Genomic DNA, 48920 nt, shown 5'->3' on the forward strand with positions numbered 1-48920 from the left:
CGGGACGTCCGCGCAGCCTTGGCGCGCTTGGCGGCGAACCGAACCCCACCGGGACTCTCGCCGACCTCCACGCGTACGACCGTCGACATCGGGTCGACGATGCCCTCACCGACGTGCAGCACCGAGGTCTGGACGACACCCAGTTTGCTGAGCGCGGCGCGGGCGCCCTGGAGCTCTTCCTCTGCGGTGTCGCCCTTCAGCGCGAGCATCTCGCCGTAGGGACGCAGCAGCGGTACACCCCAGCCCGCCAGACGATCGAGCGGCGCGACGGCACGGGCGGTCACTACATGGACCGGCGGCAGCTTGCCCAGCATCTCCTCGGCACGGCCGCGCACCACGGTCACATGGTCCAGCCCGAGCAGCTCGACGACCTCCTGGAGGAAGTTCGTACGGCGCAGGAGCGGTTCGAGGAGCGTGATCTTCAGGTCCGGGCGGACCAGCGCCAGAGGGATACCCGGCAGGCCGGCACCGGAACCGACGTCGCAGACCGTGACACCCTCGGGCACGACCTCCGAGAGCACCGCACAGTTCAGCAGGTGGCGCTCCCACAGCCGTGGCACCTCACGGGGCCCGATCAGGCCGCGCTTGACCCCCGCGTCCGCGAGAAGCTCGGCGTACCGGACAGCTTCCGGGAAGAACTCGCCGAATACCGTCCGCGCTTCTTGGGGCGCATGGGGAAGCTCTTCTGCCTCCGTCACGGGAACCGTCCTTCCGTACCGCATTGGCGCACCGCAGTGCCGAGCGGCAGTGCAGTGCTGAGTATCAGGCTGACAAAGATCGGCCCCGCCTGCGAACAGACGGGGCCGACATGAAGGGAGACTCAGGCAGGGAGCACGACGACGAAGCGCTGCGGCTCCTCGCCCTCGGACTCGCTGCGCAGGCCGGCGGCGGCCACCGCGTCGTGGACGACCTTCCGCTCGAACGGGGTCATCGGCTGAAGCTTCACCGGCTCACCCGTGCTCTTGACGTCGGCCGCGGCCTGGGCGCCCAACTCGGCGAGCTCGGTGCGCTTCTTGGCCCGGAAGCCGGCGATGTCGAGCATGAGACGGCTGCGGTCGCCGGTCTCCCGGTGCACGGCGAGGCGGGTCAGCTCCTGAAGCGCCTCCAGCACCTCACCGTCGCGCCCCACGAGCTTCTGCAGGTCGCGGCTGCCGGTGTCGCTGACGATCGAGACCGCGGCGCGGTCCGCCTCGACGTCCATGTCGATGTCGCCGTCGAGGTCGGCGATGTCGAGCAGACCCTCGAGGTAGTCAGCCGCGATCTCGCCTTCCTGCTCCAGGCGGGTCAGGGTGTCGACACCCTCGGCGGCGGCGGAGGTGGTGCCTTCCGTCACGGATGGGCTCCTTCTTACTTCTTGGACGACGGGTGCTTGGGCCGCTGCTGGCCCTTGCGCTGTCCGGACTTGGCTTGGCGTGCGGAACCTCCGGCGGCCCCGCCCTCCTGCTTCGGCTTGGCGTCCTGCGGCTCGTCGGCCTTCTTCTCCAGGGACGTCTTCGCCGCACCCTGCGGGGTGCCGGTAGCGGCCTGGCGCTTCGCCTTGGGCTGGCGCTTGGGCTGCTGACGGCGGGCGGCCGCGGCGCTCTGCGCCTCGGCGACGGCCGGGTCGACCTTGGCCACGGAGCCGTCCGCCTGGGCCGAGAACCCGGCCTTGGCCAGGGCACCGATGAAGCGGCGCTCGTTCTCGTTGCGGTCCGGGCCCTTGGCCACGATCGCCTGGACGACGCTGCGGCGGCGGCGACCACGGACCTCACCGTGCGAGGTGACGCTCTTCAGCAGGCGCTGCAGGTACTGGTCCTGGGCCTTGCTGCCCGGCGTCGGGTTCTGGTTGATCACGTACATCTGCTGGCCCATGGTCCACACGTTGGTGGTCAGCCAGTAGACGAGGACACCGACCGGGAAGTTGATGCCCATGACGGCGAAGATCACCGGGAAGATGTACATCAGCATCTTCTGCTGCTGCATGTACGGGGTCTTCACCGTCAGGTCGACGTTCTTCTGCATCAGCTGGCGCTGGGTGAAGAACTGCGACAGCGACATCATGATGATCATGACCGCGGTGACGATGCGGACATCCGTCAGCGAAGCGTTGAGCGCGGTGACCTTGTCCGGGTCGTCCATGAACTTGGCGGCGATCGGAGCCCCGAAGATGTGGGCCTCACGAGCGCTCTTGACCAGCGAGTCGTTGAGGACGCCGATCTTGTCGCCCGAGGCGATCTCGCTCAGCACGTGGTACAGGGCGAAGAAGAACGGCGACTGCGCCAGGATGGGAAGGCACGAGGAGAGCGGGTTGGTGCCCGTCTCCTTGTACAGCTTCATCATCTCTTCGGACTGACGCTGCTTGTCGTTCTTGTAGCGCTCCTGGATCGCCTTCATCTTCGGCTGGAGCGCCTGCATGCCACGCGTCGACTTGATCTGCTTGACGAAGAGCGGGATCAGGCAGATCCGGATGACCACCACGAGGGACACGATGGACAGACCCCAGGCCCAGCCGGTGTCCGGGCCGAAGATCGCCCCGTACAGCTTGTGGAACTGGACGATGATCCACGAGACAGGTGTGGTGATGAAGGCGAACAGACTGGCAATCGTGTCCACTAATCAGGCTCCTTGAGCATTGGGCGAGGTCTCTGCGGCCGGGCTCGGATCGGCGGAGTGCCCGCCCTTGCCACCGCGCAGCGCGGCACGCAGCAGTTCGTGCCAGCGCGGGCGCTTCCGTGGAGGGACATGGTCCACACCGCCCGGCGACCACGGGTTGCACCGCAGGATCCGCCAGGCGGTCAGGGCCGTGCCCTTCACCGCGCCGTGCCGGTCGATCGCCGTATATCCGTAGTGGGAACACGACGGGTAGTACCGGCAGACAGGGCCGAGCAGCGGGCTGATCGTCCACTGGTACAGCTTGATCAGAGCCAGCAGCGGGTACTTCATCGCGCGCCCCCTCCCAGCAACCGCTGAAGGGCGGCGTCCAGGTCGCGGGCCAGCTGTGCGTGGTCGGCGTCGCCCGCTCCGGGCAGCGCCCGTACTACCACCAGGCTACCGGGGGGCAGGACGGACAGCCGGTCGCGCATCAGGTGCCGCAATCGGCGCTTCACCTGGTTACGGACGACCGCTCCGCCCACGGCCTTGCTGACGACGAAACCCGCACGTGTCGGGGGAGCGCTCTCCCCTGACGCGTGCGGGTCCGTTGCACCGCTGCATAGATGGACGACGAGGAACGGGCGGCCGGCCCGGCGTCCTCGGCGTACCGCGGTCGCGAAGTCCTCGCGCCGCCTCAGCCGATTCTCGGTAGGCAGCACGTCATGACCTGTTTAAGCGATCAGGCGGACAGGTTGGCGCGACCCTTGCTGCGGCGGTTCGCCAGGATGGCGCGGCCGGCACGGGTGCGCATGCGCAGACGGAAGCCGTGGGTCTTGGCACGACGACGGTTGTTCGGCTGGAAGGTGCGCTTGCTCACTCGGGGGCTCCAGAAATGATTCGTTGGTGGCGGGACATCGCCTGGCTGTCACCGTGCGCCCACGAGTAGCTCGCAATACGCCCGAGTGCACCGCTTCACGATCACTGACCGTGATCTTTGCCCATCGGAGGCAGGCGGCAGCAGCCATCGACAACTCGACCTGGTTACGGTACGCGCGGCTACGCCATCCGGTCAAACCGGCACCGCGCCGGGCCCCGCTGTGCACAGGCTGTGGACAACAACTTGAACCACGTGAGCCGCCACGACTACCGTGGCTGAACTCGGATTCTTTCCGTTGTGTCCTTGCCTGTCCGTCCCGTCCCGTCCCGTCCCGTCCCGAGAACCACACATTCGTGGGACCTGTGAGAGAGCGTGCCTTGTGGCTGACGTACCTGCTGATCTTGCCGCAGTGTGGCCACGCGTGCTCGAGCAGCTCCTCGGTGAAGGCCAGCAAGGCATCGAGCCCAAGGACAAGCAGTGGGTCGAGCGGTGCCAGCCGCTCGCACTGGTGGCCGACACGGCGCTTCTCGCCGTACCCAACGAGTGGGGCAAGCGGGTCCTGGAGGGCCGGCTCGCACCGCTGATCAGCGACACGCTCAGCCGCGAGTGCGGGCGCCCCATCCGGATCGCGATCACCGTCGACGACTCCGCGGGCGAGCCGCCCGCGCCTCCGGCTCCCCCCGGCCGGCAGCAGCCGCGCTACGACGACTACGGCCACCGGCCGATGCCCGACGACGGGCTGCCGACCGCGCGCCCGGCCTACCCCGAGTACCAGCAGCACCGCCCGGAGCCCGGCGCCTGGCCGCGCACCCAGGAGGACCTCTCCTGGCAGCAGCAGCGCCTCGGCGGGTTCCAGGAGCGCGACCCGTACGCGGGCCCCCGCCCCCAGCAGCCGCACCACGACTACCGCGGCCCGCAGCGCTCCGAGCACGGGGCTCCGTCGCCGTACGAGCCCCAGCGCGAGGGGCGGCACGAGATGCCGGAGCCGCAGTCGCCGTCGCCGTCCCGCCCGGGCTCGGCCGGCCCTGGCGGTGCGTCAGGCACGGGCGGCACCGGGCCCGGAGGGGGCGCGGGGGCCGGAGGCGGGCGGCCCGGTGAGCAGCACGCGCGGCTCAACCCCAAGTACCTCTTCGACACCTTCGTCATCGGCTCGTCGAACCGGTTCGCGCACGCGGCCGCCGTCGCGGTCGCGGAGGCGCCGGCCAAGGCGTACAACCCGCTCTTCATCTACGGCGAGTCGGGCCTCGGCAAGACGCACCTGCTGCATGCGATCGGCCACTACGCGCGGAGCCTGTACCCCGGTACGCGTGTGCGGTACGTGAGCTCGGAGGAGTTCACCAACGAGTTCATCAACTCCATCCGCGACGGCAAGGGCGACACCTTCCGCAAGCGCTACCGCGATGTGGACATCCTGCTCGTCGACGACATCCAGTTCCTGGCGAGCAAGGAGTCGACGCAGGAGGAGTTCTTCCACACCTTCAACACGCTCCACAACGCCAACAAGCAGATCGTGCTCTCCTCCGATCGGCCGCCCAAGCAGCTGATGACGCTGGAGGACCGGCTGCGCAACCGCTTCGAGTGGGGCCTGACCACCGACGTACAGCCGCCGGAGCTGGAGACGCGGATCGCGATCCTCCGCAAGAAGGCGGTGCAGGAGCAGCTCAACGCCCCGCCGGAGGTCCTGGAGTTCATCGCCTCCCGCATCTCGCGCAACATCCGCGAGCTGGAGGGCGCGCTGATCCGTGTGACGGCGTTCGCCAGCCTCAACCGGCAGCCGGTGGACCTGGTCCTGACGGAGAGCGTCCTCAAGGACCTCATCCCGGGCGGCGAGGACGCGGCACCCGAGATCACGGCCGGCGCCATCATGGCGGCGACCGCGGACTACTTCGGCCTGACGGTGGAGGACCTGTGCGGCTCGTCGCGCAGCCGCGTGCTGGTCACCGCCCGGCAGATCGCCATGTACCTGTGCCGGGAGCTGACCGACTTGTCGCTGCCGAAGATCGGCGCCCAGTTCGGCGGCCGCGACCATACGACGGTGATGCACGCGGACCGCAAGATCCGTGCGCTCATGGCGGAGCGGCGCTCGATCTACAACCAGGTCACCGAGCTCACGAACCGCATCAAGAACGGCTGAGGTATCGCTGACGGCACCGCTGAGGCGCGGCTGAGGCACGGCACGGCCACGGCCACGGCCGCTGCGCGGGGCTGAAGCGCGCGGCTGAAGCGCGGTGGAGACCCCTTCCAAGGGCGCTCCTGGGACCCGTCCCGGGGGCGCCCTTCGTCATGCCCGCCCCTGCTGCGGACCCCCCGCTGTTCGAATACGTACGGCTCCGGGCCCCTTCTCCACAGATTCGGGGCAGATCTTCGATCCACAGGGTGGGGACTGTCGAGTTGTCCAGACAGCGTCCACAGGCGAGCCTGTTGGTATCGCGTTCCCCCAGGTCAGCAGGTTGTGGAATTGTGGCCGAGCGCTCTCCACAGCCTGTGGACGAAGATTTCTTCCACAGGCGGCCGACGCGGTTGTCCACCGGCGGCCCACAGGTAACGGTCCATGGTCCACAGCTTCTCCACACCGCTGTCCACTGTTCGGCAACGCAACACCCGAGCTCACCGGCCGGAGTGAAAGCGGTCACACGAAGATGCCGGATTGGGCTGTGGGGAAGCTGGGTAAAACTGGGGACGGCGCTGGGGAGAACCCTGTGTGTGCTGTGCATCGCGTGTGCACAACTTCCGCGCGTCCACAGACGGCCCCGGTTGTCCACGGGCGCCACCCACAGGGGCAGTGGACAAAAAACGCGGCCTGACCTGCGTGGACGACGTTATCCACGGTTTCCACAGGCCCTACTACTACTCCCACTCAGAGTTACCGGGGAATTCGCTTCGAAGAGGGCCCTGTGCACAACTCGGCACCGGAGCCCCAACCGCCTCATGGCTCGACTTGACCCCGAGCCGCACCGACTGTCCGCGGCGTGCGTCAGACTGGTTCTCGCAGTCGACGAAGAGCCAGCAACAGCAGGAGGCGGTTCCGGTGAAGATCCGGGTGGAGCGCGATGTACTCGCGGAGGCGGTGGCCTGGGTGGCCCGCAGCCTCCCGGCCCGTCCGCCGGCGCCCGTACTCGCGGGCCTTCTTCTGAAGGCCGAGGACGGCGCGCTCAGCTTCTCCAGCTTCGACTACGAGGTCTCCGCGCGGGTCTCCGTCGAGGCCGAGGTGGAGGAGGACGGCACCGTCCTGGTCTCCGGCCGCCTGCTGGCCGACATCTGCCGCGCCCTCCCCAACCGCCCGGTGGAGATTTCCACAGACGGTGTACGGGCGACCGTGGTCTGCGGCTCCTCCCGGTTCACCCTCCACACCCTGCCTGTGGAGGAGTACCCGGCGCTGCCGGAGATGCCGTCCGCGACCGGCACCGTGCCCGGCGAGGTCTTCGCCTCCGCCGCCGCCCAGGTCGCCATCGCGGCGGGCCGCGACGACACGCTGCCCGTCCTCACCGGCGTACGGATCGAGATCGAGGGCGACACGGTCACGCTGGCGTCCACCGACCGCTACCGCTTCGCCGTCCGCGAGTTCCTGTGGAAGCCGGAGTCGCCGGACGCCTCCGCCGTCGCCCTGGTGCCCGCCAAGACGCTGCTGGACACCGCCAAATCGCTGACCAGCGGCGACACGGTCACGCTGGCGCTGTCGGGCTCCGGCAAGGGCGAGGGCCTCATCGGTTTCGAGGGCGCCGGCCGGCGGACCACCACCCGTCTCCTCGAGGGCGACCTGCCGAAGTACCGGACGCTCTTCCCGACGGAGTTCAACTCGGTCGCGGTGATCGAGACCGCGCCGTTCGTCGAGGCCGTCAAGCGTGTGGCCCTCGTCGCCGAGCGGAACACTCCGGTCCGGCTCACCTTCGAGCAGGGCGTCCTCATCCTGGAGGCCGGTTCCAGCGACGACGCACAGGCTGTGGAGCGCGTCGACGCGCAGCTGGAGGGCGACGACATCTCGATCGCCTTCAACCCGACCTTCCTGCTGGACGGCCTGAGCGCGATCGACTCCCCGGTCGCCCAGCTGTCCTTCACCACCTCCACCAAGCCCGCGCTGCTGAGCGGCAAGCCGGCCGTCGACGCCGAGGCGGACGAGGCGTACAAGTACCTGATCATGCCGGTGCGCCTCAGCGGCTGAGCGGGTCGAACCGCGGGCCTGGCCCAGGGCGGGGGCCGCTCGGCCGAGCGGCCGAGTGAGCGCCCGACCCCACAGGTGTGCACCCGCGTCCGGGCGTAGTCTCGGACGCGGGTACGAACTCGGCACACAAACGATTGAGGAATGTCTGATGGAGCTCGGTCTCGTCGGTCTCGGCAAGATGGGCGGCAACATGCGCGAGCGCATCCGCCGCGCCGGCCACACCGTCATCGGGTACGACCGCAACCCGGACCTCGCCGATGTCCACAGCCTCGAGGAGCTTGTGAGCAAGCTCAAGGGCCCGCGCGTCGTGTGGGTCATGGTCCCCGCGGGCGCCGCGACGCAGTCCACCATCGACGAGCTCGCCGAGCTGCTCTCGCCCGGCGACGTGGTCGTCGACGGCGGCAACTCCCGCTGGACGGATGACGAGAAGCACGCCGAGGAGCTGGCCGCCAAGGGCATCGGCTTCGTCGACTGCGGCGTCTCCGGCGGCGTCTGGGGCCTGGAGAACGGCTACGCGCTGATGTACGGCGGCGACGCCGAGAACGTCGCGAAGGTCCAGCCGATCTTCGACGCGCTGAAGCCCGAGGGCGAGTTCGGCTCCGTCCACGCGGGCAAGGTCGGCGCCGGCCACTTCGCGAAGATGGTCCACAATGGCATCGAGTACGCCATGATGCAGGCCTACGCCGAGGGCTGGGAGCTGCTGGAGGCCGTCGACTCCGTCACGGACGTGCGCGAGGTCTTCCGCTCCTGGCAGCAGGGCACGGTCATCCGTTCCTGGCTGCTCGACCTCGCGGTCAACGCGCTGGACGAGGACGAGCACCTGGAGGAGCTGCGCGGCTACGCCCAGGACTCCGGCGAGGGCCGCTGGACCGTCGAGGCCGCCATCGACAACGCGGTGCCGCTGCCCGCGATCACGGCGTCGCTGTTCGCGCGGTTCGCGTCCCGGCAGGACGACTCGCCGCAGATGAAGATGATCGCCGCGCTGCGCAACCAGTTCGGTGGCCACGCGGTCGAGAAGAAGAACTAGCGAAGCAGCACCAGCACAAAGGCATCCACAGGCTGTGCACACCTCGGTGTGCACGGCCATGCCGGGGGAAGGTCGGCGCACATCATGCACGTCACGCATCTGTCGCTGGCCGACTTCCGCTCGTACGCCCGGGTCGAGGTCCCGCTCGAGCCGGGCGTCGGCGTTTTCGTCGGCGCGAACGGCCAGGGCAAGACCAACCTCGTCGAGGCGGTCGGCTATCTCGCCACGCTCGGCAGCCACCGGGTCTCGTCCGACGCTCCACTGGTGCGGATGGGGGCCGAGCGCGCCGTCATCCGCGCGGCCGTCCGGCAGGGCGAGCGGTCGCAGCTCGTCGAGCTGGAGCTCAACCCGGGGCGGGCGAACCGGGCCCGGATCAACCGGTCCTCGCAGGTCAGGCCGCGGGATGTGCTGGGCATCGTACGGACCGTGCTCTTCGCGCCGGAGGACCTGGCGCTCGTCAAGGGCGATCCGGGGGAGCGGCGGCGCTTCCTCGACGAGCTGGTCACCGCGCGCTCGCCGCGGATGGCGGGGGTGCGCTCCGACTACGAGCGGGTGCTCAAGCAGCGCAACACCCTGCTGAAGTCGGCGGCCATGGCGCGGCGGCACGGCGGGCGCTCCATGGACCTCTCCACGCTGGACGTGTGGGACCAGCACCTCGCGCGCACGGGCGCGGAGCTGCTGGCGCAGCGGCTCGACCTCGTCGCGACGCTGCAGCCGCTGGCCGACAAGGCGTACGAGCAGCTCGCGCCGGGCGGCGGGCCGATGTCGCTGGAGTACCGGGGGCCGGTCGCCGCCGGGGTGCACGGGCGGGAGGCGCTGTACGAGGGGCTCCTCGCGGCGCTGGCCGAGGTGCGCAAGCAGGAGATCGAGCGGGGCGTCACGCTGGTGGGCCCCCACCGTGACGATCTCGTGCTCAAGCTGGGCGAGCTGCCCGCGAAGGGGTACGCCAGCCACGGCGAGTCCTGGTCCTATGCCCTGGCGCTGCGGCTGGCCTCGTACGACCTGCTGCGCGGGGAGGGCAACGAGCCGGTGCTCGTCCTCGACGACGTCTTCGCGGAGCTGGACGCGCGGCGGCGCGAGCGGCTGGCGGAGCTGGTCGCGCCGGGGGAGCAGGTGCTGGTGACGGCGGCGGTCGACGACGACGTACCGGGGGTGCTGGCGGGTGTGAGGTACGTGGTGTCGGAGGGGACGGTGGAGCGGCTGTGACGGGCATGTCCGTACCCGGGCCCTCTTCCGTGCCCGGGTCTCCTTTGCCGGGGGCTTCTGTACCGGGGCCTCCTCTGCCCGGGGCTTCCGTGCCGGAGCCGTCGGGCGTCGACCTGGCGCGGGTCGCGCTGCGCGCGGCGAAGGAGCAGGCGAAGGCGCGGGGCGCGGCGGCGCAGCAGAAGAAGCAGGCGCGGCGGGGCGGCGGCCTGCGCTCGGGCGCGCGGGCGGACGGGCGCGATCCGCTGCCGCTGGGCGCCGCGATCAACCGGTTGATCACCGAGCGCGGGTGGGAGACCCCGGCGGCGGTCGGCGGTGTGATGGGCCGGTGGCCGCAGATCGTGGGCGAGGACCTGGCGAAGCACTGCGTACCGCTGCGGTACGACGAGGACCCGGAGGAGCGGGTGCTCACGGTGCAGTGCGACTCCACGGCGTGGGCGACGCAGCTGCGGCTGCTGGCGCCGCGGCTGGTGGCGCGGCTGAACGAGGACCTGGGGCAGGGGACCGTGCGGGTGATCAAGGTGCTGGGGCCCGGGGGGCCGCGGCGGGGGTACGGGCCGCTGCGGGCGCCGGGGAGCGTGGGGCCGGGGGACACGTACGGCTGACGCGGCCGGTGCTTCTCCCCCACCCCTCCCCTTCCCGTAACCGGGGGCTCCGCCCCCGGACCCCTGGCCCGCGCCGCTGCGCGGCCGGGCCGGATGCCTCGCTGCCGCGAGGCGCCAAGCCGGGGCTGCGCCCCGGACCCGGAGCCGCTCCGCCTGCGGCCCTCCCTGGCCGTGCGGCCGCCGGCGCGGCGCGGACTCCCAGCCGGAACGCCCGGAACCACGGCTGCGCCCTAGCCCAGGGGCCCGGACCCGCTCGGCCTGCGGCCTTCCCTGATCGCCCGGCCGCAGGCGCGGCGGGCTGCGAACCCTGGCGCCCGGGGCCACGGCTGCGCCCTAGGCCCCCGCCCCCCGGACCCCGCTCGGGCGGCGCCACTCCCTGACCGTCCGGCCTCGCCGGCGCGGCGGCCCCCGGAACCCTGAGCGTCCGGAGCTCACGCTGGAGCCCCTAGCCCCCACCCCGCTCGCCCCCCCCGGGCGCCCCGCTGAGCCGGGCCGCGCCCGCTCGCGCCGGGGGTCACGGGGGTTCCACACCAGCCCCCGTGACCCCCGTGACAGACGCGAAGAGTGAGGCCCCCGTCACCGTCGCTGGAGGTTGACAGGTCGAAGCGCTGAGTGGCGGTGTGAGCCTCTTGAAGCCCCTTCCCGGATATGGGGAGTAGGTGGGCGCCGGTTCAGGGCGGCACATGCGTACTCAGGTACCGGCAAACCCCCATGAGTGTCGGCGTCACCGGTACACTGGTAGGTAATCCCGCCCACTGCGGAACATGTCGAACGACGCAGCCGCTCCCGGACCCCCGGAGAGACGGCTTGTGCTGTGCCAGAAAGGGCGCTTCGTGGCCGATTCCGGCAACCCCAACGAGAACATTCCGTCCACTGCTGCCGGCGCGACGACGCCAACCTCGTCGTCGTACGACGCCAGCGCGATCACCGTCCTCGAGGGTCTGGACGCGGTCCGCAAGCGACCCGGCATGTACATCGGGTCGACCGGCGAGCGTGGACTGCACCACCTGGTGTACGAGGTGGTCGACAACTCCGTCGACGAGGCCCTGGCCGGGCACGCGGACACCATCGACGTCACCATCCTCGCGGACGGTGGCGTCAAGGTCGTGGACAACGGGCGCGGTATCCCCGTGGACATCCACCCCGTCGAGAAGAAGCCGGCCGTCGAGGTCGTGCTCACCGTGCTGCACGCGGGCGGCAAGTTCGGCGGCGGCGGTTACGCCGTCTCCGGTGGTCTGCACGGCGTGGGTGTGTCCGTCGTGAACGCCCTGTCGTCGCGGGTCTCCGTGGAGATCAAGCGGGACGGGTTCCGTTGGACCCAGGACTACAAGCTGGGCGTGCCCACCGCCCCCCTGGCCAAGCACGAGGCGGTCGAGGACTCCGGTACCGCGGTGACCTTCTGGGCCGACCCGGACATCTTCGAGACGACCGAGTACTCCTTCGAGACGCTCTCGCGCCGCTTCCAGGAGATGGCCTTCCTCAACAAGGGCCTGCGCATCTCGCTGACCGACGAGCGCGAGTCGGCCAAGGCGACGATGAACGCCGACGACCCCGACGCGGCGGAGACCGCCGAGGAGGCGCCGGCGCGCACCGTCTCGTACTACTACGAGGGCGGCATCGTCGACTTCGTGAAGTACCTGAACTCGCGCAAGGGCGAGCTCATCCACCCCACGGTGATCGCGGTGGAGTCCGAGGACAAGGAGCGCATGCTCTCGGTCGAGATCGCCATGCAGTGGAACTCGCAGTACACCGAGGGCGTGTACTCCTTCGCGAACACCATCCACACCCACGAGGGCGGTACGCACGAAGAGGGCTTCCGCGCCGCGCTCACCGGTCTGGTGAACCGTTACGCGCGCGACAAGAAGCTGCTGCGCGAGAAGGACGACAACCTCACCGGTGAGGACATCCGCGAGGGTCTGACGGCGATCATCTCCGTCAAGCTCGGCGAGCCGCAGTTCGAGGGCCAGACCAAGACCAAGCTGGGCAACACCGAGGCGAAGACGTTCGTCCAGAAGGTCGTCAACGAGCACCTGACGGACTGGTTCGACCGCAACCCCAACGAGGCCGCGGACATCATCCGCAAGTCGATCCAGGCCGCCACCGCCCGCGTCGCCGCCCGCAAGGCGCGTGACCTGACGCGGCGCAAGGGCCTGCTGGAGTCGGCGTCCCTGCCGGGCAAGCTGTCCGACTGCCAGTCGAACGACCCGTCCAAGTGCGAGATCTTCATCGTCGAGGGCGACTCCGCCGGCGGCTCGGCCAAGTCCGGCCGCAACCCCGAGTACCAGGCCATCCTGCCGATCCGCGGCAAGATCCTGAACGTCGAGAAGGCCCGGATCGACAAGATCCTCCAGAACACCGAGGTCCAGGCGCTGATCTCCGCCTTCGGCACCGGGGTCCACGAGGACTTCGACATCTCCAAGCTCCGCTACCACAAGATCATCCTCATGGCGGACGCCGACGTCGACGGCCAGCACATCAACACGCTGCTGCTGACCTTCCTCTTCCGCTTCATGCGGCCGCTGGTCGAGGCCGGGCACGTGTACCTGTCGCGCCCGCCGCTGTACAAGATCAAGTGGGGCCGGGACGACTTCGAGTACGCCTACTCGGACCGTGAGCGCGACGCGCTCGTCGAGCTCGGCAAGCAGAACGGCAAGCGCATCCGCGAGGACTCGATCCAGCGCTTCAAGGGTCTGGGCGAGATGAACGCCGAGGAGCTGCGCATCACCACCATGGACCAGGACCACCGGGTGCTCGGCCAGGTCACGCTGGACGACGCGGCCCAGGCCGACGACCTGTTCTCGGTGTTGATGGGTGAGGACGTGGAGGCGCGGCGCTCGTTCATCCAGCGCAACGCCAAGGACGTTCGCTTCCTCGACATCTGAGTCGGTCTCAGCTGACCGTACGAAAGGACTGAAGACCAGCAATGGCCGACGAGAACACCCCTGCCCCCGTGATGCCCGAAGAGGAGCCCGCCGTCCCCGGTGTGGGCCTGCGCGTCGAGCCCGTCGGGCTCGAGACCGAGATGCAGCGCTCGTACCTGGACTACGCGATGTCCGTCATCGTGTCCCGCGCGCTGCCGGACGTACGGGACGGCCTCAAGCCCGTCCACCGCCGCGTGCTGTACGCGATGTACGACGGCGGGTACCGCCCCGAGAAGGGCTTCTACAAATGCGCCCGCGTCGTCGGTGACGTCATGGGTACGTACCACCCGCACGGCGACACCTCCATCTACGACGCGCTGGTGCGCCTGGCCCAGCCGTGGTCGATGCGCCTGCCGCTGGTGGACTCCAACGGCAACTTCGGTTCCCCGGGCAACGACCCGGCCGCCGCCATGCGGTACACCGAGTGCAAGATGATGCCGCTGTCCATGGAGATGCTCCGGGACATCGACGAGGAGACCGTCGACTTCCAGGACAACTACGACGGCCGCAACCAGGAGCCGACGGTCCTGCCGTCCCGCTTCCCGAACCTCCTGGTCAACGGCTCCGCGGGCATCGCGGTCGGCATGGCGACCAACATCCCGCCGCACAACCTCCGCGAGGTCGCGGCCGGTGCGCAGTGGGCGCTGGAGCACCCCGAGGCCAGCCACGAGGAGCTCCTGGACGCGCTGATCGAGCGGATCAAGGGCCCGGACTTCCCGTCCGGCGCCCTCGTCGTCGGGCGCAAGGGCATCGAGGAGGCGTACCGCACGGGCCGCGGCTCCATCACCATGCGCGCGGTCGTCGAGGTCGAGGAGATCCAGAACCGCCAGTGCCTGGTGGTCACGGAGCTGCCCTACCAGGTCAACCCGGACAACCTCGCGCAGAAGATCGCCGACCTCGTCAAGGACGGCAAGATCGGCGGCATCGCGGACGTCCGCGACGAGACGTCGTCCCGGACCGGCCAGCGCCTGGTGATCGTCCTCAAGCGGGACGCGGTCGCCAAGGTCGTCCTCAACAACCTCTACAAGCACACCGACCTCCAGACGAACTTCGGCGCCAACATGCTGGCGCTCGTCGACGGTGTGCCGCGCACGCTCTCGCTCGACGCGTTCATCCGCCACTGGGTGACGCACCAGATCGAGGTCATCGTCCGGCGTACGAGGTTCCGCCTGCGCAAGGCGGAGGAGCGCGCCCACATCCTGCGCGGTCTGCTCAAGGCGCTCGACGCCATCGACGAGGTCATCGCCCTGATCCGGCGCAGCGACACCGTCGAGATCGCGCGCGAGGGCCTGATGGGCCTGCTGCAGATCGACGAGATCCAGGCCAACGCCATCCTCGAGATGCAGCTGCGCCGGCTCGCCGCCCTGGAGCGCCAGAAGATCGTCGCCGAGCACGACGAGCTCCAGGCCAAGATCAACGAGTACAACGAGATCCTCGCCTCCGAGGCGCGCCAGCGCCAGATCGTCAGCGAGGAGCTCGCGGCACTCGTCGAGAAGTACGGCGACGACCGCCGCTCCAAGCTGGTGCCCTTCGACGGTGACATGTCCATCGAGGACCTGATCGCCGAGGAGGACATCGTCGTCACGATCACGCGTGGCGGCTACGTGAAGCGCACGAAGACGGTCGACTACCGCTCGCAGAAGCGCGGCGGCAAGGGCGTGCGCGGTACGAAGCTGAAGGAAGACGACATCGTCGACCACTTCTTCGTGTCGACGACGCACCACTGGCTCCTGTTCTTCACCAACAAGGGCCGGGTCTACCGCGCCAAGGCGTACGAGCTCCCCGACGCCGGGCGGGACGCGCGCGGCCAGCACGTCGCCAATCTGCTGGCCTTCCAGCCGGACGAGAAGATCGCCGAGATCCTCGCCATCCGCGACTACGAGGCCGCGCCGTACCTGGTGCTCGCCACCAAGGGCGGCCTGGTGAAGAAGACCGCGCTGAAGGACTACGACTCGCCGCGTTCCGGAGGTGTCATCGCGATCAACCTCCGCGAGACGGAGGACGGCCGCGACGACGAGCTGATCGGCGCGGAGCTGGTGTCCGCCGAGGACGACCTGCTGCTGATCTCCAAGAAGGCGCAGTCGATCCGGTTCACCGCGACGGACGACGCCCTGCGCCCGATGGGGCGTGCCACCTCCGGCGTCAAGGGCATGAGCTTCCGCGAAGGCGACGAGCTGCTGTCGATGAACGTCGTCCGGCCGGGTACGTTCGTGTTCACCGCGACGGACGGCGGGTACGCGAAGCGCACCCGTGTCGACGAGTACCGCGTCCAGGGGCGTGGCGGCCTCGGTATCAAGGCTGCGAAGATCGTGGAGGACCGCGGTTCGCTCGTCGGCGCGCTGGTGGTCGAGGAGACGGACGAGATCCTCGCCATCACGCTGTCCGGTGGTGTGATTCGTACGCGAGTCAATGAAGTCAGGGAGACGGGCCGTGACACCATGGGCGTCCAACTGATCAACCTGGGCAAGCGCGATGCCGTCGTCGGTATCGCACGTAACGCCGAGGCGGGTCGCGAGGCCGAAGAGGTCGACGGGACCGAAGAGGTCGACGGGACCGAGGGTGCCGTCGAAGGCACCGAAGTGACGGCCGAAGTGACGGCCGAGGCCGCCGGGGGTACGGAGCCGCCGGCCGGGGAGCACGAGGAGTAAAGCGTGAGTGGAGCCACGGGCGCCGGATCGGCCGCTTCCGGAGCGAACGGTGCCCGTGGCCCTGCCACGGACTCCCAGGGGGTTACGGTGACCACGTACGACAATGGTCCATTGCCCGGAGAGCGGCCCGCCGGTCCGAAGAAGGCCGCGAAGGCGTCACAGCCGTACCAGCCGCCGCAGGCGTACGCCACCCAGCAGAACAGCGGCGGTACGGCCGGGGCGCGTCAGCCCCGGCCCGAGGTGAAGACCGTGCCGCGTACGCGCAAGGCGAGGCTGCGGGTGGCCAAGGCCGACCCGTGGTCGGTGATGAAGGTGAGCTTCCTGCTCTCCATCGCGCTGGGCATCTGCACGGTGGTGGCGGCCGCGGTGCTGTGGATGGTCATGGACGCCATGGGCGTCTTCTCGACCGTCGGCGGCACGATCAGCGAGGCCACCGGCTCCAACGAGAGCAACGGCTTCGACCTCCAGGCCTTCCTCTCGCTGCCGCGCGTGCTGATGTTCACGTCGGTGATCGCGGTCATCGACGTGGTGCTCGCCACCGCGCTGGCGACGCTGGGCGCGTTCATCTACAACCTCTCCGCGGGCTTCGTGGGCGGCGTCGAGCTCACCCTCGCCGAGGACGAGTAAGCGGGCCCTCCGGCGGGAGGTTCGCGGATTTGGGAACTCGCCGCTCCGTGCGCTAATCTTCAGAGGTCAGCGCGGGCGGCGAGTCCGACGCGGCGGGGCTATAGCTCAGTTGGTTAGAGCGCATCCCTGATAAGGATGAGGCCACAGGTTCAAATCCTGTTAGCCCCACAGTGACGGTGATCGGCCCGGTCGGAGAAATCCGACCGGGCCGATCGCGTTTCCCGTGTCTCTTCGGCGGACGTAGGTCACCGTATGGTCTCGACCGGTGTGTATAGTCGGGCGCCATAAGGTCTCCTACGTCAACGAAAGACGAGGTCGCGCGGTGAAGAAGCTTCTCCTGGTCGCACTGGCCGCCATCGGCGGGCTCCTCGTGTACCGCCAGATCCAGGCGGATCGCGCCGAGCAGGACCTGTGGACGGAGGCGACCGACTCCGTGCCCGCAGGTTCCGGTGTGTGAGACGACACGCAGTCTGCGTACGGGCCCCGGCCGCTGAAGCGGTCGGGGCCTTGTGCTGTCCGCCGTTCCCGGTAGCGAATATTTCGATTGCGTCTGCAAAGTACCTGAGGTGTGTGCAGACAGCGCGGGGACGGGCGGGGCAGGATGGTGCCCGCTCGGAGCTGGTACGCGTACGGAGGGGAAGAGCGTGAAGAGGCGGCGGGGCGGCGGCATGGCGGCGGCCAGGGCGGTCGCCGGGGCGGCGGCGATGGGCGCCGTGGTGGTGCTGGGCGCGCAGACAGGGGCGGCCGGGCAGGCACGCGCGGCCGGGCAGCCGACGCCGTACACCTTCGCCGAGGGCGCCCGGCCGGTGAAGGGTGCCGCCAGTACCAGTGAGGCCCCGCGGCTGACCACCGGCGGGACGTACCGGGACACCATCGACCGCGGCGAGAAGCTGGTCTACCGGATCGACCTGGACGCGGAGCGGGACGCGTACGTCTCCGCCGTGGCCGTGCCCGGGCCGGGCACCGAGGTCGGCTACTCCGACGGCCTGGAGGTCTCGCTCCAGGATCGCGACGGATACGAGTGCAGCTCCAACGACGACCGGTTCCGCTCCGCCGAGTTCCCGCGCCCGCTGGCCGCCTACGCGCACCGGACCATCGAGAAGGACCGCACCTCCTGCCAGAAGGCCGACTCGTACTACGTGGTCGTCGAGCGCACGACAACCGACGGCAAGGGCGGGGCCGAGCCGTGGGAGCTGGAGCTCCGGCACCAGACCGAGCCCAAGGTGAAGGAGGTCGGCCCGACGGCCGCGCCGTCGGCCTGGCCCAGCGCCTCGCCCCCGACCCCGGCCGGCGGCCCTCGCGAACGGGCCGGCGGCGCCGGCTTCTTCGACGCGACCGGCCTCACCCAGGGCGAGTGGACCGACCGGATCGAACCCGGCCAGTCGCGCTTCTACCGGGTGCCGGTGGACTGGGGCCAGCAGATCTTCGCCAGCGCGGACCTCGGCAGCTCGGCGGGCGGCCAGGGCTTCGTCGGCAGCGCGCTCTCCATGAGGCTGTTCAACCCCATGCAGGGTGTCGTCGGCAGCGTCGACTCCGTCTCGTACGACGGCAAGCAGAAGGCGGCGGCGCTCGACCCGCTGCCGCCGGTGCGGTACGAGAACCGCTTCGACTCCAGCGCCAAGTTCGAGGACATGCGGTTCGCGGGCTGGTACTACCTGCAGGTCAGCCTCAGCCCAGAGGTGGGTGAGAAGTTCGGCAAGAAGCCGTACGGGCTGACGCTGCGCGTCAACGTCCGGGGCGAGGCGCGGCCGGCCCCCGCGTACGACGGGCCGGCCGGGATCTTCAGCGTCACGCAGGACGACAAGGAGCAGGCGGCCAGCGGGCAGAGCGGCCCGGAGGCGGAGCGCAGCGGCACGATGAAGGCCGTCGCGGCGGCCGGGATCGGCAGCGGGACGGTGCTGGTGCTCGGGCTCGGGGTGTGGACGCTGCTGGCGCGGCGGCGCGCGGCGCTCTGAGCGGAGCGGGCGTTCAGACCTGGGTGAGCGCCCAGATCCCGACGGCGAAACAGAGCAGCGCGGTCAGCAGCACCGGTACCGCCACCTTCGCGGACGGCCCGGGCCGCTTCGGCACGGGGCGGGCGGTGGGCTGGGGGGTGGGCTGCGTGGTGGCCTGTGCGGCGGTGTAGGGGCGCGTCGGCGTCGCCGGAGCCGGCGGGGCGAGGTGGAAGCTCCCCGTCTCGGACGGCGTGGACGGCGCGGGCTGCGCGTACACAGGGGCCGTTACGGGCGCGGGCGGCACCGCGACGGCTTCGGGTGCGGGTGCGGGTGCGGGCGTGGGTGCCTGTGCGGAAGCCGGTGCCGGTGCCGGTGTCGGTACCGCGTCCGGAGCGGCCGTGATGGGGCCCTCCGGGCCGAAACCGGCCGGGAGCGGCCCGAGTTGGTCGAAGACCTCGACGGGCTCCTCGGTCCCGTCGGCTTCGGGCAGCAGCTCGACCGCCGCCGACAGGGCCTTGCGCGCGCCCGTCGCCGTACGGAAACGGATCTGCGGGTCGGGCTGGAGCAGGCCCGCCAGGACCTGCCACAGCGGCTCCGGGATGCCCTGTGGGGCGCCGGGCGTGCCGTACGCCGTGAAATGGTCCACCAGCGCCTGTGCGTCCGGCTTCTGACCCTGCAGCAGGTACAGGGCGACCAGGCCGACCGCGAACAGGTCGGCCGGGAAGTCGGGCTCCGCGCCCATCAGTTGCTCGGGCGCGAAGTAACCCGGCGTACCGACGACGTAGTTCGTCTCGGTCAGCCGGGGCTCGCCCTTGCGCATCGAGATGCCGAAGTCGGACAGCCGCAGATGCGGCCGTCCGGTTCCGGTCGCCTCCAGCAGGATGTTGGCCGGCTTGATGTCGCGGTGCACGACCCCCTCCGCGTGCACCGCGGCCAGTCCGGACAACAGCTGATCGAGCAGGGTGCAGACGAAGCGGGGCGGCAACGGCCCGTAGTCCCCTATGACATGGGCCAGCGACCCACCGCTCACCAGGTCCATGGTGAACAGCACCTTGTCGTCGTCCGCGGCCCAGCTGGCCGGGGCGAGGACGTGCGGGTGGTCGATCCTCAGCGCCTGTTCCCGTACGAAGCGCAGCAGCGTGTGCGCGTCGCTCTGCTGGAGCACCTTGGCCGCGACGTAACGGCGCCGGCGGTGGTCCCAGGCGCGCCAGACGGCGCCCACACCACCGCGCCCGATCGGGTCGGCCAACTCGTACCGACCCGCGAAGACCTCACCCATCGCGCTGCGCCGCTCCCCGTCCGTCCGCTCCCGCTCGGCCTGCTGTCAGCTGTGTCAGCTCTGGTGCGACTCGTAGTGGGCGACCGCGTCCGCGGTGCGCCCGGCGCCGTACACCCGGAGGAACTCTGCCAGCTCCGGGTGGGTGGGTGCGAGCGAGTCGGCCGCATCGATGATGTCGCCGGCCGCCGAGACGGAGCGCAGCAGCGACTGGATCTCCCGGACCACGCGCTTGACCGTCGGCGCCCCCGAGCTGGCGGTCGTCTGGCTGGATCCGGTGAGCACCGAGCCTCCCTGGGACCTCTTGATCTCGTCCATCCGGTCGGTGGCCTCGGCGGCGCTCACGCTGCCGTCGGCGACCTGGCTCGCCAGCTCCTGGAGGGCCTGGACGCGCTGCACCACGGCAGGGTTGCCGATCTTGGCGCGCTGACCGCTCATCAGCTGGGAGAGCATCGGAGCCGACAGCCCGAGCACCGCCGCGAGACGGGCCTGGTTCAGGCCCAGATCGTCGATGAGCCGGCGGAAGAGCGCCCCCAGTGGCTCCCCGTACCAACTGCGCTGGAGCTCTCTGGCTCTCGCGGTCGCTTCCTGCTGTGCCGTATCCATATGCGTCTCCCCATCGCTGTGGTTCGCGGCTGCGAACCTGTCCAGCATCTTACGGAGAGTGGTCGTTCCGGGGGAGTCCTAATCCTTTTGCGGTACACCCCCCGGCACCCGGTACTCTGGTCTGCGGCACCGGCCGCTCGTCGGCCGGCGCGGGGCCTTAGCTCAGTTGGTAGAGCGCTGTCTTTGCATGGCAGATGTCAGGGGTTCGACTCCCCTAGGCTCCACACCTCTTGTGCCCCCTCCGACCTGCGGATCCGCCGGTCGGAGGGGGCTTTTCGTTGCCGTACGCCCCCGGCCCCGAGGACCGCCGTCGGCGCGTAGTACCGGGGGGTGATCCGAGGGATGCGACCCCCGTGTGACGACCTCAACGGCCCTTCGTCCGCAGAGTCGTGCGCTTCCGAGCCGAGGAGGCGTACGCATGAGGGCAGACCGGTCGACCGTCCCGCCGCCGGTGGCGGCTCCGCGTGGGGGGCCGCGCCGGGAGGCCGCGGCGTGGGCGGTGTGCGCGGTGTTCGCCGGGGTGCTCGCCCTGGTGTCGACGCTCGGGACGCATCGGCTGTGGGGCACCGCGGCCGCCGCGGGGTACGCGGTCGGCGCGGGCGCCGTCGCGTGCGGCCGGGTGCTCCCGGGGAGGCTGGCCGCACTGACCGGTGCCGTGACGGTGCCGCTCGCCGTGCTCGTCGCGCGGGGGCGTGCGCAGCTGGAGGTCGAGGTGGTGGAGCGCTCCGGGGCCCTGCTGCTGACCGGCGGCAGCCCGTACGTGGAGAACCCGCTCGGTGTGGAGGACTACAACCCCTACCTGCCCGGCATGGCGGTGTTCGGCCTGCCGCGCGCGCTGTGGGGCGACTTCCCGCTCGCCGACGCGCGCTGGTGGTTCGCCGCGGTGTTCCTCGCGTCCATGGCCGCGGCGTCGCGGCTCGCGGCACGGGTTCCGGCGACGCGGCTCGCGACGCGGCTCGCGGTGCGAGTTCCGGCGACGCGGCTCGCGGTGCGAGTTCCGGCGGCGAGGCGGACATCGGCGGCGCGGGGTCCGGCGACCCGGCGGGGCCCGTACCTCGGCCGCGGTCGGGCGCTGGTGGTGCTCGCCGCCTTACCCGCCGTGGCGCTGCCCCTGGCCGTCGGCGGTACGGACCTACCGGTCGTCGGCCTCATGTGCCTCGCGCCGGCGCTCGCCTCGCGGGGCGCGGCCGCCCGTGCGGGGCTCGCGATGGGCGTCGCGGCGTCGCTCAAGTGGACGGCGTGGCCGCTGTTGCCGGTGGTGCTGGTCCTGCTGGTCTCGGTACGCGGCGGCCGGGCCGCCCTCCGCGCGGCGGGTGTGGCCGGCGGGGTGCTGCTGGTGGCGGTCGCGCCCGTGGCGGTGGCGCACCCCGCCGCGTTCGTGGAGCAGCTCGTCCTCTTCCCGCTGGGCCGGGGCGGCGCGGCCTCACCGGCGGCGAGCCCGCTGCCCGGTCACCTGGTCGCCTCGTTCGTGCCCGGCGGGTTCGTGCTCGCGACCGGAGCGCTGGTGCTCGCCGCCGTGGCGGTGGGCGTCCACCTCTTCAGGCGGCCGCCGCGCGACGCGCGCGCGGCGGCGGACCTCCTGGCGGTGGGACTGCTCCTGGCCATGTGCCTGGCTCCGGCCACCCGCTTCGGGTACCTGCTCTACCCGTTCGTGCTGGCCGGCTGGTTCCGGCTGGCGTCGATCTCCTCGACGAGCCCTTCGACGAGCTTCCTGATCTCGTCGCGGATGGGGCGTACGGCTTCGACGCCCTGGCCGGCCGGGTCGTCCAGCTTCCAGTCCAGGTAGCGCTTGCCCGGGAAGACCGGGCAGGTGTCACCGCAGCCCATGGTGATGCAGACGTCGGACGCCTTGACCGCGTCGACGGTGAGGATCTTGGGCGTCTCGGCGGACATGTCGATGCCGACCTCGCGCATGGCCTCGACGGCGGCCGGGTTGACGGCGTCGGCGGGGGCGGACCCGGCGGAGCGCACCTCGATCCGGTCCCCGGCGAGGTGGTGCAGCCAGGCGGCGGCCATCTGGGAGCGGCCCGCGTTGTGCACGCAGACGAACAGCACGGAGGGCTTGTCGGCCATCGGGGTCTCTCTTCGCACGTACCTGCCGTCGGCACGTATCAGCCGCCGGTGATGTGAGAGTATCAGTCCATGATGACGTCAGTCGACACTGATCTGATCCGGGTTCTGGCCGACCCGCTGAGGCTCCGGATCGTGACCCTGCTCGCCCGCGAGACCCTCTGCACCACCCACCTCGTGGAGGAGACCGGGGCCCGCCAGACGAACCTCTCCAACCACCTGAGAGTGCTGCGGGAAGCAGGGGTCGTGGACACCGAGCCGTGTGGCCGGTTCACGTACTACAAGCTGCGCCCGGACGTCATCGCGCACCTCGCCGACCGATTCGCCGAGCTGGCCGCCACCGCTCGTACCGCCGCCGACAACAAGAGGGCCTGTCCGTGACCCGTACCGAAGCGCCCGCGACCACCACCGGGGAACCGTCCGTCGTCGCGAAACTCTCCACGCTCGACCGCTTCCTCGCCGTCTGGATCATCCTCGCGATGGCCCTCGGGCTGGGCCTGGGCCGCCTGGTCCCCGGTCTGAACGACGCGCTCGCGAAGGTGGAGATCGGCGGAGTCTCGCTGCCCATCGCCGCCGGCCTGCTGATCATGATGTACCCGGTCCTGGCGAAGGTCCGGTACGACCGCCTCGACGCGGTCACCGGCGACCGGAAGCTGATGCTCTCGTCGCTGGTCGTCAACTGGGTCCTCGGCCCCGCGGTGATGTTCGCGCTGGCCTGGGTCTTCCTGCCGGACCTGCCCGAGTACCGCACCGGCCTGATCATCGTCGGCCTCGCCCGCTGCATCGCGATGGTCGTCATCTGGAACGACCTCGCCTGCGGCGACCGCGAAGCCGCCGCCGTGCTCGTCGCGCTCAACAGCGTGTTCCAGGTCCTGGCCTTCGGTCTGCTCGGCTGGTTCTACCTGGACCTGCTGCCCGGCCGGCTCGGCCTCGGCGACGGGGAGTCGCTGGACATCTCCATGTGGGGCATCGCCCTCAACGTCGTCATCTTCCTCGGCGTGCCGCTCCTCGCGGGCTTCCTGACCCGCCGCATCGGCGAGAAGAAGCTCGGCCGCGAGGCGTACGAGTCCGGCTTCCTGCCGAAGATCGGCCCGTGGGCCCTCTACGGCCTGCTCTTCACGATCGTCATCCTCTTCGCCCTCCAGGGGAAGACCATCACCTCGCAGCCGCTCGACGTCGCCCGGATCGCGCTCCCGCTGCTCGTGTACTTCGCGGTGATGTGGTTCGGCACGTTCCTGCTGGGCAAGGCCATCGGCCTGACCTACGACCGCACCGCGACGCTCGCCTTCACCGCCGCCGGCAACAACTTCGAGCTCGCCATCGCCGTCGCCATCGCCACCTTCGGCGTCACCTCCGGCCAGGCCCTCTCGGGCGTCGTCGGCCCGCTCATCGAGGTACCGGTCCTCGTGGCGCTGGTGTACGTCTCCCTCGCCTGGCGCAAGAAGTTCGCCGCCGCGTGAGGCCGCAGGGGCCCTGCCCGAGGCCGTGGGCAGGGCCCAACTTTTATTGCTCCGGACGAGTGCAGTTCATCGGAAGATCTGCCGGGGCGCGGCGCCGGTGCTCGCGCTTTCGGGACACATACACATCATGAGAAAGGTATGCAAATCGCCCAAGAAAGCGAGGGGCCATGGCCGCCGTCAGCTTCACGTCGTACGTCCGGACGCTCATCTCTCCACTGATCGCCCTGCTGACCGCACTCCTCGGAGCCCTGGGCTTCGGCCCCGGCACCGCGGCGAAGGCGGCGAAGACGGCACCGGCGCTCCCGGCCGCCTCGGCCTCGGCCTCGCTCTCCGCCTCCGCCGTCGTGCCCGTGCAGCGCGCCGCGTCACCCGTACGCGTACGGCCCCGGGCCCTGCCGCCCACGATCAAGCAGCGCATCCGCGCCGAGGCGCACGGATCGTCGCCCTCCGTGCGCCGTCTGCCGGCTGCCGCCCCCGCTGAGCCCGACCCGACGGACCTGGCCCTCGCGGCCTGACGGTCGTCGCGGTCCAGTGGTCGACGCGGCTCGAGCGGCTCCAGCGGCCGTCGTGGTCCTAGCGGCCTAGCGGCCTAGCGGCCTAGCGGCCTAGCGGTCCTCGCGGTTCCGGTCGGACGCCTCGTTCTCCGCCTGCTTGGCCTCCACCTCCGGGTCCAGCGGCGCCACACTGCCGTCGACCGACGTGACCGGGCCCTCCGAGACCTCGGTCGCAGCCGGGGGCTCCACCAGCCAGTCCGGGTTGGCCTGCTTGTCCCACCACTTCCACGCGGCGAACGCGGCACCCGCCAGCATCCCCGCGAGCGCCACACCCTTGAACATCCGCCCGGCCTTCGCCCGGCGCTCGTGCCTCCGGACGAGCCGCTGGATCTCCCGGGCCGTCACCTGGCCCCGCAGCGCGGCGACCGCCGCGGCCGAGCGGTTCATCGCCTCGGCCCGTACGGGCTGGGCCGCCGCCATCGCCTTCTCCATGCGCGGCGCCGTGTACCGCGCCGCCTCGCGCGCGGCCTTGCGGGTCTGCGTCATCGCACGCTGCGCGGCCTTGTCGAGCTTCGGCGGCACATGCGGCGCGACCATCGATTCGTACTGGGCACGCGCCTGCGTACGGGCCTGCTGCGCGGCCATCGAGACCTTCGGCGCGACCCTTACGCGCGCTTCGTTCGCGTAGTGCACGGCCGAGTCCTTCGCCGTGCTCGCGTAGGGCGCCACCACTTCCGCGGCGTGCCGCACGCTGTCCATTGCCGAATCGGTCGCGGCGCGCACGCTGTCCTTGCGGGTCACGGGATCCTCCTCCTCGGTGGCGGGGTCGCTATTCGCCTTTCCGTCCTTTTTGAAATCATGCCTGCCGCCCTCTTCCTCGGCATGCGGTACGGGCATCCGGGGCATCGGCCGCCTCCCGTGGGAGGATCGGCGGACGTCGGAGCAGACCGACGTCAGACCAGACTTACGGAAGGCACATCGTGGCCGAGCAGCTTTACGCCACCCTGAAGACCACCATGGGCGACATCGCGATCCGGCTCCTGCCGTTCCACGCCCCGAAGACGGTCAGGAACTTCGTGGAGCTCGCCAAGGGCGAGCGCGAGTGGACCAACCCGGCCACCGGCGTGAAGAGCACGGACCCCCTCTACGACGGCACGGTCTTCCACCGCGTCATCGGCGGCTTCATGATCCAGGGCGGCGACCCGCTCGGCAACGGCACGGGCGGCCCCGGTTACGAGTTCGCCGACGAGTTCCACCCGGAGCTGGGCTTCACCAAGCCGTACCTGCTGGCCATGGCCAACGCCGGGCCGGGCACCAACGGCTCGCAGTTCTTCATCACGGTCGCCCCGACGACCTGGCTGACCGGGAAGCACACCATCTTCGGTGAGGTCGCCGACGACGCGAGCAAGCGGGTCGTGGACGCGATCGTCGCCACCCCGACCAACCCGCGCACCGACCGTCCGCTGACGGACGTGGTCATCGAGTCCGTCGTGATCGAGTCCCGCAAGAGCTGAGGCCTGACCGGGCACTTTTCGCCCCGCCCCGTCCGTCCCTAAGGATGGACGGGGCGTCGCGTTGAGAGGGGAACCCCATGGAGCAGGCGCAGGCGCCGAGCTGTTATCGCCATCCGGGCGTGGAGACCGGCATCCGGTGCACCCGCTGCGAGCGGCCGATCTGCCCGGACTGCATGGTCGAGGCGTCGGTCGGCTTCCAGTGCCCCGAGTGCGTGCGCGGCGGGTCCGGCACCGGCCACGCGCCGTCGGATAGCCGGCCGCGCACGGTCGCGGGCGGGGTGATCACGGCCGGCGACCCCCAGCTGATCACCAAGATCCTCATCGCCGTCAACCTGGCGATGTTCCTGGCCGTACGGGCCAAGCCGGAGCTGCTGCACCAGCTGGACCTCATCGGGCTCGCCTTCGTGCCGCAGCTCGGCGAGGTGGTCGGCGTCGCGGACGGCGAGTGGTACCGGCTGGTGACGGCGGCGTTCCTGCACTGGGAGATCTGGCACATCGGCTTCAACATGCTCGGCGTGTGGTGGCTCGGCGGCCCCCTGGAGGCGGCGCTCGGGCGGGCCCGCTACCTCGCCCTCTATCTGCTCTCCGCGCTCGCGGGCAGCGCCTTCACCTACCTCGAGGCGGATCTGAACTCGCCCTCCCTCGGGGCGTCCGGCGCGGTCTTCGGTCTGCTGGGCGCGACGGTGGTGCTCATGCGCCGGCTCAAGTACGACATGCGGCCGGTGATGACGCTGCTCGTGCTGAACCTGGTGCTGACCTTCTTCTGGGACAACATCGCCTGGCAGGCGCACATCGGCGGACTGGTCGCCGGCGCGGTGATCGCGTACGGGATGGTCGGCGTCCCGCGCGAGCGGCGCCGGGTGACCCAGTGGGCGGCCTGCGGGCTGATCGTCGGGTTGACGCTGGCGGCTGTGGTTCTGAGGACCGCCGCGCTCAGCTGAGCACAAGCTTTCCCCATCGTTGTCCACAACGGGTGGCGGATCTTGTGCACCGGGTGGGGAACGTCTGTGCCCCTCGCCGTTGACCTGCGGTTTTACGAGGCGGGGCGAGGGGTGCGCGCAGTCACATCGGCGTCAACATCGTGGAGGTTATCCACAGATCGTCTGACCTTTTTCCACTGGCCTGTGCACAACGCTGTGGATAACCTCTGGGTACGGCTTGACGACGGCTGGGCCGAAGCCGCGAAGCCGCCGCAGCCCGTCACTTCGCCCGGGTCACTTCCACTGGGTGGAGACGCCGAAGCCGCCGGCGATGAAGCCGAAGCCGACCACGATGTTCCAGTTGGTGAGCGACTTGATGGGCAGCGAGCCGTCGGTGACGTAGAAGACGACGATCCAGGCGAGCCCGATGGCGAAGAGCGTCAGCATCACCGGTGCCACCCAGCTGCGGTTGGTCAGCTTGATGGTGGTCGCCTGCTTCGCGGCCGGCTGCGGCGTGAAGTCGGCCTTCTTGCGGATACGTGACTTCGGCACGAGGGACTCTCCTGTCGATGCGCTGCGTGACCGCGCAGGGAACTGTGGCGTGTGTGCTGCTGTCGCCGGGGCTGAGAGCGAGGGGGACCACTGCCTCACCCGGGCGTCCGTTAGCGTAGTGCTTCCGCGGCGCTGAAGGAGATAAGGGTACGTTGAGCAATTCCGCCGACTCTCCAGCAGAGCCCGCCCGGCGCCGCACCTGGCGACCGGTCCGGGTGCTCACCGCCGGCGTCTTCGCGCTCGCCGGCCTGATCTTCGTGACGAGCTTCAACACCGCCAAGGGCACCAACATCCGCGAGGACGCCTCGCTGCTCAAACTCTCCGACCTGATCAGCGAGCGCAGCCGGAAGAACGCCGAGCTCGACGAGTCCACCGCGGTGGTACGCGGCGAGGTCGACGCCCTGGCCCGCCGCGACGACGGCTCCACCAAGGCGGAGGACGAGAAGCTCGGCGCCCTGGAGAAGACCGCGGGCACGACGCCCGTCGCCGGCCGCGGTCTGACCGTCACCCTCAACGACGCCCCGCCCGACGCCCAGGCCGCCCCCGGCTATCCGGAGCCGCAGGCCAACGACCTGGTGATCCACCAGCAGGACCTCCAGGCGGTCGTCAACGCGCTGTGGAAGGGCGGGGCCCAGGGCATCCGCGTCATGGACCAGCGGCTGATCTCCACCAGCGCGGTCCGCTGCGTCGGCAACACCCTCATCCTCCAGGGCCGCGTCTACTCCCCGCCCTACAAGATCACGGCAGTGGGTGACACCGGGAAGCTCCAGCGCGCGCTGGAGGGCTCCACGGCCGTCCAGAACTACCTGCTGTACGTGAAGGCGTACGGTCTCGGCTGGAAGGTCGACGAGCACGACGCGGTGACGCTGCCCGGCTACTCGGGCCCCGTGGACCTGCACTACGCCAAGCCGACTTCCTAGGGACACGACCGGGGAGCCGGGCGGCCGGCTGTGGACAGCTGACCCATCGGGCGGCCCGGACCCGTACTCTGGTGCGGTATCGAAGGGCATTCGAGGAAGGACCAGCAGACGTCATGTACGGCTGGATCTGGCGGCATCTGCCGGGCAACGCCTGGGTGCGGGCGGTCATTTCGCTCGTCCTGATCCTGGCGGTGGTCTACGTGCTCTTCCAGTACGTGTTCCCCTGGGCGGAGCCTCTGCTTCCGTTCAACGATGTGACGGTGGACGGACAGTGAGCGCGCGCATCCTCGTCGTCGACAACTACGACAGCTTCGTCTTCAACCTGGTCCAGTACCTGTACCAGCTGGGCGCCGAGTGCGAGGTCCGGCGCAACGACCAGGTGGAGCTGAGCCACGCCCAGGACGGCTTCGACGGCGTCCTGCTCTCGCCGGGCCCCGGTACGCCCGAGGAGGCCGGCGTCTGCGTCGACATGGTCCGGCACTGCGCCGAGACCGGTGTCCCCGTCTTCGGCGTGTGCCTCGGCATGCAGTCGATGGCCGTGGCGTACGGCGGCGTCGTCGACCGCGCCCCCGAACTGCTGCACGGCAAGACCTCGCTCGTCACGCACGAGGGGCGCGGCGTCTTCGCCGGGCTGCCGTCGCCCTTCACCGCGACCCGGTACCACTCGCTGGCCGCGGAGCCGGGCGACCTGCCCGATGAGCTGGAGGTCACGGCGTGGACGGAGGACGGCATCATCATGGGGCTGCGCCACCGTGACTTCGCGGTGGAGGGGGTCCAGTTCCACCCGGAGTCGGTGCTCACGGAGCACGGGCACCTGATGCTCGCCAACTGGCTGGAGCAGTGCGGCGACACCGGCGCGGTCGGCCGGTCGGCAGGGCTCGCGCCGGTGGTGGGCAAGGCCGTCGCGTGACCCCCGTGCGCCCGGAGCACGAGCACGGTTCGCCGTGGTTCCGGGCCGCGAACCTCCCGGCGGAACCAGATCCTCCGCTTGCGGCGCCGACGTACGAGACATCGACGTACGAGACGCCTCTGTACGACCCGTCTTCGTACGAGGTGCCCGAAGCACCCGAGGCGCCGGACCCCGAGACGATGGCACTCCGCACGGAGGACACCCGCCGCGCTGCGCCCACGCCCGCGCCCACGCCCGACAGCCCCGCTACCGGCGGCCGCGCCGAGCGCCGCAAGGCCGCCAAGGGCCGTGGCCGCCGCCGCGCCGGCAAGCACGCCCCCGCGCCGGCCGCACCGTCCCCGGCCGGCCCCGACCGGCCGCTGACGCGCGTCGAGGCCCGGCGCGCCGCCCGCGCCCGCAAGGACAGCGTCGGCGTGGTCGCGAGCCGCGTGCTGGGCGAGCTCTTCATCACCTTCGGCGTCGTGATGCTCCTCTTCGTCACGTACCAGCTGTGGTGGACCAACATCCGCGCCGGCCTGCAGGCCGACCAGGCGAAGAAGGGCATCGAGGAGGCCTGGGCGGAGGGGCGCAAGCCCGGCGCGTTCGAGCCCGGCCAGGGCTTCGCGATCATGTACATCCCGAAGCTCGACGTCGTCGTGCCGATCGCCGAGGGCATCGACAAGGAGAAGGTGCTCGACCGCGGCATGGTCGGCCACTACGCCGAGGGCGCCCTCAAGACCGCCATGCCCTCCGACAAGCAGGGCAACTTCGCGGTCGCCGGGCACCGCAACACCCACGGCGAACCCTTCCGCTACATCAACCGCCTCCAGCCGGGCGACCCCATCGTCGTCGAGACGCAGGACGCGTTCTACACGTACGAGATGACGAGCATCCTGCCGCAGACCCCGCCCTCCAACATCTCGGTGATCCAGCCCGTCCCCGAAGGCTCCGGCTTCAAGGGCCCCGGCCGCTACCTCACGCTCACCACCTGCACCCCCGAGTTCACCAGTACGTACCGCCTGATCGTGTGGGGCAAGATGGTCGAGGAACGCCCACGCAGCAAGGGGAAACCGGATGCGCTCGTAGGCTGACGACCGACTTCCAGACTTTTCGACGGGACAGATGCAGTGGCACGTGCGCGCAGCCGGATCGCCGGCTTCATCAGTGTCTTCGGTGAACTGCTGATCACCGCGGGCCTGGTGATGGGCCTCTTCGTCGTCTACTCCCTGTGGTGGACGAACGTGCTCGCCGACCGCGAGGCGGACAAGCAGGGCGAGGACGTACGCCACGCCTGGGTGTCGGCCGGCCCCGGCGCGCTCGACACCAAGGGCGGCATCGGCTTCCTCCACGTACCGGCGATGAAGAACGGCGAGGTGCTGGTCAAGAAGGGCACCGACCCCGACACCCTCAACCACGGCGTCGCCGGCTACTACACCGACCCCATCGCCTCCGCGCTGCCCTCCGACAAGCAGGGCAACTTCACCCTCGCCGCGCACCGCGACGGCCACGGGGCGAAGTTCCACAACATCCACAAGCTGAAGCACGGCGACGCGATCGTCTTCGAGACGAAGGACCTCTGGTACGTCTACAAGGTCTACAAGACCCTCCCGGAGACGTCGAAGTTCAACGTCCGCGTCCTGGACCCGGTCCCGAAGGAGTCGGGCAAGACGAAGCCGGGCCGCTACATCACCCTGACGACCTGCACGCCGGTCTACACCTCCGACTACCGCTACATCGTCTGGGGCGAGCTGGAGCGCACGGAGAAGGTCGACGCCGAGCGCACCCCGCCGGCCGAGCTGCGCTAGCGGCACGCGCACGGCCCCGCGTACGACGGAGCCCCGGCACCCTCACCGAGGTGGGTGCCGGGGCTCCGTCGTAGGGCGTTCCCGGGTGTCAGTCCTTGGGCAGGACGGCGCCGGAGGGGCCGCCGAAGAAGCCGCCGTCGCCTTCGTCGCCGTTGTTGCCGTTGCCGTTGCCGTTGCCGCCCACGGTCTTCACGTTGACCGGCTGGTTCGGCTGGGCCGGGGTGCCCGGCTGCGGGTCCTGGGCGATCACGAAGGCGGTGTCGTCCTTCGGGCCGTCGACGTTGCCGAGCTGGAGACCCGCCTGCTGGAGCGCCTGCTTGGCCTGGCCGAGCTGCTGCCCGACCAACTGCGGCACCTGGGCCTGCTGCTGCGGGCCCTTGGAGACCTTCAGCGTGATCTCGCTGCCCTTGGGAGCCTTGCTGTTGCCCGCCGGGTTCTGCTCCAGGACGGTGCCCGCGGGCTGGTCGGAGTCGACGTCCTCCCGCTTGACCTTGAACTCCAGCGTCTCCAGCTGGCTCTTCGCGGCGTCGTACTGCTGGCCGGTGACCGGGGGCACGTTCACCTGGGCCTGCTTGGAGACCGTGAGGGTGATCGTGGCGCCCTTCTCCTGCTGGGTGCCGCCGTCCGGGCTCTGCCGGATGACCTCGCCCGGCTGCTGCTCGGACTCCTCGTACTTCACGTCGACCTCGAAGCCCTTGTCCTCGAGTGCCTGCCGCGCGCTGTCCTCGGACTTCTCCGTGACGTCCGGCACTTCGATCTTCGGGGCGCCCTCCGAGAGCCAGACCTGGATGGTCTCGCCCTCCTTCATCTCGGCGCCCGGATCGGCCGCGGGGGCCTGCCGGCAGATGCTGTCCTTGGGCTGGTCGCAGCGCTCGGTGCCGGCCTGGGACACCTTGACGCTCACGTTGTCCGCCTGCTTCTGCGCCTTCGGCAGCGTCTGACCGACGAGGTTCGGCACCGGGATCTGGTTGGCGCCGCCCTCCTTGCTGTCGAAGACGGCGCGGCCGATCAGGATCGCGCCGACCAGCACCAGGATGCCCGCCAGGGCCAGCAGGACGGTCGAGGTGCTCGACTTCCGCTGGCGGCGGCGGTCCGGGCGGTCGTCGTAGCCGTAGCCGCCGTCGTCCGGGTTGACGGGCGGCAGCATCGACGTCTGCCCGGCCGGGTCGGCCTGGCGGAGCGCCGTCGTCGGCTGCTCGTCGGGGGCGTACCCGCCGTAGCCGACGGTGCCCATGGCGGCGGTCGCGGCGACCGGCTGGCCGTCGAGGCACGCCTCGATGTCGGCGCGCATCTCGTCGGCCGACTGGTAGCGGTAGTCCGGGTCCTTGACCAGCGCCTTCAGGACGATGGCGTCCATCTCGGGCGTGATCTCGGGATCGAAGTTGCTCGGCGGCTGCGGCTCCTCGCGCACGTGCTGGTACGCCACCGCGACCGGCGAGTCGCCGACGAAGGGCGGGCGCACGGTCAGCAGCTCGTACAGCAGGCAGCCGGTGGAGTACAGGTCGGAGCGGGCGTCGACCTGCTCGCCCTTGGCCTGCTCCGGGGAGAGGTACTGGGCGGTGCCGATCACGGCGGCCGTCTGCGTCATGGTCATACCGGCGTCGCCCATGGCGCGGGCGATGCCGAAGTCCATGACCTTGACCTGGCCGGTGCGGGTCAGCATGACGTTGGCCGGCTTGATGTCGCGGTGGACGATGCCGGCGCGGTGCGAGTACTCCAGGGCCTGGAGGATGCCGACCGTCATCTCCAGCGTGCGCTCGGGCAGCAGCTTGCGCCCGGAGTGCAGCAGCTCACGCAGGGTGGAGCCGTCGACGTACTCCATCACGATGTACGGGATGGAGATGTTGTCGACGTAGTCCTCGCCGGTGTCGTAGACCGCGACGATCGCCGGGTGGTTGAGCGAGGCGGCCGACTGGGCCTCACGGCGGAACCGGGCCTGGAAGGACGGGTCACGGGCGAGGTCGGCCCGCAGCGTCTTCACGGCGACGGTGCGACCGAGCCGGGTGTCGTGGGCGAGGTAGACCTCCGCCATGCCACCGCGGCCGAGCACCGAGCCCAGCTCGTACCGGCCGCCGAGGCGACGCGGCTCTTCCATAACTGTTCCAGCCCTCTCCGTCAGTCCCGACCGCACCCCTCTGTGTGGTCCGGCGGTGTGCTGTCCGCGCATACGCTACCGGCCACGGCGAGCCGAGCGGACCGCGACCGCCAGCTGATACGCGACCGGTACACAGCCACAGCCGTCACTTCTTGCTGTCCAGAACCGCCTTCATCACATCGCGGGCGATGGGTCCGGCCAGGCCGCCACCGCTGATGTCGTCGCGGGTCGCGTCGGAGTCTTCGACGATAACCGCTACGGCGACCTGAGAGCCGCTGTCGGTCTTCGCGTATGAGATGAACCACGCGTAGGGGCGGGCCTTGTTCTTCTCGCCGTGCTGGGCGGTACCCGTCTTGCCACCGACCGTGACGTCCTCGATGGCCGCCTTGCCGCCGGTGCCGTTCTTGACGGTGTTCTCCATCATCTGCTGGACCAGCTGCGCGGTCTTCGCCGACATGGGCCGGCTCATCTCCTCCGGCTCCGTCGTCTCCAGGACGTCGAGGTCGGGGCCGGTGACGCGGTCGACCATGTACGGCTTCATCAGCTTGCCGTCGTTGGCGATGGCCGCCGTGACCATGGCCATCTGGAGGGGGGTGGCCGCGGTGTTGAACTGGCCGATGGAGGAGAGCGCGTTGCCCGGGCGGTCCATCTGCGTGTCGTAGACCGACTTGGCGGCGCGGACGGGGGTGTCGATCTCCCCGTTGTTGAAGCCGAACTTCTCCGCCATCTTCACCATCTCGTCACGCCCGACCTCGTCACCGAGCTTGGCGAAGACCGAGTTGCAGGAGACCTCCATGGCCCGGTTGAGGGTGGCGTTCTCGCACCCCTGGGCGTGGTTCTTCATCGGCGTGCGCGTGTGGGGGAGGATGTACGGCTCCGGCGTGTCCGTCGGCGCGTTGATGTCCGTGACCTTGCCGGTCTCCAGGGCCGCCGCGGCGGTCAGCACCTTGAAGGTGGAGCCGGGCGGGTAGACCTCGCGCAGCGCGCGGTTCAGCTTCGGCTTGTCCTTGTCCTTCTCCAGCGCGACCCACGCCTGCTCGTCCTTCGCGCTGTAGCCGGCGAAGGTGGACGGGTCGTACGACGGGGTCGAGGCGAGCGCCAGGATCTTGCCGGTGGACGGCTCGATGGCGGCGACGGCGCCCTTCTTCTTGCCGAGACCCTCGAAGGCGGCCTTCTGCGCGGCGCCGTTGAGGGTGGTGATCACGTCACCGCCCTGCTTCTTGTCGCCCGTGAACATCGACATGGTGCGGTCGAAGAAGAGCCGGTCGTCGTTGCCGGTGAGGATGCCGTCCTCGAGCTTCTCGATCTGGTTGGCGTCGTACGCCTGCGACGCGTAGCCGGTGACCGGCGCCCACATGGGGCCGTCGATGTAGGTGCGCTTGAACTTGTAGAAGGGGTCCTTCGAGTCGATGGAGCCGGTGATCGGCTTGCCGTCGACGATGATGTTGCCGCGCGGGTTGGCGTACCGCTCGATGATGACCCGCTTGTTGCTCGCGTGCGTGGAGAGCTCGCCCGCCCGGACGTACTGGATCCAGTTGTCCCGGATGAGCAGGGCGAGCATCAGCAGGCCGCAGAAGATCGCGATATGGCGCAGGGGCTTGTTCACGGTCGGACCACCTGGGTCATCTCGGCGTCGGGGGACGGGGCGGGGGCCGGCGCGGGACGGCGCGCGGTGTCGCTGATCCGCAGCAGGATGGCGATCAGGGCCCAGTTCGCGATCACGGACGAGCCGCCGTACGCGAGGAACGGCATGGTCATACCGGTCAGCGGGACGAGGCCCATGACGCCGCCGGCGACCACGAAGACCTGGAGGGCGAAGGCGCCGGACAGGCCGGTCGCCAGCAGCTTGCCGAACGGGTCGCGGGCGGCGAGCGCGGTGCGGATGCCCCGCTCCACGATCAGCGCGTACATCAGCAGGAACGCCATGACGCCCGCGAGGCCGAGTTCCTCGCCGACGGTGGCGAAGATGAAGTCGGAGTTGGCGGCGAAGCCGACGAGGTCGGAGTTGCCCTGGCCGAGGCCCGCGCCGAGGGTGCCGCCGGAGCCGAAGGACATCAGCACCTGCGTCATCTGGTCGCAGGCCATGGCCATGTTGGTGCCCTCGGGCGCCGTCTTCAGGCACTCGAAGGGGTCGAGCCAGGCGGCGACACGCGACTTGACGTGGGTGGCGGTCGAGCCGACGACGACCGCGCCGCCGATGGCCATCAGCAGACCCATGATGATCCAGCTGGTCCGCTCGGTCGCCACGTACAGCATGATCACGAACATGCCGAAGAACAGCAGCGACGTACCGAGGTCGTTCTCGAAGACCAGGATGAGCAGGCTGACGGCCCAGATGGTGAGGATCGGGCCCAGGTCGCGGCCGCGCGGCAGGTACAGCCCCATGAAGCGGCGGCTGGCCAGCGCGAGCGCGTCGCGCTTCACCATCAGGTAGCCGGAGAAGAAGACCGCGATCACGATCTTCGCGAACTCACCGGGCTGGATGGAGAACGGACCCACCTTGATCCAGATCTTGGCGCCGAAGACGTCGGTGCCGAGACCCGGGACGAGCGGCAGCAGCAGCAGGACGATCGCCGCCACCATGGAGATGTACGTGTAGCGCTGCAGGACGCGGTGGTCCTTGAGGAGCATCAGCACCAGCAGGAACAGCGCGACGCCGATCGCCGAGTACATCAGCTGCTTGGGGGCGTCCGGGCTGTAACTGCCGAACTGCCTCATCGACTTGGCGATCACCCGCGGCGACTGGTCCAGCCGCCAGATCAGCACCAGGCCCAGGCCGTTGAGCAGCGTCGCCAGGGGCAGCAGGATCGGGTCGGAGTACTTCGCGAACTTCCGCACCAGCAGGTGTGCGACACCCGCGAGCAGCGCCAGCCCGACGCCGTACCCGAGCATGCCCGCCGGGACCTTGCCGTCCAGGGCCAGGCCGACGTTGAGGTACGCGAACACCGGGATCGCGACGGCGAAGCCGAGCAGCGCCAGTTCGGTGTTGCGGCGGCTCGGCAGGTCGATCGCGCCGATGGTGGTCGTGTTGGTGACAACGCTCATGGTGGTGAAAGGCCCCCCTACGGGTCCTTACTGCTTGCCGCAGTTCGAGGCCAGCTTCTGCTCCTCCTCCGAGAGGCTGGGGCCCGGGGAAGGAGTGGCAGTGGCTGCGGTGGGCTTGGTGGTGGTGGGGACGCCGGTCGTGCCGCCGGCCTGGCCCTCACCGGGCGGTGCGGCGTTCGCGCGGTCCGCCGCCTCCCGGCGCTGCTCCTGCTTCTTGCAGGCGGAGGCCTGGACGGCCAGCTCGTCGATCTTCGCCTGCGCCTTGGCGCGGCTGCCGCCGATGATGGTGTCCTCGACCGTCTTGCGCGCGTAGTCGGGGAGGTACTTGAGTTCGATCTCGGGGTGGTCCTTCTCGACCTCCGAGAGCGAGACCCCGGCCAGGTCCTGGCTGATGCCGCGGTAGAGCGCGACATGGCCGTCGTTGGCGCCGACGTAGTACTGGGTCTGCGTCCAGCGGTAGCCGCCGTACAGCGCGCCGCCGACCACGGCCAGCGCGAGCACGATGTAGAAGGAGCGCTTCAGCCAGACGCGGTTCTTGCGGGGCTTGGTGAAGTCGTCGTCGCCGTACGCGCCGAAGGAGCCCTCGGGCGGCATGCCGTCGTAGCCGAGGTCGTCGCCGCTGCCGGGCGGGCCGAAGCCCCCCTGCGGCGCTTGCGGGGCGGGGCGGCCGAGGCCGGAGGCGCGGCCCGCCGGCGTCTCCATGGCGCCGCCGTCGTTCAGCTGGGGCTGGTTCTCGGCGACCGCGCCGACGATGACCGGGGTGTCGCTGAGCTGCCCGGCGAGGGTGTCGCCGCCGTCCACGTCCAGGACGTCCGCGACGATCACGGTGATGTTGTCGGGGCCGCCGCCGCGCAGCGCGAGCTGGATCAGGTCCTGGACGGTCTCCTGGGGGCCCTGGTAGCTGGCGAGGGTCTCCTCCATCGTCTGGTGGGAGACGACGCCGGACAGGCCGTCGGAGCAGATCAGGTACCGGTCCCCGGCCCGCACCTCGCGGATGGACAGGTCCGGCTCGACGTGGTCGCCACTGCCCAGGGCGCGCATCAGGAGCGAGCGCTGCGGGTGGGTGGTGGCCTCCTCCTCGGTGATGCGGCCCTCGTCGACCAGCCGCTGCACCCAGGTGTGGTCCTGCGTGATCTGCGTCAGCACGCCGTCGCGCAGCAGGTACGCGCGCGAGTCGCCGACGTGGACCAGGCCGAGGCGCTGGCCCGTCCACAGCAGGGCGGTCAGGGTGGTGCCCATGCCCTCCAGCTGCGGGTCCTCCTCGACCATCATCCGCAGCTGCTCGTTGGCGCGCTGCACGGCCGTGCCGAGCGAGGTGAGGATGTCCGAGCCGGGGACGTCGTCGTCGAGGGTGACGATCGTGGAGATCACCTCGGAGGAGGCGACCTCGCCGGCGGCCTGGCCCCCCATGCCGTCGGCGATCGCGAGCAGGCGGGGACCGGCGTAACCCGAGTCCTCGTTGCCCTCGCGGATCATGCCCTTGTGCGATCCGGCGGCGAAGCGCAGTGAAAGGCTCATGCGCACCTGCCCTGTCGACTCTGCCTCGGGGTACAGCCGGTCTCGAGCCACACTGCCCACCCTCCGGTCGGGAGCCGGTGCCGGTCGCCTGTGGGCGCCACCGCTGCGGCTCGCTCGCTCCGCTCGCTCATTGTCGTACTACTTCCGCAGCTCGATGACGGTCTTGCCGATGCGGATCGGCGCGCCCAGCGGAATGGGGGTCGGGGTGGTGAGTCGGGTCCGGTCGAGATACGTGCCGTTGGTGGACCCGAGATCCTCGACGATCCACTGGCCGTCACGGTCCGGGTAGATCCTGGCATGCCTGCTGGAGGCGTAGTCGTCGTCCAGCACGATCGTGGAGTCGTGCGCACGGCCCAGGGTGATGGTCTGGCCCTGGAGGGCGACCGTGGTGCCGGTCAGGCTCCCCTCGGTCACGACCAGCTTGGTCGGCGCGCCACGGCGCTGGCGGCCGGCCTGCTGACGCTGGGGCGGCGGGGCGGAACCCTGCCGTGCCGCCTGCTGCGGGCGCGCGGCGTCACGGCGCGAACCGCGCTGTGTGACGCGCGTACCGAACAGGTCGCTGCGGATGACCTGGACGGCCACGATGACGAACAGCCACAGTACGGCGAGGAAACCCAACCGCATGACCGTGAGGGTCAGCTCTGACATTGCCCCCGCTTCACCCTTCGGCTTGCCGGTAAACGATGGTGGTACTGCCCACGACGATCCGCGAGCCGTCGCGGAGCGTAGCGCGGGTGGTGTGCTGTCCGTCCACCACGATGCCGTTGGTGGACCCGAGATCCTGGATCGTCGAGGGCGTTCCGGTCCGGATCTCGCAGTGGCGGCGCGATACGCCGGGGTCGTCGATCCGCACGTCGGCGTCGGTGCTGCGGCCCAGCACGAGCGTCGGGCGGGAGATCTGGTGGCGCGTGCCGTTGATCTCGATCCAGCGGCGTACCTGGGCGCCGGGCATGGGGCCCGGACCGGCCGGCGGGCGGCCGGCGGCGGGCGGACGGTTCATGCCCGGCGGCGGGGCCGCGGGCATGGGAGGGGCGCCGGCCGGAGGGTATCCGTAACCGCCGGGGCGACCGCTCGGTGCGGGGCCGGCCGGTGCGGCCGGGCCCGCGGGGCCTGCCGGTCCCGCGGGGGACTGCGACTGTGACGTACTCGACGCGAGGGTGCGGCTGCGCACCCGGTACAGCCCGGTGTCGAGGTCGTCGGCCTTCTCCAGGTGGACCTTGATGGGCCCCATGAAGGTGTACCGCTGCTGCTTGGCGTAGTCGCGGACCAGGCCGGACAGCTCGTCGCCGAGCTGGCCCGAGTACGGGCTGAGGCGCTCGTAGTCCGGCGCGCTCAGCTCGACGATGAAGTCGTTCGGCACGACGGTCCGCTCGCGGTTCCAGATCGTCGCGTTGTTGTCGCACTCCCGCTGGAGGGCGCCCGCGATCTCGACGGGCTGGACCTCGGACTTGAAAACCTTGGCGAAGGTGCCGTTGACCAGGCCTTCGAGTCGCTGCTCGAATCGCTTCAGGACTCCCATGGGGCACCTCCTCCGTCGTTGCCGTCCTGGTACTGCTTACTGATCGTATCCACGCGTCGGGAAATCGGCTGGTTCCCCTTCTCTGGCCTGTGGATGAGTGTCACCTCTCACACGGATCGTAGAGGGGGCCTCCTGACAGTGTCCCGCACCCCGGGTGCACCGTGGAGGAGTGGGTACGGCGAGGTCCGGTTCGCCGCCTCCCCGTCGTCTTCGCCCTCCCCCCTCCCCTCCCCTCCCCTCCCCTCTTTCCCCGGTGGCCCTCCGCCTGCCCCTCCGCCTGTGCCTCCCCCCTGTCTCTGTTCGGGGGCCGGGGCGCCGAAACAAACGGATGTGAACCCACCCCTGGCGACGTGCTAATCTTCAGATGTCGCCAGGCGCTCCGGCCGAAAAACCGGGGCCGACAGCGGCAACACCCAATGCGCGGGTGGCGGAATAGGCAGACGCGCTGGATTCAGGTTCCAGTGCCCGCAAGGGCGTGGGGGTTCAACTCCCCCCTCGCGCACCAGGGGACACCCTCGAGTGTCCTAGTAGCACCGTAGAAACGGGCTCATCGTGATCACGATGAGCCCGTTTTCTTGTGTCTGGGCAGGCGTGGTGCGTCGTGCTTGCGCCTGTGCCTGCCCGGCGGTCGATTCCGATTCCTTCTGTCCGGGACGTGTTTCGCGGTCCTTGCGTGAAGCGCCCGGTTTGATGAATCCCCTGGTCACGCTGCGTTGTGCTGCATATGTAACGGGAGTGATACTCTCGGTACACGTGTCATTTCCCCGTGCGTCCGAGGTGAAGGGGACCTGAGGCGTCGCGAGGGGCCCGGGGAGCGAGTAACGACTTGACATACTCGCTGTGCTGCTTTTTTATCGGCCCGGCTGGACGTCGCACGCGGATCAGGGGGAGACGGCGTGGACATCAACTTACTGGGCGCCTTGTGCGTCACGGAGAACGGGGTGTCCATCGCCCCGACCGCACCCAAACCTCGGCAGGTGCTCGCGCTTCTCGCGCTCCACGCCGACCAGGTTGTGCCGGTCACGGAACTCATCGAGGACCTGTGGTCGGGACAGCCTCCTCGTAGCGCACGTACCGCCCTGCAGACCTATGTCATGCAACTGCGTGAGCTCATAGCCACCGCACTGGTCAAGGACAGTCCCGCCGGCGGAGGGCCGCGCGACGCCAAGGACGTGCTGACGACCTTGCCCGGCGGGTACTTACTGGTTTCCGGCGGAGGCACAAGCGACGTACGCGAGTTCGAGCGACTTTCGGCCACCGGGCGCCGTGCCATGGACACCGGGGACTACGCGGGCGCCGCCCGCAAGCTGCGCGACGCCCTGGGGCTGTGGACCGGCTCCGCCTTCACCGACGTGCAGACGGGCACGCAGCTGGAGATGGAAGCCCTGCGCCTGGAGGAGAGCCGGCTCTGCGCACTCGGCCATCGCATCGAGGCCGACTTGTACCTCGGACGTCACCGCGAACTCCTCGCGGAACTCACCATGTTGACGGGCCGTTATCGCGCTCACGAAAACCTGCATGCCCAGTTCATGCTGGCGCTGTACCGTTCGGGGCGGCGCGGTGAGGCGCTCGACGCCTACCACCGGCTGCGCGGCACCCTCGTACGGGAGATCGGACTGGAGCCGTCCGCGCCGTTACAGCGGCTCCAGCAGTCGATCCTCATGGCCGACCCCGAGACGCCGCTGCCGCCGGACCCGCTGGCCGCCCTGTCCGCGAAGCCCGAGCGTGGGCTCGCCCCATGCATCTCACGCAGTTTATCTGACGCCGGGTAACGGAGACGCCGCAGGGCTCCTCCGGCCGCCAGTTGGCTGCCCCACGGCAGACTGCGACGATGCTTGGAGACGCCCAGCATGACCAGTGATCAGCCAGTCCCCGTGACGCCGGTGAATCTGTGGATCTGCCCCAACGAGGAGTTGGCTCCGGGCGTGGCCGGTGTGCTGGCCCGGCACTGGCTCGACGAGCACGAGAAGCAGGTAGCCGACCGGTTCCTGCACGCACGCGACCGCCGGCAGTACGTGGTCGCGCACGCCCTGGTGCGGCGCGCCCTCGCCCTGGAGTCGGGAATCCCCGAGGCCGAACTCGTCATACGGCGCTCCGCCCGCGGGAGGCCCTTCCTGCAGCACCCGGACGGCGGACTGCCCCGCGGTGCGGGGGACCTCGACTTCAACCTCTCCCACGTGAACGGCCTGAACCTGCTGGGCACCGTGCGCGGGAGCCGCATCGGTGTCGACGCCGAGCGCCTCGACCGGGAGGAACGCTCCATCGACGCCGTCGTGGAGATGCTCAGCCCCGAGGAACGGGACTGGGTGGCCAGGGCGCCGTGGGGGCGTTCGCGCCGGCGGCGTGCCATGCGGTTGTGGACTCTGAAGGAGGCGTATTCCAAGGCGCGCGGCCTGGGGCTCCGCCTGCCTTTCGACACGTTCTCCTTCGCACTGGCCGAGAACCGCGGGATCGAGGGTTTCCGGCCGCCGGGGGACGACCGGGCCGGGCGGTGGCGGTTCATCGAACTCGAACCGCTCCCCGGTGTGCTCGCCGCCGTCGCTCTGCAGAACGACGTCGGCCGGGGTGCGGTACTGCGACTGCACCACGGTTTCCCCTGGGGCCGGTCGCCGACCTACCACGTCGCTCTGCCCGAACCGGTCGGGGCGCCGGACGCATATCGATGAGGAGCTCGATCACGATGGTGGACACCGTGAAGATTCAGATTTTGGGTCCGTTGAGCGCCGAGGTCAACGGGGGATCGTTCGTTCCGACAGCGGCCAAACCGCGGCAGATCCTGGCGCTGATGGCGCTGTACGCGGGACGTGTGGTGACCGTGCCCCTGCTGATGGACGAGATATGGGGAACCGAACCGCCGGCGAGTGCCCTCTCCACCATGCGGACGTACATCCTGCAGTTGCGCAAGAGGATGGGGACCGCGATGGGGCCGAGCGCGTCCGGCGGCGCGAAGGACGTGCTGGCCACCCGGCACGGCGGCTATCTGCTGCAGATTCCCGACGGTGGCGGTGTCGACGTGCACGACTACGAGCGGCTGGCGCGCGCGGGGCATGCCGCGTTCGAGACGGGTGACGACGAGGTGGCGGCCCGCCGGTTCAGGGCGGCGCTCGACCTGTGGCAAGGGTCCGCCCTGGTCGACGTACGTGTCGGACCGATCCTCGAGCTGGAGATGAGACGGCTGGAGGAGAGCCGACTGGCCACCATCGAGCGGCGTATCGACGCCGACCTGAGACTTGGCCGCCATGCCGAACTCATCGCGGAGCTCACCGACCTGACGGCACGTCACCCCGCGCACGAAGGACTGCACTCCCAGGTCATGGTGGCGCTGTACCGGTCGGGGCGGCAGGCGGCAGCGCTCGACGTCTACCGGAGACTGAGGGAGCGGCTGATCGACGAGCTCGGACTGGAACCCTCGCCTCAGCTTCAGCGGCTGCACCAGGCCATGCTCTCCGTCGACCCGCTGTTGGACGTGCAGGCGGGACCGCGCCGCACCTCGACGTACGACCTCTTCGCGGCGTGACGGCCCGTCTTTCCCCGTCCGAGTGGCAGGGAAGACCAGCGAAATCCGGGCCCGGATGGGGATACCGTGGCCCGGATTCCGCAGCTTCGCAGGTGGCGGGAAAGGTCAGCGAAGGTGAGCCCGGATCGCTGCCATGACCTGGGCTGCCTGTGCATTGAGATAGAAGTGGCCGCCGGGGAACACCTGCAGGCTGAACGCGCCGCTCGTGTGCTCCCCCCAGGCGCGCGCCTCGTCGAGCGTGACCTGTGCGTCGGCGTCGCCGGTCAGGGCGAACACCGGGCAGTTCAGCCGTGGCCCCACGGCCCACCGGTACGTCTCTGCCGCCCGGTAGTCGGCCCGGATCGCCGGCAGGATCATGCGCAGGATCTCCGGGTCGCCCAGCACCTGGCTGTCGGTGCCGCTCAGCCGCGTGACGTCCGCGATGAGACCGTCGTCGTCGCGCAGGTGGACCCGCTCGTCACGCGTGGTGGACGGGGCGCGACGGCCCGAGGCGAACAGCCCGTGCAGCGTGAGCCCGTCCGCTTCCAGCCGGCTCGCCAGCTCGAACGCCAGCGACGCTCCCATGCTGTGCCCGAAGAACGAAACCGGCCGGTCGAACCAGGGGCGCACCTCGTCGACCAGCGCGTCGACGAGCGCCGGTATGGAGTCCAGGCACGGCTCGTGACGCCGGTCCTGACGCCCCGGGTACTGGATCGCCAGCACGTCGACGTCCGGTGACATCGCCTGTGACACCGGGAAATAGAAGGATGCCGAGCCTCCCGCGTGCGGGAAGCAGATCAGGCGATGAGGGGCGTCGGCGGCGGGGTGGAAGCGCCGGACCCACGTCCCGGTGTCGACGGTCGTCTGCTCGGCCACTCACGCCCCCAGCTCGGGCGAGATCACGTAGTCGGACACGTCTGCGGCGTTCTTCCGGATCCGGCCGAGCGCCGCCTTCACCGGGGCGGCGAGCCGTTCCCGCTTGGCCGTCTCACGGGCCTCGCGACGCTCGACGAACTCCGGCATCACCTCGCGGGCGAAGAGCTCGAGCGACTCCAGGATGTGCTCGTGCCGGTTCTTGCCGACCTGCACCGAGAAGATCAGCTGGTCTACGCCCGCCTGCTCGTACTGGCGGATGACCTCGGCGACCTGCTCCGGGGTGCCGATGCCACGCCGCAGCGAGGTGATCTGCTCCAGCATCGCCTTGGCCTCGGCGGTCGGCTCCTCGCCGTCCGCGGGCGCGGCCGGCTCACGGGTCAGACCGACGGAGGCGCGGTTGTCCTGGAAGTCCTGCCACACGTCGGTGACGCCCGGGCGGTGTTGACCGGTGATGTAGTAGTGCATCAGCGAGTACGAGAAGAAGTGCGCGCCGTCCAGACCACGGTCGAGGGCGGTCTCCTCGTCCGGGTGGCACATGAACGGGAAGACCACCGAGAAGTTCGGGTTGACGTCGCGGCCCGCCGGGACGCACTCGTCGGAGGCGATGATGTCGTAGTAGGTGTCCACCCACTCCTTCGCCTCCGCAGGGGAGACGAAGGAGAAGGAGAGGGCGCCGATGCCGTTGCGCGCCGCGGTCTCGATGGTCGTACGGGCGCTGCAGGCCATCCAGAGCGGCGGGTGCGGCTTCTGCTTCGACTTGGGCAGCAGGTTGCGCGGCGGGACATCCACCCACTTGCCCTGGTGGCCCGTGAACGGGGTCTCCGTCAGCAGTCGGGTGATGACCTCCAGGGACTCCTCCCACTGGTCCTTCTTGGTGTCCCGGTCGACGCCGAAGGCGCCCAGCTCCAGCTGCGAACTGCCCGCGCCGCTGCCGAAGTCGACCCGCCCGCCCGAGATCAGGTCCAGGGTGGCCAGGCGCTCGGCGACCCGCACGGGGTGGTTCACCGCGGCCGGCAGGGAGACGATGCCGTGGGCGAGACGGATGTTGTTGGTGCGCGCGGCGGCCGCGGCGAGGAAGACCTCGGGGGCCGAGGAATGCGAATACTCCTCCAGGAAGTGGTGCTCGGTCGCCCAGGCGTAGTCGAAGCCGAGTCTGTCGGCCAGTTCGATCTGCTCCAGGGACTCGTTGAACAGGCGCTCCTCGCTGTCCTCCTCCCACGGCCGGGGCAGCTGGTGGTGGTAGATGAGACCGAATCGCATGCGGAGTGACTCCTTGGTTGCTGAGCGGGCGGCCGTGCCGCCGCGGGACGGGACGTTCAGGCCGCGGGCCGGTGGAACGCGGAGCGATAGAAGAGCAGGGGGGCGTCGTCGGAGCCGGTGACCTCCACGGCGCGCACCCGGCCGACGACGATCTCGTGGTCGCCCCCGGGATGCACCGCCTCGAGCGTGCAGTCCGCCCAGGCGAGCGACCCCGCGAGCACGGGTGAGCCGGTGGCCGGACCCGGGGTCCAGCGGACCCGGTCGAAGCGGTCCGCGCCGCGCAGCGCGAAGGACCGGCACAGGGCCTCCTGGCCCGCGGTGAGGATGTTGACGCAGAAGGCGCCGGACGGTGCGATCCGCGGCCAGGTCGTGGACGTCCGGGCCACGGAGAACGTGACGAGCGGCGGCTCCAGGGACAGCGAGGCGAACGACTGGCAGGTGAAGCCGACCGGCTCGTCGCCGTCCGGCCCGTCGGCCAGCGAGGTGACGATGGTCAGCCCGCTGCAGAAGTGGCCGAGGACCCGCCGGAACTCGTCCGGGGCGATCCGGTTGTCGAAAACGGTGCGCGCAGGCGCAGGCATGGGGACTCCCGTCAGTGCGGCGCTTCTTCGAGGATCACGTGGGCGTTGGTGCCGCTGATTCCGAACGAGGAGACCCCCGCCCGGCGCGGCCGGCCGGTCTGTGGCCACGGACGCGCTTCGGACAGCAGCCGGACCAGACCGGTGTCCCAGTCGACCTGTGGCGTCGGCCGGTCGACGTTGAGCGTTCGCGGCAGGGTGCCGTGCCGCATCGCGAGGATCATCTTGATGATCGACGCGACGCCGGCGGCCGCCTGGGTGTGCCCCAGGTTGGACTTCACCGAACCGAGCCACAGCGGCCGGTCGGCGGGCCGGTCCCGGCCGTAGGTGGCCAGCAGGGCCTGGGCTTCGATCGGGTCTCCCAGTTTGGTCGCCGTACCGTGCCCGTCGACCGCGTCCACGTCGGCGGCCGTCAGACCCGCGCCGTTCAGCGCCTGTCGGATCACCCGCTGCTGCGCCGGTCCGTTCGGCACGGTCAGACCGCTGGAGGCACCGTCCTGGTTGAGGGCGGAGGACCGTACGACGGCCAGGATGCGACGCCCGTTGCGCTGGGCGTCGGACAGTCGCTCCAGGAGGAGCATGCCGCTGCCCTCGCCCCAGCCGGTGCCGTCCGCCGCCGCCGCGAAGGACTTGCACCGGCCGTCGGGGGCGAGCCCCCGCTGCTTGGTGAAGTACTGGAACGTCTCCGGTGAGGCCATCACCGTCACCCCGCCGGCCAGGGCGAGCGAGCACTCGCCCGTGCGCAGCGCCTGGGCCGCCAGATGCAGGGCGACCAGCGAGGAGGAGCAGGCCGTGTCGACCGTGACGGCCGGGCCCTCCAGACCGAGGGTGAAGGCGATCCGGCCGCTGATCAGGCTGCCGCCGGTACTGGCCCCCTCGTACTCGTGGTACATCAAACCGGCGAAGACTCCGGTCCTGCTTCCCTTGAGGGAGAGCGGGTCGATGCGCGCGTTCTCGAGGGTTTCCCACGCCGTCTCCAGCAGCAGTCGCTGCTGCGGGTCCATTTCCAGCGCCTCGCGCGGCGAGATGCCGAAGAGCTCGGCGTCGAAGCCCGCCGCGTCGTGCAGGAACGCTCCGTGGCGCGTGATGCTCTTGCCCGGGGCACCGTGCTCCGGGTCGTAGAGGCGGTCGACGTCCCACCCGCGGTCCGTGGGGAAGGGGGCGACGCCGTCACGTTCTTCCAGCAGCAGCCGCCACAGGTCGTCCGGGGTGTCGACCCCGCCGGCGAACCGGCAGGCCATGCCCACGACGGCGACGGGCTCGGACGTGGTCTGCGCCAGCCGTTCGTTCTCCCGGCGCAGTCGCTCGTTGTCCATCAGCGAGGCGCGCAGCGCCTCGACGATCTCCTCGGTGTTCATGACTGCTCCCAGCCTCCGCCTCAGTCGGTCTTCCTGGCCGCGAGGGCCGTACGGACCAGATCACTGACGTCCATGTCCGCGATCGCGCTCCGGGAGGGGTCCGCCTCGCCGTTCGCATCGTTCGACGGCTCGGTCCCGCGCTGCGGCGGAGCAAGCTCCTCGAGCAGGTACCGCGCCAGCACTTCGGGGTTCGGGTAGTCGAACATCATCGTGGCGGGGAGCCTCAGCCCGGTCTCGGCACCCAGCAGGTTGCGCAGCTCGATCGCGGCCAGCGAGTCGAGGCCGAGTTCCGTGAAACCACGGCTCATGTCGATCGCGTGCGGGGCATCGTGGCGCACCGCGGCCACCTGGTCGCGTACGAGGTCCAGCAGGATGCGCAGCTGCTCGTCCTCGGCGAGACCGGAGAGCCGCTCCTCCAGGCTCTGGTTCGCGGCCGGCGTCGGGGCGGCGGCCGCCGGGGCGGCGGCCGCGACGGCCCGGGCCGGGACCTGGTCGGCCGGTACGAGACCGTGCAGGGGTGCGGGGACCTTCTCGGCCGCGGCGAGCGCCGCACCGTCGATCCGCAGCGGCACCTGCACGGTCTCACCCGTGGTGAGCGCGGTGTCGAACAGCGCCAGACCCTCCTTCGGGGTGATCGCCGGGGTGCCCAGACGACGCTGCCGCTCGAACACGGCCCCGTCCAGGACGGCCCCCATGCCGTCGCCCTCCCACAGGTGCCACGCGAGTGCCGTCGCGGGCAGTCCTGTGGTGTGGCGGTGGTGGGCGAGGGCGTCGAGGAAGGTGTTGGCGGCGGCGTAGTTGGCCTGTCCGGCGTTGTCGAGGAATGCGGCGGTGGAGGAGAACAGGACGAAGGCGGTGAGGTCGATGCCGCGGTCGGTGGTCAGCTCGTGGAGGTGCCAGGCGGCGTCGGCCTTGGGGGCCAGGACGGTGTCCAGCCGTTCGGGGGTGAGGGAGGTGAGGAGGCCGTCGTCGATGGTGCCGGCGGTGTGGACGATGCCGGTGAGGGGGTGGGTTGTGGGGATGGTGTCGAGCAGGGTGGCGAGGGCCTGTCGGTCTGCGACGTCGCAGGCGGCGAGGGTGACGGTGGCGCCGGCGGCGGTGAGTTCGTCGTGGAGTTGGGTGGCGCCGGGGGCGTCGGGGCCGCGGCGGCTGGTGAGGAGGAGGTGGCGTACGCCGTGTTCGGTGACCAGGTGGCGGGCGACGAGTGCGCCGAGGCCACCGGTGCCGCCGGTGATCAGGACGGTGCCCTCCGGACCCCACGGGCTCGCACCCGTACCGCCGGAGACCTGCGCCAGGCGAAGGACGAGCGCCCTGCCGCCCCGCAGGACGAGCTCCGGCACGCCGGACGCTGCGGCGGCGCCCAGCGCCTGGTCGGACTCGGCCGTGGCATCCAGGTCGACCAGGACGATCCGGCCGGGGTGCTCCGCCTGCGCCGCGCGCACCAGACCCCACACCGGGGCCTGGGCGACGTCGGGGCTCTCATCCGCCGACACGGCCATCGCGCCGTGCGTGGCCACGACCAGCCGCGAGGCGGCGAACCGCTCATCCGCCAGCCAGGCCCGCAGCGCCGCCAGCACCCGGTGCACGGTTGCCCGCGCACCGGACGCCCCCGGGCCGGCCGATTCCACGGGCAGCAGCACGACTTCCGGCACGTGCCCCGTCGATGCCGACACCGACACGGTGTCCAGCACCGGAAGCGGCTCGTCGGAGGAAGTCAGCGTCGGGCCCGCCACCCAGGAGAACCGGTACAGGTCCTCGACGGGCCGGCCGTTCGACGCCCCCAGCTGCTCGGTGGAGACGGGGCGGGACACCAGCCGTTCCACCGTGGCCACCGGCCGACCGGTGGCGTCGGCCACCTGCAGCGTGGTGACCTCCTCACCCCGCACCCGGCGCAGCAGCACGCGCAGCGAGGTGGCACCCGTCGCGTGGACGGTCACCCCGCTCCACACGAACGGAAGCTGCGTGGTCCCCGCGTCCTCCTCGTTCAGCAGGTCCACATGGCTCGCGGCGTCGAGGAGGGCGGGGTGGAGGGTGAAGTGGGTGGCGTCGGTGTGGGCGTGGTCGGGGAGGGTGACTTCGGCGTAGACGTCTTCGCCG

Annotated in this window: 44 protein-coding genes, 3 tRNA genes and 2 pseudogenes (1 of these 49 running past the window's edge); 27 read left to right on the top strand and 22 right to left on the bottom strand. The window is 70.2% G+C overall.

Annotated features, from left to right (window positions below; genetic code table 11):
• The 6 genes from rsmG to rpmH form a co-directional block, all read right to left on the bottom strand.
• A protein-coding gene (gene rsmG / locus AB0A69_RS21660) for a 16S rRNA (guanine(527)-N(7))-methyltransferase RsmG (RefSeq protein WP_355352183.1) crosses the window boundary here: on the bottom strand, positions 1 to 698 show its 5' portion. The gene continues 13 nt to the left of window position 1, outside the view; 698 of the gene's 711 nt are visible here — the first part of the coding sequence; the start codon lies at positions 696 to 698; the stop codon falls past the left edge of the window.
• Positions 699 to 820: 122 nt separating this feature from the next.
• Positions 821 to 1333, bottom strand: coding sequence for a R3H domain-containing nucleic acid-binding protein (locus tag AB0A69_RS21665; RefSeq protein WP_361424206.1), 513 nt, complete (start codon positions 1331 to 1333; stop codon positions 821 to 823).
• A 14-nt stretch (positions 1334 to 1347) separates the two neighbouring features.
• Positions 1348 to 2592: a membrane protein insertase YidC gene (gene yidC / locus AB0A69_RS21670; RefSeq protein ID WP_361424209.1), complete on the bottom strand. Its 1245-nt coding sequence runs from the start codon at positions 2590 to 2592 to the stop codon at positions 1348 to 1350.
• 3 nt (positions 2593 to 2595) lie between these two features.
• Positions 2596 to 2922 (bottom strand): membrane protein insertion efficiency factor YidD, encoded by a 327-nt coding sequence (gene yidD / locus AB0A69_RS21675; protein WP_361424212.1) that lies wholly within the window; start codon positions 2920 to 2922, stop codon positions 2596 to 2598.
• Positions 2919 to 3290: a ribonuclease P protein component gene (rnpA, locus tag AB0A69_RS21680; protein WP_361424215.1), complete on the bottom strand. Its 372-nt coding sequence runs from the start codon at positions 3288 to 3290 to the stop codon at positions 2919 to 2921. Before rnpA ends, yidD begins: the two co-directional genes overlap by 4 nt.
• Positions 3291 to 3310: 20 nt before the next feature.
• Entirely contained in the window at positions 3311 to 3448 is a 138-nt protein-coding gene (gene rpmH / locus AB0A69_RS21685) for a 50S ribosomal protein L34 (RefSeq protein ID WP_018846094.1), read from the bottom strand.
• A gap of 379 nt (positions 3449 to 3827) precedes the next feature.
• On the opposite strand from rpmH, the gene dnaA reads away from it, so the two are divergent.
• From dnaA to AB0A69_RS21740, 11 genes are all read left to right on the top strand, one after another.
• Positions 3828 to 5582: a chromosomal replication initiator protein DnaA gene (gene dnaA, locus AB0A69_RS21690; RefSeq protein ID WP_361424219.1), complete on the top strand. Its 1755-nt coding sequence runs from the start codon at positions 3828 to 3830 to the stop codon at positions 5580 to 5582.
• Positions 5583 to 6476: 894 nt separating this feature from the next.
• The gene (gene dnaN / locus AB0A69_RS21695; RefSeq protein WP_355352164.1) at positions 6477 to 7607 is read left to right on the top strand and encodes a DNA polymerase III subunit beta; all 1131 of its coding nucleotides are present in this window, start codon (positions 6477 to 6479) and stop codon (positions 7605 to 7607) included.
• Between the two features lie 148 nt (positions 7608 to 7755).
• Positions 7756 to 8634: a phosphogluconate dehydrogenase (NAD(+)-dependent, decarboxylating) gene (gnd, locus tag AB0A69_RS21700; RefSeq protein ID WP_361424222.1), complete on the top strand. Its 879-nt coding sequence runs from the start codon at positions 7756 to 7758 to the stop codon at positions 8632 to 8634.
• Positions 8635 to 8718: 84 nt separating this feature from the next.
• Positions 8719 to 9840 carry a DNA replication/repair protein RecF gene (recF, locus tag AB0A69_RS21705; RefSeq protein WP_361424225.1) on the top strand — a complete coding sequence of 374 codons (1122 nt, stop codon included), beginning with the start codon at positions 8719 to 8721 and terminating at the stop codon, positions 9838 to 9840.
• A 5-nt stretch (positions 9841 to 9845) separates the two neighbouring features.
• On the top strand, positions 9846 to 10442 hold the full coding sequence (locus AB0A69_RS21710; protein ID WP_361424347.1) for a DciA family protein: 597 nt from the start codon (positions 9846 to 9848) through the stop codon (positions 10440 to 10442).
• Between the two features lie 809 nt (positions 10443 to 11251).
• Entirely contained in the window at positions 11252 to 13324 is a 2073-nt protein-coding gene (gene gyrB / locus AB0A69_RS21715; protein WP_361424228.1) for a DNA topoisomerase (ATP-hydrolyzing) subunit B, read from the top strand.
• A gap of 41 nt (positions 13325 to 13365) precedes the next feature.
• Positions 13366 to 16011, top strand: a complete 2646-nt coding sequence (gene gyrA / locus AB0A69_RS21720; protein ID WP_361424231.1) for a DNA gyrase subunit A — start codon at positions 13366 to 13368, stop codon at positions 16009 to 16011.
• A gap of 3 nt (positions 16012 to 16014) precedes the next feature.
• The gene (locus tag AB0A69_RS21725; protein ID WP_361424234.1) at positions 16015 to 16638 is read left to right on the top strand and encodes a DUF3566 domain-containing protein; all 624 of its coding nucleotides are present in this window, start codon (positions 16015 to 16017) and stop codon (positions 16636 to 16638) included.
• 94 nt (positions 16639 to 16732) lie between these two features.
• Positions 16733 to 16806: transfer RNA gene (locus AB0A69_RS21730), tRNA-Ile, on the top strand.
• 154 nt (positions 16807 to 16960) lie between these two features.
• Entirely contained in the window at positions 16961 to 17095 is a 135-nt protein-coding gene (locus AB0A69_RS21735; protein WP_003958712.1) for a DLW-39 family protein, read from the top strand.
• 187 nt (positions 17096 to 17282) lie between these two features.
• Entirely contained in the window at positions 17283 to 18593 is a 1311-nt protein-coding gene (locus AB0A69_RS21740) for a hypothetical protein (RefSeq protein ID WP_361424237.1), read from the top strand.
• 13 nt (positions 18594 to 18606) lie between these two features.
• Here the strand turns inward: AB0A69_RS21740 and AB0A69_RS21745 are convergent, their stop codons facing one another.
• Both AB0A69_RS21745 and AB0A69_RS21750 read right to left on the bottom strand, forming a co-directional pair.
• Positions 18607 to 19851 carry a serine/threonine-protein kinase gene (locus tag AB0A69_RS21745; RefSeq protein WP_361424240.1) on the bottom strand — a complete coding sequence of 415 codons (1245 nt, stop codon included), beginning with the start codon at positions 19849 to 19851 and terminating at the stop codon, positions 18607 to 18609.
• A 54-nt stretch (positions 19852 to 19905) separates the two neighbouring features.
• Positions 19906 to 20454: a DNA-binding protein gene (locus AB0A69_RS21750; RefSeq protein WP_361424242.1), complete on the bottom strand. Its 549-nt coding sequence runs from the start codon at positions 20452 to 20454 to the stop codon at positions 19906 to 19908.
• A gap of 151 nt (positions 20455 to 20605) precedes the next feature.
• Between AB0A69_RS21750 and AB0A69_RS21755 the strand changes: the two genes are divergently transcribed.
• Both AB0A69_RS21755 and AB0A69_RS21760 read left to right on the top strand, forming a co-directional pair.
• Positions 20606 to 20678, top strand: a tRNA-Ala gene (locus tag AB0A69_RS21755).
• 584 nt (positions 20679 to 21262) lie between these two features.
• A pseudogene (locus tag AB0A69_RS21760) lies at positions 21263 to 22054 on the top strand (hypothetical protein); the annotation flags it as partial.
• 41 nt (positions 22055 to 22095) lie between these two features.
• Here the strand turns inward: AB0A69_RS21760 and AB0A69_RS21765 are convergent.
• Complete coding sequence (locus AB0A69_RS21765) at positions 22096 to 22527, bottom strand: arsenate reductase ArsC (RefSeq protein WP_361424245.1); 432 nt, start codon at positions 22525 to 22527, stop codon at positions 22096 to 22098.
• Between the two features lie 69 nt (positions 22528 to 22596).
• Between AB0A69_RS21765 and AB0A69_RS21770 the strand changes: the two genes are divergently transcribed.
• The 3 genes from AB0A69_RS21770 (at position 22597) to AB0A69_RS21780 (ending at position 24499) form a co-directional block, all read left to right on the top strand.
• Entirely contained in the window at positions 22597 to 22905 is a 309-nt protein-coding gene (locus tag AB0A69_RS21770) for a metalloregulator ArsR/SmtB family transcription factor (RefSeq protein WP_361424248.1), read from the top strand.
• A complete protein-coding gene (gene arsB / locus AB0A69_RS21775) occupies positions 22902 to 23984 on the top strand; it encodes an ACR3 family arsenite efflux transporter (RefSeq protein ID WP_361424251.1) in 1083 nt (360 codons plus the stop codon). Before AB0A69_RS21770 ends, arsB begins: the two co-directional genes overlap by 4 nt.
• A gap of 167 nt (positions 23985 to 24151) precedes the next feature.
• Positions 24152 to 24499 carry a DUF6344 domain-containing protein gene (locus AB0A69_RS21780; protein WP_361424254.1) on the top strand — a complete coding sequence of 116 codons (348 nt, stop codon included), beginning with the start codon at positions 24152 to 24154 and terminating at the stop codon, positions 24497 to 24499.
• Between the two features lie 90 nt (positions 24500 to 24589).
• Here the strand turns inward: AB0A69_RS21780 and AB0A69_RS21785 are convergent, their stop codons facing one another.
• Positions 24590 to 25279: a DUF5324 family protein gene (locus AB0A69_RS21785; RefSeq protein ID WP_361424257.1), complete on the bottom strand. Its 690-nt coding sequence runs from the start codon at positions 25277 to 25279 to the stop codon at positions 24590 to 24592.
• A gap of 179 nt (positions 25280 to 25458) precedes the next feature.
• On the opposite strand from AB0A69_RS21785, the gene AB0A69_RS21790 reads away from it, so the two are divergent.
• Complete coding sequence (locus AB0A69_RS21790; RefSeq protein ID WP_361424260.1) at positions 25459 to 25992, top strand: peptidylprolyl isomerase; 534 nt, start codon at positions 25459 to 25461, stop codon at positions 25990 to 25992.
• A gap of 77 nt (positions 25993 to 26069) precedes the next feature.
• The gene (locus tag AB0A69_RS21795) at positions 26070 to 26933 is read left to right on the top strand and encodes a rhomboid family intramembrane serine protease (RefSeq protein ID WP_361424263.1); all 864 of its coding nucleotides are present in this window, start codon (positions 26070 to 26072) and stop codon (positions 26931 to 26933) included.
• Positions 26934 to 27206: 273 nt separating this feature from the next.
• Here AB0A69_RS21795 and crgA read toward each other — a convergent pair whose 3' ends face one another.
• Positions 27207 to 27464 (bottom strand): cell division protein CrgA, encoded by a 258-nt coding sequence (crgA, locus tag AB0A69_RS21800; protein WP_361424266.1) that lies wholly within the window; start codon positions 27462 to 27464, stop codon positions 27207 to 27209.
• 152 nt (positions 27465 to 27616) lie between these two features.
• Here crgA and AB0A69_RS21805 point away from each other — a divergent pair, with 152 nt between their 5' ends.
• The 5 genes from AB0A69_RS21805 to AB0A69_RS21825 all read left to right on the top strand — a co-directional run bounded on the left by AB0A69_RS21805 (position 27617) and on the right by AB0A69_RS21825 (position 31078).
• Positions 27617 to 28384: a DUF881 domain-containing protein gene (locus tag AB0A69_RS21805; protein ID WP_361424269.1), complete on the top strand. Its 768-nt coding sequence runs from the start codon at positions 27617 to 27619 to the stop codon at positions 28382 to 28384.
• A gap of 113 nt (positions 28385 to 28497) precedes the next feature.
• On the top strand, positions 28498 to 28659 hold the full coding sequence (locus tag AB0A69_RS21810) for a hypothetical protein (protein WP_355352091.1): 162 nt from the start codon (positions 28498 to 28500) through the stop codon (positions 28657 to 28659).
• Positions 28656 to 29294: an aminodeoxychorismate/anthranilate synthase component II gene (locus AB0A69_RS21815; RefSeq protein WP_361424272.1), complete on the top strand. Its 639-nt coding sequence runs from the start codon at positions 28656 to 28658 to the stop codon at positions 29292 to 29294. The genes AB0A69_RS21810 and AB0A69_RS21815 overlap by 4 nt, the downstream gene beginning before the upstream one ends.
• On the top strand, positions 29213 to 30364 hold the full coding sequence (locus AB0A69_RS21820; protein WP_361424350.1) for a class E sortase: 1152 nt from the start codon (positions 29213 to 29215) through the stop codon (positions 30362 to 30364). Before AB0A69_RS21815 ends, AB0A69_RS21820 begins: the two co-directional genes overlap by 82 nt.
• Positions 30365 to 30400: 36 nt before the next feature.
• Positions 30401 to 31078 carry a class E sortase gene (locus tag AB0A69_RS21825; protein WP_361424275.1) on the top strand — a complete coding sequence of 226 codons (678 nt, stop codon included), beginning with the start codon at positions 30401 to 30403 and terminating at the stop codon, positions 31076 to 31078.
• 88 nt (positions 31079 to 31166) lie between these two features.
• On the opposite strand, the gene pknB is transcribed toward AB0A69_RS21825, so the two are convergent.
• From pknB to AB0A69_RS21855, 6 genes are all read right to left on the bottom strand, one after another.
• On the bottom strand, positions 31167 to 33173 hold the full coding sequence (gene pknB, locus AB0A69_RS21830) for a Stk1 family PASTA domain-containing Ser/Thr kinase (RefSeq protein ID WP_361424278.1): 2007 nt from the start codon (positions 33171 to 33173) through the stop codon (positions 31167 to 31169).
• Between the two features lie 145 nt (positions 33174 to 33318).
• Positions 33319 to 34779 carry a penicillin-binding transpeptidase domain-containing protein gene (locus tag AB0A69_RS21835; RefSeq protein ID WP_361424281.1) on the bottom strand — a complete coding sequence of 487 codons (1461 nt, stop codon included), beginning with the start codon at positions 34777 to 34779 and terminating at the stop codon, positions 33319 to 33321.
• A complete protein-coding gene (locus tag AB0A69_RS21840) occupies positions 34776 to 36218 on the bottom strand; it encodes an FtsW/RodA/SpoVE family cell cycle protein (protein WP_361424284.1) in 1443 nt (480 codons plus the stop codon). Before AB0A69_RS21840 ends, AB0A69_RS21835 begins: the two co-directional genes overlap by 4 nt.
• Positions 36219 to 36245: 27 nt before the next feature.
• On the bottom strand, positions 36246 to 37736 hold the full coding sequence (locus tag AB0A69_RS21845) for a Stp1/IreP family PP2C-type Ser/Thr phosphatase (RefSeq protein ID WP_361424287.1): 1491 nt from the start codon (positions 37734 to 37736) through the stop codon (positions 36246 to 36248).
• Between the two features lie 138 nt (positions 37737 to 37874).
• Positions 37875 to 38384, bottom strand: a complete 510-nt coding sequence (locus AB0A69_RS21850) for an FHA domain-containing protein (protein ID WP_361424290.1) — start codon at positions 38382 to 38384, stop codon at positions 37875 to 37877.
• A 10-nt stretch (positions 38385 to 38394) separates the two neighbouring features.
• Entirely contained in the window at positions 38395 to 39255 is an 861-nt protein-coding gene (locus AB0A69_RS21855; RefSeq protein ID WP_361424293.1) for a DUF3662 and FHA domain-containing protein, read from the bottom strand.
• Between the two features lie 418 nt (positions 39256 to 39673).
• Here AB0A69_RS21855 and AB0A69_RS21860 point away from each other — a divergent pair.
• From AB0A69_RS21860 to AB0A69_RS21875, 4 genes are all read left to right on the top strand, one after another.
• Positions 39674 to 39760 (top strand) — tRNA-Leu (locus AB0A69_RS21860).
• A gap of 391 nt (positions 39761 to 40151) precedes the next feature.
• Positions 40152 to 41027, top strand: coding sequence for an AfsR/SARP family transcriptional regulator (locus AB0A69_RS21865; RefSeq protein WP_361424296.1), 876 nt, complete (start codon positions 40152 to 40154; stop codon positions 41025 to 41027).
• A gap of 102 nt (positions 41028 to 41129) precedes the next feature.
• Positions 41130 to 41921: a 4'-phosphopantetheinyl transferase superfamily protein gene (locus AB0A69_RS21870; protein WP_361424299.1), complete on the top strand. Its 792-nt coding sequence runs from the start codon at positions 41130 to 41132 to the stop codon at positions 41919 to 41921.
• Between the two features lie 26 nt (positions 41922 to 41947).
• On the top strand, positions 41948 to 42772 hold the full coding sequence (locus tag AB0A69_RS21875) for an AfsR/SARP family transcriptional regulator (RefSeq protein ID WP_361424302.1): 825 nt from the start codon (positions 41948 to 41950) through the stop codon (positions 42770 to 42772).
• Positions 42773 to 42877: 105 nt separating this feature from the next.
• Here AB0A69_RS21875 and AB0A69_RS21880 read toward each other — a convergent pair whose 3' ends face one another.
• From AB0A69_RS21880 to AB0A69_RS21900, 5 genes and pseudogenes are all read right to left on the bottom strand, one after another.
• Complete coding sequence (locus AB0A69_RS21880) at positions 42878 to 43627, bottom strand: alpha/beta fold hydrolase (protein WP_361424305.1); 750 nt, start codon at positions 43625 to 43627, stop codon at positions 42878 to 42880.
• Positions 43628 to 44887, bottom strand: coding sequence for an LLM class flavin-dependent oxidoreductase (locus AB0A69_RS21885; protein WP_361424308.1), 1260 nt, complete (start codon positions 44885 to 44887; stop codon positions 43628 to 43630). It lies immediately after the preceding gene.
• 56 nt (positions 44888 to 44943) lie between these two features.
• Positions 44944 to 45468 (bottom strand): flavin reductase family protein, encoded by a 525-nt coding sequence (locus tag AB0A69_RS21890; RefSeq protein ID WP_361424311.1) that lies wholly within the window; start codon positions 45466 to 45468, stop codon positions 44944 to 44946.
• A gap of 17 nt (positions 45469 to 45485) precedes the next feature.
• Positions 45486 to 46823 (bottom strand): annotated as a pseudogene (locus AB0A69_RS21895) (beta-ketoacyl synthase N-terminal-like domain-containing protein); the annotation flags it as partial.
• 20 nt (positions 46824 to 46843) lie between these two features.
• On the bottom strand, positions 46844 to 48920 hold a 2077-nt coding region (locus AB0A69_RS21900; protein ID WP_361424314.1), incomplete at its 5' end, for a type I polyketide synthase.

The sequence above is a fragment of the Streptomyces sp. NPDC045431 genome (assembly GCF_040646655.1).
Taxonomy (GTDB): domain Bacteria; phylum Actinomycetota; class Actinomycetes; order Streptomycetales; family Streptomycetaceae; genus Streptomyces.

Coding starts and splice junctions, on each gene's coding strand:
- AB0A69_RS21745 (WP_361424240.1), bottom strand. CDS start 19,851: ATGGGTGAGGTCTTCGCGGGTCGGTACGAGTTGGCCGACCCGATCGGG.
- recF (WP_361424225.1), top strand. CDS start 8,719: ATGCACGTCACGCATCTGTCGCTGGCCGACTTCCGCTCGTACGCCCGG.
- AB0A69_RS21780 (WP_361424254.1), top strand. CDS start 24,152: ATGGCCGCCGTCAGCTTCACGTCGTACGTCCGGACGCTCATCTCTCCA.
- pknB (WP_361424278.1), bottom strand. CDS start 33,173: ATGGAAGAGCCGCGTCGCCTCGGCGGCCGGTACGAGCTGGGCTCGGTG.
- AB0A69_RS21850 (WP_361424290.1), bottom strand. CDS start 38,384: ATGTCAGAGCTGACCCTCACGGTCATGCGGTTGGGTTTCCTCGCCGTA.
- AB0A69_RS21750 (WP_361424242.1), bottom strand. CDS start 20,454: ATGGATACGGCACAGCAGGAAGCGACCGCGAGAGCCAGAGAGCTCCAG.
- AB0A69_RS21795 (WP_361424263.1), top strand. CDS start 26,070: ATGGAGCAGGCGCAGGCGCCGAGCTGTTATCGCCATCCGGGCGTGGAG.
- AB0A69_RS21765 (WP_361424245.1), bottom strand. CDS start 22,527: ATGGCCGACAAGCCCTCCGTGCTGTTCGTCTGCGTGCACAACGCGGGC.
- AB0A69_RS21890 (WP_361424311.1), bottom strand. CDS start 45,468: ATGCCTGCGCCTGCGCGCACCGTTTTCGACAACCGGATCGCCCCGGAC.
- AB0A69_RS21710 (WP_361424347.1), top strand. CDS start 9,846: ATGTCCGTACCCGGGCCCTCTTCCGTGCCCGGGTCTCCTTTGCCGGGG.
- gnd (WP_361424222.1), top strand. CDS start 7,756: ATGGAGCTCGGTCTCGTCGGTCTCGGCAAGATGGGCGGCAACATGCGC.
- yidD (WP_361424212.1), bottom strand. CDS start 2,922: ATGAAGTACCCGCTGCTGGCTCTGATCAAGCTGTACCAGTGGACGATC.
- AB0A69_RS21810 (WP_355352091.1), top strand. CDS start 28,498: ATGTACGGCTGGATCTGGCGGCATCTGCCGGGCAACGCCTGGGTGCGG.
- AB0A69_RS21885 (WP_361424308.1), bottom strand. CDS start 44,887: ATGCGATTCGGTCTCATCTACCACCACCAGCTGCCCCGGCCGTGGGAG.
- AB0A69_RS21855 (WP_361424293.1), bottom strand. CDS start 39,255: ATGGGAGTCCTGAAGCGATTCGAGCAGCGACTCGAAGGCCTGGTCAAC.
- AB0A69_RS21840 (WP_361424284.1), bottom strand. CDS start 36,218: ATGAGCGTTGTCACCAACACGACCACCATCGGCGCGATCGACCTGCCG.
- AB0A69_RS21845 (WP_361424287.1), bottom strand. CDS start 37,736: ATGAGCCTTTCACTGCGCTTCGCCGCCGGATCGCACAAGGGCATGATC.
- AB0A69_RS21770 (WP_361424248.1), top strand. CDS start 22,597: ATGATGACGTCAGTCGACACTGATCTGATCCGGGTTCTGGCCGACCCG.
- gyrA (WP_361424231.1), top strand. CDS start 13,366: ATGGCCGACGAGAACACCCCTGCCCCCGTGATGCCCGAAGAGGAGCCC.